61 protein-coding genes and 2 pseudogenes (2 of these 63 only partly in view) are annotated in these 57,671 nt (G+C 36.7%); 14 read left to right on the top strand and 49 right to left on the bottom strand.

What is annotated here, in order from left to right:
* Positions 1–160, top strand: the final stretch of a protein-coding gene (locus MKY29_RS01760) for a sensor histidine kinase (protein ID WP_241597726.1). Its footprint begins 1,139 nt before the window's first position; only the last 160 of its 1,299 coding nucleotides appear in the window; its start codon lies beyond the left edge, outside the window; its stop codon occupies positions 158–160.
* Positions 161–183: 23 nt separating this feature from the next.
* Here MKY29_RS01760 and MKY29_RS01755 read toward each other — a convergent pair whose 3' ends face one another.
* The 5 genes and pseudogenes from MKY29_RS01755 to MKY29_RS01735 form a co-directional block, all read right to left on the bottom strand.
* Positions 184–564 carry a hypothetical protein gene (locus MKY29_RS01755; RefSeq protein ID WP_340878819.1) on the bottom strand — a complete coding sequence of 127 codons (381 nt, stop codon included), beginning with the start codon at positions 562–564 and terminating at the stop codon, positions 184–186.
* Positions 565–630: 66 nt separating this feature from the next.
* Positions 631–960, bottom strand: coding sequence for a hypothetical protein (locus MKY29_RS01750; RefSeq protein WP_340878818.1), 330 nt, complete (start codon positions 958–960; stop codon positions 631–633).
* A gap of 175 nt (positions 961–1,135) precedes the next feature.
* Entirely contained in the window at positions 1,136–2,071 is a 936-nt protein-coding gene (locus MKY29_RS01745; RefSeq protein ID WP_340878817.1) for an alpha/beta hydrolase, read from the bottom strand.
* Between the two features lie 262 nt (positions 2,072–2,333).
* On the bottom strand, positions 2,334–2,600 hold the full coding sequence (locus MKY29_RS01740) for a hypothetical protein (protein WP_340878815.1): 267 nt from the start codon (positions 2,598–2,600) through the stop codon (positions 2,334–2,336).
* A 9-nt stretch (positions 2,601–2,609) separates the two neighbouring features.
* A pseudogene (locus MKY29_RS01735) lies at positions 2,610–2,711 on the bottom strand (methyltransferase domain-containing protein); the annotation flags it as partial.
* A gap of 365 nt (positions 2,712–3,076) precedes the next feature.
* Here MKY29_RS01735 and MKY29_RS01730 point away from each other — a divergent pair.
* Together MKY29_RS01730 and MKY29_RS01725 are read left to right on the top strand one after the other, a co-directional pair.
* Positions 3,077–5,068: a catalase gene (locus MKY29_RS01730; RefSeq protein WP_445677889.1), complete on the top strand. Its 1,992-nt coding sequence runs from the start codon at positions 3,077–3,079 to the stop codon at positions 5,066–5,068.
* A gap of 304 nt (positions 5,069–5,372) precedes the next feature.
* The gene (locus MKY29_RS01725; protein ID WP_340878813.1) at positions 5,373–6,608 is read left to right on the top strand and encodes a mechanosensitive ion channel family protein; all 1,236 of its coding nucleotides are present in this window, start codon (positions 5,373–5,375) and stop codon (positions 6,606–6,608) included.
* A gap of 79 nt (positions 6,609–6,687) precedes the next feature.
* Here MKY29_RS01725 and MKY29_RS01720 read toward each other — a convergent pair whose 3' ends face one another.
* From MKY29_RS01720 to MKY29_RS01630, 19 genes are all read right to left on the bottom strand, one after another.
* Positions 6,688–7,437 carry an amino acid ABC transporter ATP-binding protein gene (locus tag MKY29_RS01720; protein WP_340878812.1) on the bottom strand — a complete coding sequence of 250 codons (750 nt, stop codon included), beginning with the start codon at positions 7,435–7,437 and terminating at the stop codon, positions 6,688–6,690.
* A 43-nt stretch (positions 7,438–7,480) separates the two neighbouring features.
* Positions 7,481–8,137, bottom strand: a complete 657-nt coding sequence (locus tag MKY29_RS01715; RefSeq protein ID WP_093496663.1) for an amino acid ABC transporter permease — start codon at positions 8,135–8,137, stop codon at positions 7,481–7,483.
* A 38-nt stretch (positions 8,138–8,175) separates the two neighbouring features.
* Positions 8,176–9,333: a saccharopine dehydrogenase family protein gene (locus MKY29_RS01710; protein WP_340878811.1), complete on the bottom strand. Its 1,158-nt coding sequence runs from the start codon at positions 9,331–9,333 to the stop codon at positions 8,176–8,178.
* Positions 9,334–9,371: 38 nt separating this feature from the next.
* Positions 9,372–10,154: a transporter substrate-binding domain-containing protein gene (locus MKY29_RS01705; RefSeq protein ID WP_340878810.1), complete on the bottom strand. Its 783-nt coding sequence runs from the start codon at positions 10,152–10,154 to the stop codon at positions 9,372–9,374.
* A 639-nt stretch (positions 10,155–10,793) separates the two neighbouring features.
* On the bottom strand, positions 10,794–10,919 hold the full coding sequence (locus tag MKY29_RS01700) for a hypothetical protein (RefSeq protein ID WP_340880791.1): 126 nt from the start codon (positions 10,917–10,919) through the stop codon (positions 10,794–10,796).
* A 35-nt stretch (positions 10,920–10,954) separates the two neighbouring features.
* Positions 10,955–11,167, bottom strand: a complete 213-nt coding sequence (locus tag MKY29_RS01695) for an immunity 22 family protein (protein ID WP_340878809.1) — start codon at positions 11,165–11,167, stop codon at positions 10,955–10,957.
* A 12-nt stretch (positions 11,168–11,179) separates the two neighbouring features.
* The gene (locus MKY29_RS01690) at positions 11,180–11,473 is read right to left on the bottom strand and encodes a recombinase family protein (protein ID WP_340878808.1); all 294 of its coding nucleotides are present in this window, start codon (positions 11,471–11,473) and stop codon (positions 11,180–11,182) included.
* A gap of 689 nt (positions 11,474–12,162) precedes the next feature.
* On the bottom strand, positions 12,163–12,636 hold the full coding sequence (locus MKY29_RS01685; protein ID WP_340878807.1) for an SMI1/KNR4 family protein: 474 nt from the start codon (positions 12,634–12,636) through the stop codon (positions 12,163–12,165).
* A 21-nt stretch (positions 12,637–12,657) separates the two neighbouring features.
* Complete coding sequence (locus MKY29_RS01680; protein ID WP_340878805.1) at positions 12,658–14,415, bottom strand: T7SS effector LXG polymorphic toxin; 1,758 nt, start codon at positions 14,413–14,415, stop codon at positions 12,658–12,660.
* Positions 14,416–14,891: 476 nt separating this feature from the next.
* A complete protein-coding gene (locus tag MKY29_RS01675; RefSeq protein WP_093495252.1) occupies positions 14,892–15,791 on the bottom strand; it encodes a MurR/RpiR family transcriptional regulator in 900 nt (299 codons plus the stop codon).
* A 50-nt stretch (positions 15,792–15,841) separates the two neighbouring features.
* Entirely contained in the window at positions 15,842–16,747 is a 906-nt protein-coding gene (gene murQ, locus MKY29_RS01670) for an N-acetylmuramic acid 6-phosphate etherase (RefSeq protein WP_340878804.1), read from the bottom strand.
* Positions 16,719–17,771, bottom strand: coding sequence for an N-acetylglucosamine kinase (locus MKY29_RS01665; RefSeq protein ID WP_093495254.1), 1,053 nt, complete (start codon positions 17,769–17,771; stop codon positions 16,719–16,721). Before MKY29_RS01665 ends, murQ begins: the two co-directional genes overlap by 29 nt.
* Complete coding sequence (locus MKY29_RS01660; RefSeq protein ID WP_340878803.1) at positions 17,758–18,585, bottom strand: carbohydrate ABC transporter permease; 828 nt, start codon at positions 18,583–18,585, stop codon at positions 17,758–17,760. Before MKY29_RS01660 ends, MKY29_RS01665 begins: the two co-directional genes overlap by 14 nt.
* Before the next feature lie 11 nt (positions 18,586–18,596).
* Entirely contained in the window at positions 18,597–19,544 is a 948-nt protein-coding gene (locus tag MKY29_RS01655) for a carbohydrate ABC transporter permease (protein WP_093495421.1), read from the bottom strand.
* Between the two features lie 21 nt (positions 19,545–19,565).
* A complete protein-coding gene (locus tag MKY29_RS01650; protein WP_241597763.1) occupies positions 19,566–20,873 on the bottom strand; it encodes an ABC transporter substrate-binding protein in 1,308 nt (435 codons plus the stop codon).
* Positions 20,874–20,887: 14 nt separating this feature from the next.
* Positions 20,888–21,910 carry a serine hydrolase domain-containing protein gene (locus MKY29_RS01645; RefSeq protein WP_340878802.1) on the bottom strand — a complete coding sequence of 341 codons (1,023 nt, stop codon included), beginning with the start codon at positions 21,908–21,910 and terminating at the stop codon, positions 20,888–20,890.
* Between the two features lie 241 nt (positions 21,911–22,151).
* Entirely contained in the window at positions 22,152–23,063 is a 912-nt protein-coding gene (locus MKY29_RS01640) for a glycine betaine ABC transporter substrate-binding protein (protein WP_241597767.1), read from the bottom strand.
* Positions 23,060–23,917, bottom strand: a complete 858-nt coding sequence (locus MKY29_RS01635) for an ABC transporter permease (protein ID WP_093495258.1) — start codon at positions 23,915–23,917, stop codon at positions 23,060–23,062. Before MKY29_RS01635 ends, MKY29_RS01640 begins: the two co-directional genes overlap by 4 nt.
* A 1-nt stretch (position 23,918) precedes the next feature.
* A complete protein-coding gene (locus MKY29_RS01630) occupies positions 23,919–25,172 on the bottom strand; it encodes a quaternary amine ABC transporter ATP-binding protein (RefSeq protein ID WP_241597769.1) in 1,254 nt (417 codons plus the stop codon).
* A gap of 214 nt (positions 25,173–25,386) precedes the next feature.
* On the opposite strand from MKY29_RS01630, the gene MKY29_RS01625 reads away from it, so the two are divergent.
* A complete protein-coding gene (locus MKY29_RS01625; protein WP_090565116.1) occupies positions 25,387–25,944 on the top strand; it encodes a GbsR/MarR family transcriptional regulator in 558 nt (185 codons plus the stop codon).
* Positions 25,945–26,061: 117 nt separating this feature from the next.
* Here the strand turns inward: MKY29_RS01625 and MKY29_RS01620 are convergent, their stop codons facing one another.
* From MKY29_RS01620 to phnG, 12 genes are all read right to left on the bottom strand, one after another.
* Positions 26,062–26,919 carry an ABC transporter permease subunit gene (locus MKY29_RS01620; protein WP_093495260.1) on the bottom strand — a complete coding sequence of 286 codons (858 nt, stop codon included), beginning with the start codon at positions 26,917–26,919 and terminating at the stop codon, positions 26,062–26,064.
* On the bottom strand, positions 26,919–27,707 hold the full coding sequence (phnE, locus tag MKY29_RS01615; RefSeq protein ID WP_093495261.1) for a phosphonate ABC transporter, permease protein PhnE: 789 nt from the start codon (positions 27,705–27,707) through the stop codon (positions 26,919–26,921). Before phnE ends, MKY29_RS01620 begins: the two co-directional genes overlap by 1 nt.
* A gap of 12 nt (positions 27,708–27,719) precedes the next feature.
* On the bottom strand, positions 27,720–28,493 hold the full coding sequence (gene phnC, locus MKY29_RS01610) for a phosphonate ABC transporter ATP-binding protein (protein WP_340878801.1): 774 nt from the start codon (positions 28,491–28,493) through the stop codon (positions 27,720–27,722).
* Between the two features lie 83 nt (positions 28,494–28,576).
* Positions 28,577–29,617 (bottom strand): PhnD/SsuA/transferrin family substrate-binding protein, encoded by a 1,041-nt coding sequence (locus MKY29_RS01605; protein WP_340878800.1) that lies wholly within the window; start codon positions 29,615–29,617, stop codon positions 28,577–28,579.
* Positions 29,618–29,765: 148 nt separating this feature from the next.
* On the bottom strand, positions 29,766–30,572 hold the full coding sequence (locus MKY29_RS01600) for a PHP domain-containing protein (protein ID WP_241597774.1): 807 nt from the start codon (positions 30,570–30,572) through the stop codon (positions 29,766–29,768).
* Entirely contained in the window at positions 30,562–31,284 is a 723-nt protein-coding gene (locus tag MKY29_RS01595) for a phosphonate C-P lyase system protein PhnL (RefSeq protein ID WP_090565128.1), read from the bottom strand. Before MKY29_RS01595 ends, MKY29_RS01600 begins: the two co-directional genes overlap by 11 nt.
* A gap of 20 nt (positions 31,285–31,304) precedes the next feature.
* Positions 31,305–32,486: a phosphonate metabolism protein PhnM gene (phnM, locus tag MKY29_RS01590; protein ID WP_241597777.1), complete on the bottom strand. Its 1,182-nt coding sequence runs from the start codon at positions 32,484–32,486 to the stop codon at positions 31,305–31,307.
* Between the two features lie 13 nt (positions 32,487–32,499).
* Positions 32,500–33,339: an ATP-binding cassette domain-containing protein gene (locus MKY29_RS01585; protein WP_340878799.1), complete on the bottom strand. Its 840-nt coding sequence runs from the start codon at positions 33,337–33,339 to the stop codon at positions 32,500–32,502.
* Positions 33,332–34,198: an alpha-D-ribose 1-methylphosphonate 5-phosphate C-P-lyase PhnJ gene (locus tag MKY29_RS01580; protein ID WP_340878798.1), complete on the bottom strand. Its 867-nt coding sequence runs from the start codon at positions 34,196–34,198 to the stop codon at positions 33,332–33,334. Before MKY29_RS01580 ends, MKY29_RS01585 begins: the two co-directional genes overlap by 8 nt.
* On the bottom strand, positions 34,188–35,303 hold the full coding sequence (locus MKY29_RS01575) for a carbon-phosphorus lyase complex subunit PhnI (RefSeq protein WP_340878797.1): 1,116 nt from the start codon (positions 35,301–35,303) through the stop codon (positions 34,188–34,190). The genes MKY29_RS01580 and MKY29_RS01575 overlap by 11 nt, the downstream gene beginning before the upstream one ends.
* Positions 35,303–35,899 carry a phosphonate C-P lyase system protein PhnH gene (phnH, locus tag MKY29_RS01570; RefSeq protein ID WP_090565139.1) on the bottom strand — a complete coding sequence of 199 codons (597 nt, stop codon included), beginning with the start codon at positions 35,897–35,899 and terminating at the stop codon, positions 35,303–35,305. The genes MKY29_RS01575 and phnH overlap by 1 nt, the downstream gene beginning before the upstream one ends.
* Positions 35,900–35,920: 21 nt before the next feature.
* Entirely contained in the window at positions 35,921–36,343 is a 423-nt protein-coding gene (phnG, locus tag MKY29_RS01565) for a phosphonate C-P lyase system protein PhnG (protein WP_340878796.1), read from the bottom strand.
* Between the two features lie 531 nt (positions 36,344–36,874).
* Between phnG and MKY29_RS01560 the strand changes: the two genes are divergently transcribed.
* The 3 genes from MKY29_RS01560 to MKY29_RS01550 all read left to right on the top strand — a co-directional run bounded on the left by MKY29_RS01560 (position 36,875) and on the right by MKY29_RS01550 (position 37,853).
* Positions 36,875–37,060 (top strand): DUF4083 domain-containing protein, encoded by a 186-nt coding sequence (locus tag MKY29_RS01560; protein WP_269922776.1) that lies wholly within the window; start codon positions 36,875–36,877, stop codon positions 37,058–37,060.
* Between the two features lie 59 nt (positions 37,061–37,119).
* Positions 37,120–37,512: a hypothetical protein gene (locus MKY29_RS01555; RefSeq protein ID WP_269922777.1), complete on the top strand. Its 393-nt coding sequence runs from the start codon at positions 37,120–37,122 to the stop codon at positions 37,510–37,512.
* 68 nt (positions 37,513–37,580) lie between these two features.
* A complete protein-coding gene (locus MKY29_RS01550) occupies positions 37,581–37,853 on the top strand; it encodes a hypothetical protein (RefSeq protein WP_340878795.1) in 273 nt (90 codons plus the stop codon).
* Positions 37,854–37,953: 100 nt separating this feature from the next.
* On the opposite strand, the gene MKY29_RS01545 is transcribed toward MKY29_RS01550, so the two are convergent.
* Entirely contained in the window at positions 37,954–39,177 is a 1,224-nt protein-coding gene (locus MKY29_RS01545; RefSeq protein WP_340765914.1) for an IS110 family transposase, read from the bottom strand.
* A 408-nt stretch (positions 39,178–39,585) separates the two neighbouring features.
* On the opposite strand from MKY29_RS01545, the gene MKY29_RS01540 reads away from it, so the two are divergent.
* Positions 39,586–39,765, top strand: a complete 180-nt coding sequence (locus MKY29_RS01540; RefSeq protein ID WP_340878794.1) for a hypothetical protein — start codon at positions 39,586–39,588, stop codon at positions 39,763–39,765.
* Between the two features lie 187 nt (positions 39,766–39,952).
* Here MKY29_RS01540 and MKY29_RS01535 read toward each other — a convergent pair whose 3' ends face one another.
* Both MKY29_RS01535 and MKY29_RS01530 read right to left on the bottom strand, forming a co-directional pair.
* A complete protein-coding gene (locus MKY29_RS01535; protein WP_340878793.1) occupies positions 39,953–40,486 on the bottom strand; it encodes a hypothetical protein in 534 nt (177 codons plus the stop codon).
* A gap of 204 nt (positions 40,487–40,690) precedes the next feature.
* Positions 40,691–40,957, bottom strand: a pseudogene (locus MKY29_RS01530) (transposase); the annotation flags it as partial.
* Positions 40,958–41,099: 142 nt separating this feature from the next.
* On the opposite strand from MKY29_RS01530, the gene MKY29_RS01525 reads away from it, so the two are divergent.
* Complete coding sequence (locus MKY29_RS01525) at positions 41,100–41,237, top strand: hypothetical protein (RefSeq protein WP_340878792.1); 138 nt, start codon at positions 41,100–41,102, stop codon at positions 41,235–41,237.
* A 316-nt stretch (positions 41,238–41,553) separates the two neighbouring features.
* On the opposite strand, the gene MKY29_RS01520 is transcribed toward MKY29_RS01525, so the two are convergent.
* On the bottom strand, positions 41,554–41,991 hold the full coding sequence (locus MKY29_RS01520; protein ID WP_340878791.1) for a DUF3888 domain-containing protein: 438 nt from the start codon (positions 41,989–41,991) through the stop codon (positions 41,554–41,556).
* A 237-nt stretch (positions 41,992–42,228) separates the two neighbouring features.
* On the opposite strand from MKY29_RS01520, the gene MKY29_RS01515 reads away from it, so the two are divergent.
* The gene (locus tag MKY29_RS01515; protein ID WP_340878790.1) at positions 42,229–42,762 is read left to right on the top strand and encodes a hypothetical protein; all 534 of its coding nucleotides are present in this window, start codon (positions 42,229–42,231) and stop codon (positions 42,760–42,762) included.
* A 266-nt stretch (positions 42,763–43,028) separates the two neighbouring features.
* Here the strand turns inward: MKY29_RS01515 and ltrA are convergent, their stop codons facing one another.
* Together ltrA and MKY29_RS01505 are read right to left on the bottom strand one after the other, a co-directional pair.
* Positions 43,029–44,303, bottom strand: coding sequence for a group II intron reverse transcriptase/maturase (ltrA, locus tag MKY29_RS01510; protein WP_340878789.1), 1,275 nt, complete (start codon positions 44,301–44,303; stop codon positions 43,029–43,031).
* 546 nt (positions 44,304–44,849) lie between these two features.
* Complete coding sequence (locus MKY29_RS01505; protein WP_340878788.1) at positions 44,850–45,692, bottom strand: SDR family NAD(P)-dependent oxidoreductase; 843 nt, start codon at positions 45,690–45,692, stop codon at positions 44,850–44,852.
* A 132-nt stretch (positions 45,693–45,824) separates the two neighbouring features.
* Between MKY29_RS01505 and MKY29_RS01500 the strand changes: the two genes are divergently transcribed.
* Positions 45,825–46,184: a MerR family transcriptional regulator gene (locus MKY29_RS01500; protein ID WP_340878787.1), complete on the top strand. Its 360-nt coding sequence runs from the start codon at positions 45,825–45,827 to the stop codon at positions 46,182–46,184.
* 331 nt (positions 46,185–46,515) lie between these two features.
* On the opposite strand, the gene MKY29_RS01495 is transcribed toward MKY29_RS01500, so the two are convergent.
* The 4 genes from MKY29_RS01495 to MKY29_RS01480 all read right to left on the bottom strand — a co-directional run bounded on the left by MKY29_RS01495 (position 46,516) and on the right by MKY29_RS01480 (position 52,431).
* On the bottom strand, positions 46,516–47,220 hold the full coding sequence (locus tag MKY29_RS01495; RefSeq protein WP_269922870.1) for a GntR family transcriptional regulator: 705 nt from the start codon (positions 47,218–47,220) through the stop codon (positions 46,516–46,518).
* Positions 47,221–47,321: 101 nt separating this feature from the next.
* Positions 47,322–50,477: a DEAD/DEAH box helicase gene (locus MKY29_RS01490; RefSeq protein WP_340880790.1), complete on the bottom strand. Its 3,156-nt coding sequence runs from the start codon at positions 50,475–50,477 to the stop codon at positions 47,322–47,324.
* Positions 50,478–50,674: 197 nt separating this feature from the next.
* A complete protein-coding gene (locus MKY29_RS01485; protein ID WP_340878786.1) occupies positions 50,675–51,976 on the bottom strand; it encodes a hemolysin family protein in 1,302 nt (433 codons plus the stop codon).
* A gap of 35 nt (positions 51,977–52,011) precedes the next feature.
* Positions 52,012–52,431, bottom strand: a complete 420-nt coding sequence (locus MKY29_RS01480) for a MerR family transcriptional regulator (RefSeq protein ID WP_340878785.1) — start codon at positions 52,429–52,431, stop codon at positions 52,012–52,014.
* A 174-nt stretch (positions 52,432–52,605) separates the two neighbouring features.
* Here MKY29_RS01480 and MKY29_RS01475 point away from each other — a divergent pair, with 174 nt between their 5' ends.
* From MKY29_RS01475 to MKY29_RS01465, 3 genes are all read left to right on the top strand, one after another.
* A complete protein-coding gene (locus MKY29_RS01475) occupies positions 52,606–53,079 on the top strand; it encodes a general stress protein (RefSeq protein WP_340878784.1) in 474 nt (157 codons plus the stop codon).
* Positions 53,080–53,115: 36 nt separating this feature from the next.
* Complete coding sequence (locus MKY29_RS01470) at positions 53,116–53,451, top strand: hypothetical protein (protein ID WP_340878783.1); 336 nt, start codon at positions 53,116–53,118, stop codon at positions 53,449–53,451.
* 146 nt (positions 53,452–53,597) lie between these two features.
* Entirely contained in the window at positions 53,598–54,878 is a 1,281-nt protein-coding gene (locus tag MKY29_RS01465) for a glucose-6-phosphate isomerase (RefSeq protein WP_340878782.1), read from the top strand.
* Positions 54,879–55,352: 474 nt separating this feature from the next.
* Here the strand turns inward: MKY29_RS01465 and nadD are convergent, their stop codons facing one another.
* The 3 genes from nadD to MKY29_RS01450 form a co-directional block, all read right to left on the bottom strand.
* Positions 55,353–55,991, bottom strand: coding sequence for a nicotinate (nicotinamide) nucleotide adenylyltransferase (gene nadD / locus MKY29_RS01460; protein ID WP_090569818.1), 639 nt, complete (start codon positions 55,989–55,991; stop codon positions 55,353–55,355).
* A gap of 128 nt (positions 55,992–56,119) precedes the next feature.
* A complete protein-coding gene (locus MKY29_RS01455; protein ID WP_340878781.1) occupies positions 56,120–57,589 on the bottom strand; it encodes a nicotinate phosphoribosyltransferase in 1,470 nt (489 codons plus the stop codon).
* Between the two features lie 50 nt (positions 57,590–57,639).
* Positions 57,640–57,671: the 3' end of a cysteine hydrolase family protein gene (locus MKY29_RS01450; RefSeq protein WP_340880788.1), read on the bottom strand. The gene runs 517 nt beyond the window's last position; the window shows 32 of its 549 coding nt (coding positions 518–549); its start codon lies beyond the right edge, outside the window; its stop codon occupies positions 57,640–57,642.

Raw genomic sequence — 57,671 nt, 5'->3', positions numbered from 1 at the left:
TACGGTAGTGTATAGTATCGTACGTGCTATGAATGGTACGATTCATGTAGAAAGTAAAATTGGAGAAGGAACGACATTTAAATTTACATTTCCTTCCTTATCACCTATTTTTCTAGAACCAGAAACCAAGGAAACTGAGAAAGAACTGGTTATGAGTTGATAAGTGCTCATTACAAGTCTATTTTAATAGTTAAAATGTGATGGTATTTTAACTAGCGTATAATCAGTCGTCCACTTCTGAGTCGTAACTATCAAAATTTTTCCTTGTTTATCAAAGAAAAGCCCACTACCATCTTTTCGTTTGAAAATCCAACCATGCTGAATGACCATTTTCTTAGTAATTTCATCTGCCACATTTGTATTTCGTTCACTTATGATATACCATTCATAACCATTTTCGTCTGATAATTTAACAATTTGTTCATTAGAATCATTTAGCTTTTCTATTACTTCCTTCTTGTTAATACTTTCCATAGGAAGTGTAGGGTAGTAGAGTTTGTTGTAGAATACGATTGCTCCCAAAAGTAAAATGATCAACCCGATTGCAAATAGCCATTTCTTCATAAAACACCTCTATATAGGGGTTATAGTGTTCAGAACTGTTTAAGTTCCCAATGTGCCAAACAAATATTAACGTCGAGCACGATTTTCTTTTTTGATTCTCGAAATTCTATAAATTTGATTGCTTACCGGCATCGCTTTAAAACGATTATAGAACATTGGGAGAACGAGACCCACATAATCATCTAAAAACTTGTTATCCATTCTTTCTTCTATGAGCACTCTATATTTAACTAAAGCACTTACGATTAGTTTTTCGTTTGGTTCAGACATACTAATCGTCTCTATATGTTGAATCGACCGAGTCTTGGATCGCAAAACCTTTTCAACTTTTTTTACATAATCTTTCGTATTTTTTACTTCCACTAACATATTTACTACTGTTATTACTTCAATCATTATTAGTCCTCCATGCTAGAATAGCTGATACTTTTTACTAATGGTAGCATATTATATCATCAGTAAAACGTATAGAGAAAACTCCTCGACTTTAGTATTACATAATAATTAATAACTGAAGTTTTCACTAATAATTAGCTATAGTAACAACTTTAGCGGTAGGTACCACGCTTATTCAATCATTTGCAAATGCTTTGGTAAAATCATTAACATATTTACTCATTTCCTTGTATTGAGTCCAGTGTAGATAATGATGTCCTTCTAAAGGAACAAGTTTATGTAGAGAAGTATTACGTAATTCCGATTGATAAAAAGTTATATTTGATTTACCTTCCTCATTTACCTTCCCATCGTTCGTCGTAAAGATCATAACAGGCAAATCTGAAGGAAATGACATATTACGTGTTTCATCAATGTTATTTTTTATTTCATTTGCTTCACTTACTATATTTTTGTTATACCCTCTCTGTGCGGAAAGGATTTTGGTCATTTTTATATTTTTTTCCGAATAAGTTCCCTCGTTTGCTATGGGAAGGAAGTCTTCGGGACTTAAATATAATGCCAATCTAGCAATTCCAGTTGGGGCGATGTAACTCATATATTTGGGCATTGTTGGAACAGATTCATCAAAGTACTCCAAGGCATTAGGTAACGTCGGATCGATTCCTATAATAGCTTTAATTTCCTCTGGGTATTTATTTGCGTAATACAGACTATATATCCCAGAAATAGAATGAGGCATTAATATATATGGACCCTCGATATTCAATTTTATTAAAGCTGTTCTTAGTTCTCCTACTATACTCTCCACTGTACGATTCTTATCAGTAAGGTCGCTCCATCCATAACCGAAAGGCTCTACAACAACTACTTTATTACTTTTTGACATCTCATCAATCAAAGGCTCAAAGTCCAACACAGGTGCGGTCGTTCCTAAACCACTTAACAAGACAATTGTATCTTGGCCTTCACCCTTCGTATATACATGTATATTCTTTCCATCTACTTCTACTAACTCTCCTAATTCGGGGTATTTCTTTTGTTCATATGCAGCCATAACTTGATGGATTGTAATCCATATAAGGAATAAAGCAGCTAATGCTAAAACCACGTTTCTAATAATAATCCTAAATCTAAATCTTTTATTGGTTTTCACTATTCTTCACTGCTTTCATATATAAATTTGTACTAGATTGAAAGGCAAAATCGTTCTGTCTTTATATTACGATAAATATTTTTTTTAGTTTCCTCCCCCATTATTTTGACCATAAAAAAACGAGGAAATTTCTCCACGCTTATCTTCTTTATGCAATTGTATATGTGATTAAGAACAATAGTTTTTTATTTTTCTCTAATAATACTTTTCTTCTAAATTACTTTTCTTTCCGCGCTCTTACAATCATAAAGTGAGCATTTTTCATAAGCTTTTCATACTTTTCTGGTTCTTCCTCTTTAAATGCTTTTGTAGGTTGCGGTTCGATTAACTTTTCCAGCGAAAAATACGTTATAGTTTCATTAACTATCTCATGGAGTGGTCGACGATAGTACGGAACCTCAATGAGTTTCCCTTCTCTTTTCCACTGATCGACAATAAGTTCATTTGAAAAATAGTTTCCATTCACTGACATTTTTATATCCATAAATGGGTGGTGTATAGAAAAAAGCAAGCTCCCATTAGGTTTTAGTATTCTTTGAAACTCGCTAAAAGGCTTGCTCCAATCCTTTATGTAGTGAAGAACTAAGGAGCTTATAATTACATCAAACGTTTCATCTTCAAAGGGCAGCTGTTTCTTCTAAGTCCACACATAATATCTTTGCTTTTTCTCCGCCCCTTCTTTTAGTTGCTTCAACCATTCTAGGGCTAATATCAGTGGCTGTAACGTCAGCACTGAATGTGTCCCTGTGTAAGAAACAAACATGAAATTTTAAACATTCACGGTTGTTTGAATTAACGTGAATGTTCCTTACACAGGGTCCGGATTCTAAGCTACAAAGGAAATACATATAGTATACATAAAGCCCAGACGCGGCGTAGTTTGTTAGATGGAAGGAGGATTACGTGGATAGGTCATCGTCAGATCAAAACAAAAAGGAACGACAGTTAGAAGAATTTCGGATGAACAATGATGGGAAAAAGCTCACAACCAATCAAGGCCTTAGAGTATCCAACGATGAGGAATCATTGAAGGCTGGTATACGCGGTCCGACACTCATGGAGGACTTTCACCTTCGTGAGAAAATTACCCATTTCGACCATGAGCGAATACCTGAGCGAGTAGTGCATGCTAGAGGATACGCTGCTCATGGAGAATTCGAATTGTATGAATCGATGGCGGAATTCACTAAAGCAGGATTTTTACAAACAGCCGGAACAAAAACCCCTGTATTTACACGGTTTTCAAATGTAGTAGGGAGCTTGGGATCCTCTGATACAGTTCGTGACGTTCGTGGATTTGCAGTCAAATTTTATACGGAAGAAGGGAATTATGATTTAGTTGGAAACAATATTCCCGTATTTTTTATTCAAGACGCGATGAAGTTTCCAGATTTGATACATGCCGTTAAACCAGAACCTCATAATGAAATGCCACAAGCGGCTTCTGCTCATGATACATTCTGGGATTTTATCGCAAATAATCAGGAATCAGCCCATATGATTATGTGGCATATGTCTGATCGCACATTACCGAAGAATTACCGAGTAATGGAAGGCTTTGGGGTAAACACATTTCGATTTGTCAATGAAGCGGGAGTATCCAGATTTGTGAAGTTCCATTGGAAACCTGTTTTCGGTGTACATTCGCTCGTATGGGACGAAGCACAGAAAATATCTGGGAAAGATCCTGACTTTCAGCGACGCGATCTATGGGAATCAATAGAAAATGGCAATTTTGCCGAGTATGAACTTGGTGTGCAACTAATAGACCAAGCAGATGAATTCAAGTTCACTTTCGATATTCTTGATGCAACCAAAATTTGGCCTGAAGAGGTTGTACCTGTAAAAATAATTGGGAAGATGACGCTAAATCGAAATGTGGACAATGTTTTTGCAGAAACAGAACAAGTAGCATTTCACCCAGGAAATCTTGTACCAGGTATAGACTTTACGAATGACCCACTTTTACAGGGGCGGCTGTTTTCTTATATAGATACACAGTTACTCCGTCTTGGTGGCCCGAATTTTACGGAAATTCCAATCAACCGTCCTGTTTGCCCGTTCCATAATAATCAGCGAAATGGTTTTAGTCGCCAGACGATAAATGTTGGGCAAGTAAGTTACCACAAAAATTCACTCGCGAATAATACACCTTCCACAAGTTCTGCCGAAGAAGGTGGTTTTGTACATTACGCTGAAAAAGTAGAAGGACGCGTCATTCAAGCAAGAAGTGAATCATTCAAGGATCACTTTTCGCAAGCGAGACTTTTCTGGAACAGTATGTCACCTCCAGAAAAACAGCATATCATTGATGCATTTTCTTTTGAAGTTGGAAAAGTTAACAGCCGCGATGTAAGACAACAGGTGGTAGATATGTTCGTTCAAGTAGATCAAGCAATGGCAAACACTATCGCGGATAACTTAGGAGTAAATAGACCGACCGGGGAGCAATCCCAAGTCACTGCTTCCTCTCCCGCACTAAGTCAGGCAAACACTATAAAAGTGCCCCAAACTTTGAAGGTCGCTGTACTCATTGGCAACGGATTTAATCTTCCAGAAGTGGAAATGACCATAAAAACACTAAGACGTTATGGGGTAGATTATACAATTGTAAGCGAAAAATTCGGGGTTATTAGAAGCTCTGAAGGACAAAAAGTAAGGGTAAATGAAACATTTCTTACAACCGCTCCTGTACTGTTTGATTCCTTGTATGTGGTCGGGGGAAAAGCTAACAACCAAGCAAAGTTATACTCTGATATCGCCTATTTTATAGATGAAGCATATAAACATTATAAACCGATAGGTATAGCGACTTCTGGAGTTCCTTTTTTCAATGCTTCTAATGCAAAAGCAGGACCTGGAATTGAATTTGCTTCAAGCAATCCCGAATTCGGGAAAGCATTTGTAAATATAATCGCTCAGCAACGATTCTGGAATAGAGATATCTACTAAACTGATCTTTGGTACCATGTTCTAAGTAATTTAGACAATTGTACACTGTTGAATAGAATAACTAAATGAGTGAAAGCCTTGTAGAGAGATTTCTGCAGGGTTTTTCAGATTTTAATAGCACCCTGTGTAAGAAACAAACATGAAAGTTTAAACATTCATGTTTATTGGAAATATCACGAATGTTTCCTACACAGGGACGAAGATTAGTTTTTTCTGATACAATAATAATTATCTCATTTCACTTGTTACAAATATGAGCTGCGCATTAGGATACCGATATAATATATACAATGAGGTGAAATATATGGATTACATTCATAACCAACTTTTAAAACTAGACATGGATTCCACCTTAGCAGGGTACCTTTCCATTATTATTATGTTTCTTTTAATAGTTCTTATCTGTATTATTGCTAATTTTATTACGAAAAAGGTAGTAATCAGGATAATCTCTAAAATCGTGAAAAACACTAAATTCCGATGGGATGATATGCTTTTGGAAAGGAAGGTTTTTCATAAGCTATCGCATATCGTTCCAGCGATTATTATTTACTTCTTTGCTTCCGCCTTTCCAGAACCCCTTAAATATTTAATCCAAAAGGTTGCAATAGCATATTTAATAATTATGGGGTTAGTCATTATTAGTAGTGCTTTAAATGCTATGAATGATATTTATCAAACCTATGAAGTATCTAGAACCAAGCCTATTAAAGGGTATATTCAAGTGGTTAAAATTGTAATCATAACGCTTGGGATCATTCTGGTGATCGCGAACCTTATAGGGAAAAGCCCGCTTCTTCTTCTAAGTGGAATTGGGGCACTCTCTGCAGTGTTCATGTTGGTTTTTAAAGATTCTTTATTAGGTCTTGTTGCGGGGATTCAGTTGTCGACCAATGATATGGTTCAAGTTGGGGACTGGATTGAAATGCCAAAGTATGGTGCAGACGGAGACATTATTGATATTTCCCTAAATACAGTCAAGGTGCAAAACTTTGATAAAACTATTACAATGATTCCAAGTTATGCTCTAATATCCGATTCTTTTATAAATTGGCGTGGGATGCAAAACTCTGGAGGACGACGGATCAAACGTTCATTATTTATCGATAAGAACAGTATTTCATTTTGTACTGAAGAGATGATTGATAACTTTAAAAATATCCACTACCTTTCGGATTATGTAACTCATAGGGAAAGTGAAATTACAGAATACAATACAAGAAATAAAATTAATCAGAGTAATCGAGTGAATGGAAGGGCTCTTACAAATATTGGTGTGTTTAGAGCATATATTAGCAACTATCTTAGTCATCATCCTGGAATCAATCAGGAAATGACTTTAATGGTTAGGCAATTAGCCCCAACCGAGAACGGTTTACCATTAGAGATATATGCATTTACCAACGATATACAATGGGCAGTGTACGAAACGGTTCAAGCAGATATCTTTGACCATCTTCTCGCCGTAGCACCGGAGTTTGGAATTCACCTTTTCCAGAATCCAACCGGAAATGATTTTAAAAAAATTACTGAAATATGAGTTAAATAAACACGTAAATTGAAACAGGTGTAGAAAAACGTATCTTTTCTACACCTGTTTTTTGCTGACTTCATTATTTTTACTCAACTATCGACAAGAACTGTTTTGTTCTTTCTTCTTTTGGTTTAAGGAAAATTTCTTCTGATGTTCCTTGTTCAACTATTACTCCATTATCCATAAAAATGACTCGATCCGCGACATCTTTAGCAAAGCTCATTTCATGTGTCACAATGATCATCGTCATTCCTTCTCGCGCTAAATCTTTAATAACCTGTAGAACTTCTTTCACAAGCTCTGGGTCTAGTGCAGATGTAGGCTCATCATAAAGCATAACCATCGGATTTAATGCTAACGACCGAGCAATTGCGACTCTTTGCTGTTGTCCGCCTGACAACTGAGCTGGGTAGTAATCACATCTATCTCCAAGACCAACTTTTGTCAGAAGAGCCTTCGCTAATATTCTAGCTTCTTCTAATTTGGTTCCATGAATAATTATTGGTCCTTCCATAACATTTTCGATGGCAGTTTTATGTGGAAATAGATTGAACGATTGAAATACGAACCCGGTTTTCTTCCTTAGTTCTCTAATTTCTTTTTTTCGTTGGCGATTTGCTTTTCCACCTGCATCTATTTGGAATTCCCCAATACGAATAATACCCTCCGTTGGCTCTTCTAAGAAATTTAAACATCGCAGTAAGGTAGATTTCCCTGAGCCGCTTGGTCCCATAATTACAACCACTTCACTTTTAGCTATTGTTAAATCTATACCTTGTAATACCTCATTCGTTCCAAAGCTTTTTTTCAAATTATTAATTTGAATGATACTCATGGACATCTCCTATCATTCGTATTTAAGGGTGTCGATGCTGTACTTATCGAACCAAATATTTTGATGTACGAATTTCTAATTTATCTAAAATGGTTGTGAAGAAAGTTATTAATATCCAGTAAATAGCCGCAGCTAGTAAATAGATTGTTAGGGGTTCAAATGTTTTGGCAATGATCAAACTCGACATTTGCAGTAGTTCAGTTACCGTTATAACAGAGACCAGTGAGGTATCTTTGATAAGCACAATAAATGTGTTTGATAAGGTAGGAATAGCTATTCGAAGACTCTGCGGAAGAATAATTCTCCTCAATGCTTGCGAGTAAGTCATTCCCATTGATAGTGATGCTTCCATTTGACCATTGTCCACAGCAAGTATTGATGCCCTAAAGGATTCTGATAAATAAGCACCAGCATTTAAACTCAATGCCACTACTCCAGAAGATATCGGGTCTAAAGAAATACCAATTTGCGGTAACCCATAGTAAATAACAAAAATCTGAACAAGAAGAGGAGTTCCACGAATAATTGAAACATAGGCCGTTGCAATTCCGTTTAATATTCTTACTTTTACTATTCTTACGATCGCAGCGAAAAATCCAATAACGAGTGCTATTATAATGGATACCGCAGCCAATAAAACGGTCATCAAAGTTGCCTGAAGTAAAGATGGCAATGAATCAATAATTATCGTAACATCCATACATCAACCTCCTTTCCGACGAATTACAAGGTTGATAATCACTTAGAGTAAATATCTTCTTTAAAGTCTATTTGAATTCCTAGATTGTTTAGTTCCTCCATAAATGGATGGAAGTTTTCTCTAATGATTAAGCTCTCTACCGGTACAACACCTGTCTCTATAATTTTTTTACTAGCAATCCATTTTGCCATTATAGCTGCAGGAATTGCCGTAGTTTTAGCCATGGATGTGATGTTTCGTTCATAATCGTATAAGTCAACCATTTCCCATGTAAATTTGGTTAGTATGCCATCCCTTATTCCACTTACTTCCACTCTTAACACCGTTACATCTTCATGAGAAGCACCAAGCATTTTAGGTGCTAGAACTCGCTCTGCAAATGCTCGTGGTGTTATTGTAATTCCAGCTACCGTAATAGGATTATTATCGAGAAATCCTAGTTCTCCTAAAACATTCATTTTGTCCCAATGGCCCGGATACCTAACCGTTTTTTCGTATAGGTTTTTCACTTTATCTTTTAGAATATAAGCAGTGCTATGCGCATCCGTAATAACAGCTTCACAGTTACCAACTGGCTGAGGGAATGTCATCTTTTCTAATCCTGATAAAGGAGATAGTTCTACAAGTTGTCCATTTTCAACCGCGATAGCGGGTTTTGTATAAAGACCTAGCACACTTTCTAGTCGAAAAACGACTTGATACCACAAAGGGGGAACTGGATGTCTTGGAATTCCACCACAAATCATAGTCGCTTCTTCTGCTTCATCTAGCATCTCAATTCCTTGAGCCGCTAAGAAGTTCGTTATTCCAGGAGCTACTCCACAGCCTGGAACGATAATTACACCTGCATCCCTGGCTGTTTCATGTAATTCTATTTTTTCTTTGAACATAGATCCTACCAAATCTACTAAATGACATTTGGTTTCTATCGCTGCTTTTATAGTAACTAGGCTCAAAGAGTGGGGAAGACAAGCAACCGCCACATCGCCATCCTTCAACACTTCAGCTATATCATCTTTTGTTTCTAATGAAGCAACTTTCCCAATAACTTTAGGACTATTGGAGTTTTCTAAACATCTATCAATACTCTCTTGTCGCACGTCTACCGCTGTGATTAAGTCAATTTCCGTGAATTTTGCAAGTTCACTTACGACCGTTGTTCCAATCATCCCTGTACCTAAAACTATAATATGCAAAGGTTATTTCCTCCTTATTATGTTTACACTTTTGTTATTTATTGTTCAACAGGATCTGATCCAAACCATTTTTTATATATTTCGTTATAAGTTCCATCCTCTTTCATCTCACTTAATGCCTCATTTACCTTCTCAACAAAATCTGCGTTACCTTTGTTAACTGCCATTCCAACTTCATCCACCTTGAGAATGTCGCTCGCAACTTTTATCGGCAGATTATTTTCTTTAATGTTATAACTTACTAACAGTTGGTCATTAATAATGACATCTAATCTTTCATTTTTAAGATCTTCTAAATAATCACTAAAAGCTTTATATAATTTAACGTCTGCACCTTCCACACTGTTCGCGATTTCTTCAAAGGTAGTTCCACCACCAACACCAACTTTTTTACCTTTAATATCTTCGAGTTTACTAATATCGTTTGTTTCCTCACGGGTGATTAACACCGAGCCTGTAATAACGTATGGATCCGTGAAATCTACACTTTTTTTCCTTTCCTCTGTTACAGTCATCTGCCCAATGATAATATCGAATTTATCTGCCTTTAAACCACCTATTAAGCCTTCCCATTTGGATGTTATAAAGTAGGCTTTCACACCTAATCTTTTCGCAATTTCATTTGAAATATCTACATCAAAACCTGTTAATTCACCATTGTCATCTAAATAGTTAAATGGTGGATACGTTCCCTCAAAAGCAACATTCAGGACTTCAGTCTTTTCCATACGATCAAGTACTTTTCCTCCCCCAAACCCGCAACCTGTAACAATACTCATGACAAGTAATGTAATAATGGTCAAAACAATATTCTTCTTCAACGCTTGTCCCCCTTTATCATGTAAAATAACGAGAAATCGCCAAAATTCATTTTGGAAAACCAACTCCCTTTCAGACAATGTATTCTTTATGGTCGTCTTTTATTATCAGATAACTTAATAAAACAACATCCTAGTTTTAAATAAACAATTATAATCCCGTAGGAACAACAAAATCCCGTAGGAACAGTTTTAGTTGTTCCTACGGGATTTTATTTGCATGGAAATACTTAACGATAACTTTTAATCATTTATATCTCTTGTAAAACCTAAAAATGAAAGGGTCAGATTGTAATATAATTATAAATTTACCGGAATGTAGAAATAATGTACTATATTATATAGTAAAACTGTCAAGTTCTTCTTCCCAAAATTCACCCTCTGTTAAAGTTGCTTCGTCAATATAATGAATAGTTTAATGTTTAATTTCATATGAATCTATGCGGCTTTAGCAATACATTCGACCCCTTTACCGATACAAATTTATTGTGTATCGGTAAAGTAACAAGGAGAAGAGGAAGGGAAATTCCTTGCCAATTTCAATCAACTAAAGGAATTCCTAAAAAACGTGACCTTTCACAACGTGGGGTATATCAATCTCTTTGCCTGGAGACTTACTAATTAGAACCTTTAAGAGTTATTTTATTCATAATTTGTAGTAGCAATAAAATCAAAAGCACCTGTTGAACTAATTTCATTTTTATATTCAAAATTATATATTAAAATTACTGCATTATATGATTTCTTTAGGTTTATACTTTTCTGGATTTTTGAGATGACAATTTCTTCATACGAACAGCCATCTAATAATCTAATAATGCTGAAATATCACTACTACCATTCTTATAGAACACTTTTTCTATAGTATCCTCATTTGCATCGTCCATATCAATATTAAAATCGATAAAAAATTGGGAAGGGACAGACTCATCATACGTTAAATCAACATACTCTCCTATTGAGTCCTCATCGTTAATATTCCCTAACCAAATTAAATCCCATCCTTGTTTTTCCATTATAGTATCCTCCTACTTTAATCTTAGACCTTGCGGTAAAGACGATACTCCACCCTCTAATTTATTATTAGCCCAATTATTAAGTCGTCTAACAAATGTATCATAGTCGCTAGAAGTATCTATTATTGCTAAAAATTCATTATGTGCTTTACTTGAGCCTAATGAAAATTGGGAGTCATTAACGGAAATCAAGTTTAAGCCTTGTTCCTTACAATATGCTTTAATTTCCTCTTCTTGATATTTCCAGCTATATCCATCACTTGCCTGCCCTTGAGTCGAGACCCGTATATACCCAACAACGTTCAACTTTTCACCCTCCCGTTACATAAATTGTAATTTTCGTAACGCTTTTTTTATGAATAGCGAGTATTATACGACCGTCTCTAGTAAAAATACAACCCAATTTTTGTCTGCCCTATTGCTAAACTAGGAACTTTCTTATGTAACCTAACGTTTATCGCCACGAACTTTGTCATTCTCGTTAGTTTTTCATCCATTCCCTGTCATAACTACCCCTGCCATATTATCGTACTTTTCTTACTATCCAAGTATTAAAACGATACTCCTTGATGGTACAACCATCATGAGCTTTCGATTTTCATGTAAATCATTTTCTTTTTGTCTCACTCAAAAATCCTCACTTTCTTTTTACTAGATTTATGTATCTGTATCGTTTAGCACTACGAGCTTTGTCATTGTTGTCTTTAGTTTGTGGTTTTGTAGTATAATAAGTCCTCTTTGAATGTAAAATGTAGTCTCACCTATTTATCTTATTATTTTCACAAACACAGTATTAAAACAGAATGCCTTGATGGTATAACCATCATGAGTTATGAATTTTCATTAGCATTTTTCATGTAGACCCAAGCATAAATTTCTCACAAAAAACAAAAAGCACCTGTTGCCTATTAGACAATCAAGTGCTTAAAGTAAATTAAATAAGTGTTACTAACTTAAGGGCATTATATCAAGGTTTAGATACTACCGACAAGTATCTATTCTGTTAACATATTTAGAAATTCTTCAAAGCTATTACTTACAATATATGTTATAGGATTTAAATCTGAAGACTCTTCATGATTCCAAACGCATACAATAGGCTCTTCAACATTGTTACGATAGTCTAAGCAAACAAAGTCACCTGCAAATAAAACAGCTATTGGTAGCAGTTCAGTACCTACTAAATTTTCATCAAAAACAATTCTTTCGTCTAGTTGTGTTCTAACTACTCCTATATCGTAATACTCATCATCTCTTTCCCCGGTTACTTTTAAAATACATAAAAACCTATCAATCGCATAAATATGGCTATTACACTTAAAACTATCCTTTATAGGAGTACTACCATTATATTTTTTTATAAATTCTTTATACGTCTCTGGTAAATTTATTCTCCACTTACCTTCCTTTTCAGAAAGCAAAGTATCGTCCGGCAAGGGATAAATTATTGAACCATCCTTAAATTCCATTTCTATACCTCCTCAATATTATTATCTTGGAGCGTCGGCCCACATACCTTTTGTCCTTCCACCATTATGAGGTGTAATATTATGAATACCAAAGGGGACTAGCTCCATTTTACCAGGAACCTCCGTATGATGCCACGTTATCCCTTTTCTTGTACCACCTATTTGTTCGTCTAACCACTTAAACTGTTCTTTATCCGATAACTTCCAAAATCTCTCTGGTAGCTGAACAGTCTCTTCTACAACACCTGCACTTGCAAAGTCGGCAAATCCATACCTCATACCATCTGCTTTTGTAACCTTTATTTCAGGAATATGTCCTTTTTCTATAGCCATTTCTTTTATCTTTCTTTTTTGAGCAGAAGACAAGCTATCTCCACCCGGAATAGTATCATCCCAAGACCAAGGTTTGTTTAAATCAACATGTTCTTTATATACTTTTGCATAGTCTTCAATGACTTCATCAAATTTCTTGTTACCATTTATAAAATCATCAATATTTCTTAAATTAGTTTCACTAACTCCCTTATCTTTAACCGTACCCTTACCAGTATTCTTTGCCTTTTCTCCACTTTTCAACAAATCAAGTCCAGTATCCGCAATCTTTATTGGTTTACCAAAGGTAAATACAGCTGCGGCTAATCGCTCGTTTACAGTAGAATCTGGACCAAACATAGTAACGAGGTCCTCAGTATAGAAGTCGAAGGCAAACATACCAATTGGTGCTAGTCCATCTGGTGTTCCCGATCCATTCCCACCAACAACTTTTCTCATTCCTTCAAAAGTATGTAGGTATTCACCTGTTAGCGGGTCGATTAGGGTATCTGAACGGTAGTTACCGAAATCAGGGTGTTTCGCCAACTCAGCATAAATCACCTTTAGTTCTTCATCTACTATATTTGTGTCATTTACTTTATCCTGCCTGTCGCTTTGTACGGACGACAATCTAGCAAAAGCTAATGTTTCAGGCCCAAAAAGAATACTTGGACGATGGATTAGTCCACCGTAGCCAAAACGAATTGGATTCGTGCTAGACATAAAGGTTTTGAACATCAAATTTAACTGACTTTCTTTAGATAGTTTGTTCGAAATTCCAGCAATCGATGTTGTATGAATTATCAGGTCCGACTGAAACCTATTACGTGAAGTCAACTTCGCCCAGTGATTTTGTTGAAAGTCGATATCCGTAAGATTACTGTTAAACATTTCTTCCATGTTTTGGATCCATGTATCCATTGCATGCATGTCTTGCTCGAATGGTAGTAAAGCGGCTGTCTGGGTTGCATCAAATTCTTGTAGCCTACTTACTGTATCGTCCCTCTTTCTTTTCGCATTTAGAACACTTTCCTGTACTCCACTATCATTTAGATGTGGAAGGGCCACGATATCACTTACCTGGTCCATAATACTGTTTGACTCATTTGTTAGATTTTCAGTCAGTTGTGCAATTGTAGTAAGCCCCTGCTCTACCTCACCTTCAAGAAATTGCTCGACGATATGACCAGACGTATCTGGTTCGAGTGCATATAGAGCGTTTTCCATTTGTTGAAGCACTTGCTTATAACCAGCGGCAGAAACGAGGAAGTATTGGAGTAAAGGTAGATGACATTCCGCATAGAAAGCCCGAATGGCATTACCTCCTTCTCCCTTAAGTTCGTCTTCCATCCCTACTAATCCTTCTACTGTACGCTGAATTGTTTCTACCTCGCTTTCAAGCCTGTCCAACATTGCTATACTTCGCTTGAGTCCATCTTGAAATAAATCTACGTCTAATATTTTCATAGGCACACCTTTAACTCTTCTTGTCTAGAGAAAAAATCAAAGTAATACCTGCCTACACCATTATATGATATCTTCCTTTCTTGAAACATTAAATTCCTCCTCATCCCCTTATTAGTATAATATTCCATTTTTTACACAGTAGGTAAAGGTGGAAGTATATAATTTTAGTAAAATGAATCGTAGGGCGGGTTAATATGACACCCAAAGCATTACTAATGTTTTAGAAGAATTTACATAATGATTTATAAATATCTACATAAGTAGGTCAAACTTCCCCCGATTAACAAAATAGCCATGGACTGCTATCATCCACGGCTGTTTTAATTTCTATTTAAACTGATAGGTTGATTTCCTACGTAGTTGTACTGTTCATGTTGTTAACTAAATAGATTAACAATATACCCTCTGGTGGTAACCAATTAAAATAACCCTGTGAAAGAAACAGACATCATTGTTTCTTTCACAGGGTAAGATTTTCATTCACTTAGTTCCTGCTCATTAGCAGTTTTTCTTTTAGGCAATTTTTGATGGAGTGTATCTATCGCCATTCTTGTTGTGTCCAAGTAGCCAATCGTTTGCTCGAATGTAGTTGTTGCAATACACATAAAGAGCATATCGATTACATGTAATTGTGCTAATCTGGAAGAGGTTGCTCCACTGCGAAATGTAGGTTCTAATGAAGTTGCAGTAAACAAATTTATTTCTGCCAAATCAGCTACTAGCGAATTACCGTAACGTGTTAAACTAATTGTTTTAGCACCAGCTTGCATACCAATTTCTAATATTTTTGCAACTTCATGTGTATTACCTGAAGAGGAAATACCAAAAATCACATCTTTCTTAGAAGCATTGGCAACTGCTGTCGCAGCTAAATGTACGTCTGGGTAATAGGAGCAATACTTATTAATACGCATAAATTTTTGCTGAACGTCCATTGCCGCAATGCCTGATGCTCCAACGCCAAATATATAAATATGGGATGCCTCTAAAATAACTTCCACTGCCTTTGTTAGTTGCACCATATCAATCATATTTGTTGTTTCTCGTAGTGACCTTATACTTTGCAGTGTTATTTTTTCGACCATCGTTTCAAAAGATTCATTTGGTTCAATATCGCGCAGGTCTTGACGTTCATTCTGTAAGTCCCCCGCAATTCTTAGCTTTAAGTCCTGAAAGCTATTCACTTGAAGTGACTTACAAAGTCTTATGACTGCCGCACTACTTGTGCCACTCACTTTTCCTAACTCTACGACTGTTAAGTTAATGGACTCTTTCGGAAACTTTAATATATATTCAGCAATTTTCCTTTCTGAGCCTGGCAGACGATCAATCATTTCCTCTAATATAGCTAATCCCGCATTCACCTTTTGTGTCATTGTACACCTCTAGCTCTTTATTTCTTTCGTAAAGAGTAAATAATCGCACTCTACTCATCCTTTTCTCCAATAGCCATGCGTACTTTACCATCTGCTTTTTTCAATAAATTTGCACCTTCTTCAGCAGTCGATCCAGTTGAAATCATCACTATTGCTTGTTTCACATTAAATTGTGTCTCAATGAGAGCTTTCTCTGCTTCTTCATATGTAATATTGGTTACTTCACAAACAATCATTTTTGCACGTTCTTTTAGTTTATAATTACTAGCATGCACATCGACCATTAAGTTTTTATATACCTTACCAGCTTGAATCATAGAAACAGTAGAAATCATGTTAACAATCATCTTATGTGCTGTTGCGGCCTTTAAGCGGGTAGACCCTGTTAAAACTTCAGGACCGGTTTCTACCTCAATGGCTACGTTCGCATATTGGCTAATTGTAGCCTGCTTATTGCTTGATAGACTAATTGTTTTAGCCCCTACTGATTGAGCATAAGCCAAAGCACCAATTACGTATGGAGTTCTACCACTTGCGGCTATACCAACCACCACATCACTTGAAGTAAGATCTAATTGCTTTAAATCACTTTTCCCTAGCTCTTGATCATCTTCTGCTCCTTCCACAGCAACCATAACAGCACTATGACCTCCAGCAAGCACAGCCTGAACCATTTGGGGTGATGTGCTAAAGGTTGGTGGACACTCTACTGCATCTAGTAAACCAATTCGACCACTCGTACCTGCTCCTACATAAAGCAACCTTCCATTATTTGAGAGACCTTTATGAACAATATAAACGGCATCCTCTATTTGGGGTAAAACTCTCTGAACTGCGAGTGCAACTGTTTGGTCTTCTTCGTTCATCGTTTTGATAATTTCTTTTACAGTCATGATATCTAGGTTTTTAGTTTTTGGATTGGCACGTTCAGTTCCTAGTTTTTCCAATCGATTCATTTATATCATACCTTTCATCGTTCTGTTCATCCATTAATTGTGTCCACGACCTAATTACTTCTTTCCGGAGTTCTGGGCTATGTTCTATCCCTTCACTAACTAATGCATTTAAATACGAACCTACAACTGGTGGTAGTGTAGGTACATACAATTTGTTATCAAACCCTCGCATAGTATGTTTAAATGTTTCAAGAAATAATTCATTTGAAAATAGCCCTCCACAAAGTACAATCGGAAACTCCTTCGCAATTTTTTCCTTGGTAAGAATAGTAGAAATAAGCTCCACTAATGCCTTAATCGCTTGCTGAACTATATCAACAGCTGGTTGATATTTTTCTTCAGCTAAGTCTAAAACTAACATTGCTAGTGAAGCAATCGCTGTACGGGGATTCTCGTCGTCATAAACTGCTGGTACTAATTCATAAACATTTTGTAGATTGTAATGTTGTAAGACGATTTGTGTTAAGCGCTCATTTTTGGAAAGTTCCCCGTGCTGATCGTAATACGTTGTGACATAGCGAAGTGCTTCATTTCCTATATGATAACCGCTACCATCATCACCTAGTAAATAGCCCCAGCCGCCAGAACGTATGGTTCTAGCACCGTTATCCTGCACTAAATAAGCAATGGATCCTGTTCCCGCAATCACAACTAAGCCATTTAAGCTGAAAGTTCCACTTACTAAAGCAGGTAGTGCATCATTTGTAATTTGAATCCTACAAGGATGTGGTGAAAAATAGTCCATCATCCAATCATGCCAGGTTTTTTTATCGACATTCCGATCACCACCAGCAGTACCAATATAAATTCCAGAAATCTCTTCTTTTTTTATCCCATACCGGTTCAACAAATCATTTAATAATTCAACAATTTGTAATCGTACCTTTTCAGGTTTTGTAGATTTGATATTAGACCCTCCACCTACAACTGTGCCAATTATTCTGCCAGTTTTATCGCCAATGACACAGTAGGTTTTCGTTCCACCTCCATCCACGCCGATTAGATAACTTTCACTTAACTGCACCTGCTGTCAGCCCCTCCATAAATTGTTTGGATGCAACAAAGAATAGTATCATCATTGGTAAAGAAGCTAATGTTAGGCCAGCGAAAAGCGATCCCCAATCGGCTGAATGTTCACCAAACAGTGACAACATGCCGACTGGTATTGTCATCTTAGCCTTTTCTGTTATAAAAATTAGCGGGAAGAAGAAGTCATTCCATGCAGCGATAAAATTGACTATAACCACTGTGCCTAGTGCCGGTCGCATTAATGGAAGAAGAACACTCCATAGGACTCGTAGGTTTCCTGCTCCGTCCATTCTTGCTGCTTCCTCTAGCTCTATGGGCATTGTCTTAAAAAATCCAGTTAATATAAGCACCGTTAACGGCGTTCCTGTTGCAATGTTCATAAATATAAGGGACCAAAGTGAATTGATCAGCCCTAAATCACGCATTAATATAAATAATGGTACAATACCTAATTTAATAGGGATCATCATTCCCAATAAAAATATAAAGAAGATAGCATTGTTCCAGCTAAATTTAAAGCGTGCAATATAATAAGCCGCTAACGAGCAAAAAATTACAACCAGTACAACAGATGTAACACTAACTATTACACTATTTATAAAATATTGATCAAACGGGACTTTACTCAATAATGTTCTATAGGTATCTAAGCTAAAGTGCGTAGGAAGACCTAAAGGATTCTTAAATATTTCTGCACTTGTTTTAAAAGAAGATAAAAACATTAAAAAGATTGGATACAAACTTATAGTAGCCACTGCGAATACAAGGACATAATAAAATGGTTTTGACCACATTGAACTATTCTTCATACTACTCACCCTTACATTTCTACTTCTTTTTTATTTGTAAACTTTAGGAATATCATCGTACATATTAATATGAAGAAAAATAACACTGCCGCTAGGGCAGAACCTAGACCTATCGCATCAGAGCTTCCAGATGTGGAGCTTCCAAATGCTAAGCGATAAAAGAATACCGCCAACGTATCAGTTGAATAATATGGCTCTCCCATCGACCCCTGCATAGCATAGACAAGTTCAAATGCCTCGAAGGACTGTATAAATGTCAATACCGTCATAATCATGATGGAAGGAATCATTAAAGGTAAATAAATTTTACGAATCATTGTCATTCCTTTAGCACCATCTAATTTAGCAGCTTCTATTAGCTCACCTGGAATACTTTGAAAACCCGCTAGAAAGATTAATACACCAAACCCTAAACCAAACCAACAATTTACTAAGATTATAGAAATCAATGCCGTATTTGGATCTCCAAGCCATGCTCGCTGTAATTCCTCTAGTCCTAGTTTGCCTAGTAACATATTTAGAGTACCGAAGTTAGGATTTAAAATAAGCTTCCACAAAAAACCGACCACAATTACGGATAATAAACGAGGTAGAAAGAAGGCAATCTTGAAAAACTCAGCACCTCTCACTTTTTTGTAAATGACAAAAGCAAGTATAAATGCCAAGCCATTCATAACAATCATTTGAAGTCCAAAATAGAGTAGATTATGCTTGAAGGCATTCGTAAACATGGATCCATATGGCTCTGTCGTAAATAATGTAACGAAATTATCAAAGCCAACAAAAGACTCTCGTGAAAAACCTTTGAATGAATAGAAGCTATACGTTAATGCAGCTAGTATAGGATAGAGCACGAACACGCTATAAATAATTAATGCGGGAATAGGGAAAAGGTGGATAGTCCACCTTTTCCCATTCTTTCTTCCCTTCTTTTTCAAAGCAGTTTGTACAGTTGTCATCATTCATGGCCTCCTTTTTTGTTATTTAAAAGGCTCAAATGAGGTTTCTGCATTTTCCTGCAATTTTTGAGCTACTTCTGCTGGGGTAACTTCTCCTAAATACATCCCTTGTAATTCTGTTTCTAATACCGTTTTCGTAGTTGGGTCCCCACTTACAAAATTAATAACCCAGTAATACGGTGTTGAATTAGATTCTACTGCTTTGCTTAACTCACTAAGAAGCTTATCATCTGAAGTGATCCCAGGAATTGCACTAATCATTTTGAACTCATCAACAAATAATTCACCAAACTCTTTTGTTGTTAGGAATTCTAAAAATGTTTTTGCCGCTTCCTTATTTTTAGACTTTGCATTGATTGCAAAAGATCCATCTACCCAAGTCGTTACCGTTTGGTTACCTGCTTTCGATGGCATTGGGAAAAAGCCATAGTCTAAATCTGCATTTAACTCATTAACGACTGGGATTTCCCAGCTTCCAAGTGGGAACATAGCCGCTTGTTCCATCGCAAATAATGTACGTATGTCGTCCATTCCTAATCCTTCAGAATTAGCAGGAAAATACTTTTTCAAATCATTCATCGCTTCTATCGATTCTACAAATGCTGGGTCTGTAAAATCTTTATCACCAGTAACAAGTTTATCTGCAAATGTATTTCCATCTAACACACCTGCCCCTACAATTCCATGTGTTAGAGATAGTAACCAACCTTCTTTAGTTCCCATAGCAATTGGCGTAATACCTGCATCCAATAGTTTCTCGTTCACTTCGATAAATTCATCCCAAGTTGTCGGTACTTCAAGTCCCTGATCTTCAAATATTTTTTTGTTATAGAAAAATTGTGTTGAACTTATGTTTAAAGGAACGCCATATTGTTCCCCGTCAGTACCTTTAGAAGCTGCTAGATAATCCTCTGAATATTGGTCTAATCCGTTAATGTCTGAAATTGGCTCAACGAATCCAGCTTCTGCTAGCTTTAATCCCGCTGCATATGGACGCAAGTGGAAAATATCCGGGCCCTCACCTGCTTGTAAGGACGTATTTAAAACTGTATTGTATTCCGTATTTTTAGTTGGATTAAATTCTACCTGAATGTCAGGGTTTGTTTCATTAAATAAAGCAATTACTTTTTCGTACTTTGCTACATCTTCTGTACGCCAACTACCTATTGTTAGTTTTACTTTTTCTTCTGAAGCCGTTTCCCCATTTTCACTAGTACCTTCATCAGTATCCGCTTTCGAATCATTCCCGTTATCTGAACAAGCTGCTAAAACGAAAGTTACTAGCATTGCAAATAAAAATAGAAGCAAATACTTTGTCATTTTTCTCATTTTAATACGCCCCTTTAATTTGAAATGTACATTCCATAAACTAAATCATGAACGCCTAGCCTCAGTTCTCTTACATGAGAGTGCCTACCGTAATGCACCGCATTAGTTAACAAAACTACAAATAATTTTTCGTTTGGATCCATCCAGATCGAAGTACCTGTAAATCCTGTATGGCCAAAAGAACCTACACTCCACCTCCTACCACAAGATAATAACGGTTCAATACCAGACCAAACCTCAAAGCCTAAGCCTCGATGTTGGAATAATAGTGTATGACATAAATCCATCCATTCAGATGGTATAACCGACTGAGTTGATATACCAAGCCAAAATTTTGCGTACTGTACTAAATCCATTACATTGGTAAATAGTCCAGCACTTCCGGAAACTCCTGATAACAAAAATGCCTTTTCATCATGGGCCTCTCCCTGTACATATTGCTCCTCAACCATTTCAGTAGAGGCAATAATGGGCAGAAGTTCCTTCGATGGATTGAAACACGTGTTATCCATCAACCAAGGTTGAAATATTTCACTTTCTACAAACCTATCTAAGGATTTACCAGATACTTTTTGTATGATTTCCCCTAGTAAAATCATGCCTAAGTCACTATAAACCACTGCTTCTCCCGTCACATATTGTAGCCTTGACCGATAAACCTCGAGCAGTATATTTCTATTCTCACCTCGTTGAACCGGTGGGGTTAAATCCGCTGGCAAGCCACTATTGTGATGAAGAAGATGATAAACGCTAACAGAATCGTATTGAAAGTCAGGTAAAAATTTCTGCACAGGATCCTCTAATGCTATTTCGCCTTTCGTCAGTAACACCAAGATGGAGGGTAAGGTTGCTATTACTTTTGTTAAAGAAGCAACATCAAAAATAGTATCTTTTGTAATAGAATGATAGCTGCCATCTCTAGCCTTATATCCACCACAGCTATGTTGAAACAAAACTTCGTCATCACGTTGTACGTGTATGACAGCACCTGGAATCTTCTTTTCATCAACAAATTTTTGAATATACTCTTTTAGCATTACCCACCCCCCCAATAATCAGAAATAACAGATAATTTAGTTATTTAAAATATTATACTATAAATATTAAAGAATAGTGAAATTTTTTTTCAATTTCTTTTTTAGTCCCTGTGTAAGAAACAAACATGAAAATAGAAACATTCACGTTTATTTGAATTAACGTGAATGTTTCCTACACAGGGACAAACTAAAAACCCCCAGAACAAGTTTTTTACTCGCTCCAGGGGTTTGTTTATATTTATTATTTTTTCAAATCTTCAATTGATGTGATGTCCATATATGCTGGAACAACCAAGCCAATTTTTACACCTGTCATGCTTGTGCCAAGGTCTTCAAATTTACCATCGAATTTTTCAGCATACGTAGCATGTGTTAATGGCAACCATCCAGCAAGTGATGCATCTGCACTACCGTCGGCAATAGCTGTCCACATTGGACCTGCTTCAACTTGAAGCATTGTTACGTCATATCCTAGGCTTGTTAATACGATGCTCATAACGTTTGTACTGGCGATTTCACTATCCCATGCAACATATGCAAGTTTAATCTTGTCGCCGTCGACTTTTTCAATACCATCTGTCCATGCTGCAACTTTCTCGGGATTTGCATCTACCCAAGTTTGTGCAGCTACTTCTGGTTTTTCACCGTCTTTAATAGCAATCATAACTTCACCCATATCATCCTCTGACCAGTTGAAATTGGAAAGGACTTGGTGAGCTTCTGGCATTTCTTCTTGTAATCCAGTACGACCAATTGTGTGAATTTCTTCTTCCCCACCATATGAACCTTTTGGATCTTCAAGATATTTCAAATCATATTCAGCGAATTTCCAGTGAGGAGTCCAACCTGTTACGACAATCGGCTCTTCCGCATCATATGCTTTTTTTAGAGATGCTGTCATTGCAGCACTTGAACCACTTACCAGGTCCCACTCATCTAATTCATAATCTGTAATAGCTCTTTCTGTTGCTTCCATAATTCCAGCTCCAGGATCAATACCTGTAATCTTGTAGTCAAGTGACTCTCCAACTGAACTTGCATTTGAATCCGTAGATGTTGAATCATTTTTCTCTTCTGTATCCCCACATGCTGCTAACCCAAGTGAAAGTAATGCAACTGCTCCTAGACCTGTTAACTTTTTTGCTAATTTCATATTGTATTTCCCCCTAGTTTTTTCTTTCTATTTCCAGCGTATTGCGTGATTCTATCTAAAATAATCGCAACGATTACGATAGATAGTCCAGTTTCTACGCCAACTCCTGTTTTCAATTGTGTAACAGAACGGTAAACTTCTTCACCAAGCCCCGGTGCACCTACCATCGAAGCTATTACAACCATTGATAGGGATAGCATTATACTTTGGTTCACCCCTGCCATAATCGTAGGTTTCGCTAGTGGAATCTGGATTTTAATCAACCGCTGCCACGTCGTTGAGCCAAATGCTTCTGTTGCTTCTATTAAATCTTTCGGTACTTGCTGAATACCTAACATCGTTAAACGAATTGTTGGAGGCATTGCGAAAATTACCGATGCTACAACTCCCGGTACGACCCCAATATTGAAAAAGAAAATTGCCGGTATTAGATAGACGAACGCAGGCATTGTTTGCATTAAATCCAATATTGGATTTACTACCTTTCGAACACCCGCTTTTTGAGAACTAAGAATCCCTATAGGAATACCAATCACTAGCGCGAAGATGACTGAAGTCAATACTAACGTTAGCATCTGAAGCATTGGGTACCAATATCCTAAATAATCGATGAATAAAAGGCCAATCAGCGAGAAGAAGGCAATCTTCCTCGTAGAAATTAGTCCCGCTATTAAAGCAAAGATGAAAGCTAATAATATAGAAGGAACTAAATCCAATATATCCACTGAACCTTCTACTACTCCTTCTAGTACATCAGCAAAACCGTCTAGACCTGTTCCAAACGTATCTACTAACCAATCAACTCCAGTATCAATCCAATCGGCAAAAGGTAGGCGAGGTAATAGTTCATTCATCTTAAATCACCTCCGTAATAGGTTGCTCTGCGGAATCCACTGTTCCATCTTTGTTAATGAACTCATTATCGCCAGATAATGCACCTATGAGGGCACCACGTATAATAATTCCTTGTAGCTTTTGTTCTTCATTAATAACTGCTACAGGAATGCTTGCTGTTGAGACAACATCAAATAACTCTGTGAGAACCGTATCTGGTAAAATCATCGGAAGATCAGAAATAATGACATCATTCAGTGATTTCTCTGATTCGATTGCAGCTACAGTATCTTGCGCTGTAACAGCTCCTAATAAGCGATTCGCATTATCTACTACATATATAGAAGAAATACCTAATTGTTTCATCAGTCGAAGTGCTACACGAGGACCACGGTCAACTTTTACTGTGTCGGCTTTTTTCATGATATGACCAGCAGTTAGTACTTTAGATAAATCTACGTCTTCCACAAATCTTTCAACATACTCATTGGATGGACTCATCAGAATTTCTTCAGGAGATCCAATTTGAACAATTTCCCCGTCCTTCATCAGTGCTATACGGTCACCAATGCGAAGGGCTTCATCTAAATCATGTGTGATGAAAATTATTGTTTTTTGCATATCGTGATGAAGCTGAAGCAGCTCATTTTGCATATCTTTTCGAATAAGCGGATCTAATGCACTAAACGCTTCATCCATAAGCAAAATATCTGGATTATTCGCAAGTGCTCTAGCAAGACCAACACGCTGTTGCATACCTCCACTTAGTTGTTTCGGATACTGTTCCTCATATCCTGCAAGACCGACAAGTCTTAAAGATTCTATTGCTTTTTCGTTTCTTTCTTTTTTAGAAACCCCTTGGATTTCTAAGCCATACTCTGTATTTTCAACAATTGTTTTATGTGGAAAGAGGGCAAAATTTTGAAATACCATTCCAATTTTCTTCCTTCTTACATCACGAAGTTGTTCCTTATTCATCTGAACAATATCCTTACCATCTAGTAAAATTTTGCCCATTGTTGGATCTATTAATCTATTAAGCATTCTAACTAATGTTGATTTACCACTTCCGGATAAACCCATAATGACGAAAATTTCACCTTCATTGACATCAAAGGATACTTGTTTCACTCCAACAGTTGCACCAGTTGCTTTCAAAATTTCACTTTTTGATTTACCATCTTTCAGCAACTGTATTGCACGACCACTACTTTTACCAAAAATCTTTGTAGCGTCTTTTACTACTATTTTTTTATTTATATATTCTTCACTCATGCCTTCACTCCTCACCGTCCGAAACACACGAACCCTATTCATTATAGAGTGAACTTCATAAATTTTCAACAGTTTAAACTAAATTAATTGTTTGTACAGTAAAAACTGTACAATAAATATTTAAAAAAATTGCTTTTTGGGTAAGGATATAATACATTTAAATTTAGTTAGCTGGATTATGTGAACAAGGCTAATTTCAGTGGAGGGAACGTATATGGAGGACCATGAAAAAATAGATAAAGCACGGGAGAGAATTATAGAGACAATTGCCCAAAACATACATTTATACGGTTTGGTGCCTTCTGCAGGTAGACAATTCGGAACAATGTTTTTTCAAAATGAACCATTAACATTAGATGATATGACAGAAAAACTAGGCATGAGTAAAACAAGTATGAGCACTTCTGTCCGAGCGCTATCCGAACTAAAGTTAGTCGAACGTGCCTGGAAAAAGGGAGTTCGTAAAGATTTATATAAAGTGACAGATGATTGGCACCAAAGCTTCATCGATTTGTTTTCTATTAAATGGCAAAGATCAGTCACACTGCATACGGCGGCAATTAAAAAGTCACTGGCAGAACTTGAAGAATTATTACAGAATCCGGTCCTAAGTGAAGAATTACGTGAAGAGGTTCAAATAGATATTGATAAGCTTAAATACATGAAAGACTATTACAACTGGTTGGAACGCCTCATAGATGCTTTTGAAGACCAACGAATTTTCGATTTAGTTCCTAAGTTTGAGAATTCTAACGAAAATACTAAAAACTAATACAAGACCCCAAAACAGCTGCACTTTTTACAGTGCATACTATTTTGGGGTTTTTGTGTCCCTGTGTATAAAACAAACATGAAAATTTAAACATTCATGTTTGTTTGAATTAACGTGTTATTTTACAGATGTAGCTGGGAAATAACGACTTTTTAATCTAGTAGATGTTAACTCTAAGACAATTGCTAGGATTAGGATCATGTAAGTAATTAATCCGACCTCTCGCATATCAAAGTAGAATCCAGAAGCCATAAACAATTCGAATCCGATCCCTCCTGCACCTGCTGCGGCTCCCATTGCAACAGCTACAGAGAAATTGATTTCAAATCGTAAGAATGTCCAAGATAGTAAATAGGTGAACGTCGAGGGTAAGATAGCATGAGTTACGGTATGCCACCAGTTAGCACCAGTTGCAGTAAGCGCCTCCAATATCCCCTTATCTACTTCTTCAAAAGCCTCCGAAAATGCTTTTACTAAATATGCAATTGAGTGAAATAGCATTCCAAGAACAGCGGCTTCACTTCCTAACCCTGCTGCGATTGCAAAGATTAGTACCCATAAAACGGTTGGTACTGCGCGAACAAAGGCTACTAGAATTCGTACTGTTTTCGATATCCATTTGTTCGATAAATTAGTTGCTGCCATCAAGGCCAAGAAGAAGGCAATCACTGCTCCTAGAATTGTCGAAAGAAATGCTAATCCAAGCGTAATTCCTACTTGATAAAATGCCTCCCCCCATGTGAAGTGACTCAAAGCGGGTTCGAGGAACATCGTCTTCAAATTATATGCTGTTTCTGAAATTGCTTTAGTTAAATCTAAGCCAGAATAATTAAATGACATAAAAGCTAAAATAGTTAGTCCAAACAGAACAATCCCTGTCGCTTTCATGACGCGTTCTACTTTGTTGCCAGATTTAATCGAAATTCGACCATTTGACTTTTTTCTGATGTATATCGGTGTGGATGTTACTTCCATTATAGAATCACCTTCCGGATATGATTTGAAATCAGTTCTAGCATAATAACGGAAATGACGATACTAAGCGTAACAAGCGCCACTGCATGATAGTTAAGGGTTTTATAATAGAGGTCAAATGAGTATCCAATTCCCGTACCGGTTAAGATACCAACTAGTGTGGCACTACGGATATTTGTCTCGATCATAAACAAAATCCAACTGATCATTTGAGGCAAACATTGTGGAATAACTGCTTTATAGACAATTTGAAAGTAGGTAGCACCAGTGGCCCTCAAGGCTTCCACTGCACTTTGGCTAGCTTCATCGATAGATTCAATAAACGCTCTTGTTAAAAAGCCCAACGAGCCAACAAACAAAGCTAAGTACCCAGTCACTGAATTTTGACCAAAGGATAGAAGCAATATTAAAGCCCAAGCAACTACTGGAATATTTCTTGCCACCGATGCGATAAATCGAGCAAATGCACCGAGTAAATTACTTGTTCCAGTTGTTTTTGAACCCATTAACCCTAAAAAGAGAGAAAAGACTGTCGCAGTTGTGGTGGCTGCAATAGACATAAGAATAGTTTCCGCTAATTTCTCCAGTATTTTCGGGAGCCTTTCTAGCGTTTCTTGGGTAATAAATAGATTTGAAACTATCCAAGTAAAAGCATTTGGTAACGTAGCAATTCCATGAATGATATTAAAGTTCGTTATATCCGATGATAAATATGTCAGGACGATTATAATCGTAGCAAAAATAATCGTTTGCCATTTCCGTTGGTTTCGCATTACTTTTTCATTCACTTTGATTACTCCTTACACAGTAACTAACTGTCTTTTTTCTACCGTTTTTGTGCCATAAATTAGATCAGTACTGTCTGTAGATAATCTATAGCTAGGACCGTCAAAGACGATGCCACCTTTACTTAAGCCGATAATACGATCAGAATAGCTTCGTGCAATTTCCACTTGATGCAAATTCACAATGCATGTAATGTTAAGCTCCATCGTAATCGATTTTAAATAATCCATAATCACTTTAGATGCATTGGGATCAAGTGAAGCAATTGGTTCATCACACAGAACAATTTTCGGCTCTTGGATGAGAGAACGAGCAATTCCTACACGTTGTTGCTGACCACCACTTAGCTGATCACACCGTTTATAAGCATGCTCTTCAATTCCTAATTTTTTTAGAAGGTAAAAAGCTTGCTCCTTTTCATCTTCTGTAAATTTCCCTAATATACCTTGAACAGTTGTTTTATATCCGAATCTACCATGTAGCACGTTCTCGATAACAGATAAGCGTGGGACAAGATTATAATGTTGAAAAATCATGCCAATGTTTGTACGCATTTTACGTAGTTCTTTTTTGTTCAAACTACCTACATCATTACCATCAAAAATTACTTTGCCTTCGTCGATTTCCACCATCCGATTTATACAGCGTAATAGTGTTGATTTTCCAGCTCCTGATGGCCCAATAATTGATACAAATTCTCCAGCTTCTACTTCAAAGCTAACATCGTTAAGAACTTTCGCATCTGTGTTATATGACTTTCCTAATTTCTCCACTTTAAGTAAGGACATTTATCTAAACTCCTTTAGCTAATTTAATGAATAAGAGCATGCATTTATACGTATGCATACTCTTATTTTGAATACCTTGTTTACTATTTTGAAAGTTCACGAATTGGATTGAACCAAGCATCTTCTACTTCCGCGAATCTTTCATTTCCTGACTTAAAGAATAATCCACTCTCTCCTGAATCCTTTGGAACAAAGATCTTTTCATTGTTTGCAATTTCATCAGAGGTAAATAATTCTATTAATTTATCATAATCCTCTTGACCTAGAGCTTCTAAATTTGCTGCAAATGGTGCGTTTAATACTGGTGTAACAGACATTAACAAAAATTCTTTCCCTGTAACAGTGTTAAAAGGCTCTGCGGCATCGTCTTTAACTTTATAAACAGACCCTGCTTTGTTCGCTTCACCGTCCACTACATCTACGTAGTTTTCTACACATGTATCACAGAAAGCAGCGACCTCTGAATTGTTACTTAATAGGTTTACTGCTGAACCCTGATGTGAATTTCCGAATAGTACTTGAGAGAATAGCTTGCCTCCCTCCATCAAGTCTTCTGCTACTAAATCTTCAAATCCTGATTTTTTTACATAGTGAGAAATAATGGATGACGACGGTACCACAAATCCCGATGTCGAGCTATTTGATACAAATGAAATACTTTTTTGTTCTAATTTATCTAATGAAAATTCTCCGTCTACCTTGAAATCATCTTGTGCATCTACATTTATAGCTAACCAACTATGGTACAATGCGTCATCTAATGTACCTGATTCACCTGTTGGTACGACTAAAGGTTGAATAGCATCGTTTCCATTTTTAGCTTCGATATAACCTTGCGCTCCCATGAAAGCAAGGTCAGCGTTATTATTTATTAATGTTTCAATGGCAATTGCATAATCAGTAGTTAACTGATGTTCCACTGTTTTACCAGTAGCTTCTTCAATTACTCGTCCAATTTCATCACGCGAAGACTTCATATCCGAACCCGATTCATTTGGATACCAAGCGATTTTTATCACGTCATCCACTTCAGCGTTTTTCGCCCCAGCACTTCCTTCTGAACATGCAGATAACAATATAGCTACCACTAAAACCAGACTGATAATAGACCAATTTTTCTTCATTAATAATTCTCCTTTTCGCTAAATGAAATGGTAGTGCATTTAAAACCTGTTCGTACATGTATATTGAAACATAAATTATTTACCAATTGTGGAAATTTACAGTATCTTAGCAGACTATTAAACTTCTTTACATCTTGACAAGTATTATTTAGCTAAATCTTTCAAATAAAGGACTAACAATATCTCCAACTTCAATAGTGGCGCCATATGAGCCGTGAAAATCCGTGCCACCTGTCATAATTAGTCCATATTTTTCTGCTAAAATTTCTATCTTTTGATAATCTTCCGCAGTGTGATCTAAATGGTTTCTTTCAATTCCACCTAAGCCAACCTCTATTAGCTCGGGTATCAACTCATAGGTATTTAGCTGACCAGGGTGTGCAATGACTGCTATTCCCCCATCTCCGACAATGGCTTCTATTGCCTCAAATACATCAATGTATTGGATATCTCCTGAAGCAACACCATTTCCTTTAAATAATTTTTTATATAGCTCTTTATATATTTCAGATGTATAAGGGGCTTCCGTTAAATTATGCATAATATGTTGCTTGTAAATTATGTCGGATGGCTTTGCAGATTCCTTAATCGCTGCAATTTCAAGTTCATATCCAGCAGCTTTTATTTGTTGTATTTGCCAAAGCGAATGTTCTTGCCTTCGCTTTAACAATGGATTACAAATAGCTTGGATATGAATTGCTTTAGGATGATAGTTATATCCGAGCACATGTACTTTACGATTTCTTTTAAAGTCAAAGGCGGAGATTTCGATACCAGGTATGACTTTAACTCCGTATTTTTTACCAAGTGCAAGAACTTCTGGGAGTCCCTTGACTGTGTCATGGTCAACAAAACTAATATGCGTGACACCTTGTAGGCTTGCTAGTTTCATCACTGTTTCAGCATGTTCCGATCCATCTGAATAGCGGCTATGAACATGTAAATCAGCTTTCATAGGTTATCGTCTCTTTTACAACTGTTTGCTGTCTTGACTGTATATCGTAAACCTTGTCACAAAGACCTTCCATGAATTCAATATCATGAAATATTCCAACTAAGGTTGTGCCTTTATTTTTCAGTTTTTCAATCATTTCACGGACTTTTACTTTAGATTGTTGGTCGAGACTTGCAGTTGGTTCATCTAGCAATAGTAAACGTGGATTTTTCACCGTTGCCATCGCAATATTTAGTCTCAGCTTTTCCCCACCGGAAAACGTATTAGGATAGCTATCCCATAGTTTTGGATCCATTTCGAAATGTGTTAGTGCCTCTCCTGACTCCTTCAGAGCAACTTCCTCGGATTCACCCATTTCTAGTAATGCATTAATAACAAGCTGGCGGCAGGTTGTTCTTGGCATAACATTTAAAAACTGGGATACATATCCTATCTCATATTGGCGTAAATAAAGCATTTTTCTTTCCGATATTGTTGCCAAATCCACTTGTCCAAAACGTGCCGAGTTATATAAAATATTGCCGGTATCCGGTAAATAGGAGCGGTAAATACTCTTCAATATCGTCGATTTACCACTGCCACTTTTCCCAACAATTCCAATGAACTCTCCAGCTTCTAAAGAGAAATTGATATGTTCGATTGCTGGCATTGTTTTCTCTAAGTGATGAATCGTGAATCGTTTGCCAAAATCCTTGATTTCTAGCATTGTCATTTCACTACCTCCTTGATTTACTATTTAATCCGGTAATGTGTTGTCGTTATTAATGCTCCGTTTACCATTGTTGTAGTCAGCATCGGATACCCATCTTCCATACGTTCAATCACTAAAATATCCGCTTTCTTGCCAGGTTTTATCGAGCCCAACTCATCGTCCATTTTTACTGCTTTAGCAGGATTTAACGAGACCATCATAAACGTTTTGTGCAAATCATTACCATGCTTCTCGTGCAGATCAAAGATTGCGTGTAGCAATGCTGCTGGATAATAATCACTACAAAGAATATCTACACAGTCGTTTGCAACTGCTTCAGCCGCCGACAGATTGCCGGAGTGTGAGCCACCGAGAAGCACATTAGGAGCCCCCACAATTGTATGTAGCCCAATTTCCTTTGCTTTCTTTGCTACTTCAAGGGTTATAGGAAATTCACTAATTGTTGTTCCAAAGGATTTTACTAATTCTAACTTTTGAATTTTGTCATCGTCATGTGATGCAATCGCAATACCTTTTGAAATCGCAATGTCTGCTACTTCCTTTATTTTTTCACTTGTTAAAAATTCTGTACTTTGCCGCTCTGCAATTAACACATTGACGTCATCATCTGAAATGTCCCGGTACCCTTTTAATGTTTCACGATATACTTCAAGATTTCGATACTGACCTTGCCCTGGTGTATGGTCCATAAATGACAACAGATGGACTTTGCCATCCTCTATATTTTTTACAAGCGTGTCTATTTCATCTACATTGTCTATTTCAAACCGTGCATGCATGCGGTGACGGATTAAATGTAGTTCTTTATGCGTCGCGTCGATCGCATCTACCATTCGCTGAATATTATTCGGATTTCGCATCGGTTTATGGGTAAAAACATCTTCTCGATAAAATGACAGGGAATGAAACATCGTAGTGATTCCATGACTGATCAATATTTTCTCTGCTTCCCTCAAACTAATATTGAAGTCCATCATACTAGTTGGTCTAGGCGATGCTATTGTCTCAATATAATCCGAATGGATATCTATAAATCCAGGAGATATGTATCCCCCTCTTGCATCTATTAACTGCGCATCGGTATAGGTAGATACTATTTCTTGGGGAATTATCGACTGAATTATTTCACCTTCCACTACAACCGCATACCCTTCCAAAATTGTTTCTTCTGTTATGATTTTCCCATTATGAATAATGTACAAAGTCACCGCTCCTCTATAATAATGAGTAAACTAATTGCTGTGTGTACTCATGCTGTGGGTCTTCTAAAACTTGATCGGTTAAACCTTCTTCGATAACTTTACCGTTCAACAGCACGATGGTACGATCTGCAAGCATACGTATTACGCCTAAATCATGCGAAACAACAATCATACTAATCCCTAAATCTCGTTGGATTTTTTTGATTAAATCCAACACGTTAGCTTGCACGGAAAGATCCAATCCGGTAGTTACTTCATCTAAAAAGAGAATAGGAGGATTATTCGACAACGCCTTTGCAATTTGAACCCTTTGCTGCATCCCTCCCGAAAAGTTTCGCGGTTCTTCTTTCATGCGATGCAAAGGTATATGCACATTATTCAACAGTTTTTTACTCGTAGCTTCCATATTTGCAACATTGCGATTCCCTGCCGCAATTAATTTCTCCGCTATATTGCCGACAGAAGAGAAGTTCATTTTTAAACCATGGACAGGGTTTTGATAAACCATTCCATATACATGATTACGGATAGAGCGCTTTTGCTGGGAGGATAATTCAAAAACATTCTGCCCCGCTAATATAGAATCACTAATATACGCTTCTCCGGAAGTAACATCTGCATCGAAGTATAAGCATTGCATCATCGTAGATTTGCCACTTCCACTTTCCCCAACGATTCCTAAAATTTCTCCTGGGTACAAATCGAATGAAATATCCTGGCATGCATAAACTGTCCCGCAACTCTTACAGAAGTTTTTTTCTAAATTCCTATTCATAGGTTCAGAACAATCCTTGCACCCCGTTCCAAATTGCTTCCCCAGGTTCCTTACTTGGAGTATTGGCTTCTCATGCATAGCTAGTTTGCACCTCAACTTTCTCTTTCCTATTCAATTGATCCATACAAAAACTAGTGTCGTTGCATTGATGACTCTTTTCCCCTGTTTGTTGATCTATTATTTCATCTAAAAAGATATCTGTTGAACCACATAGGTGACACTTATGACCTTCAAAGGACTCCACAGTGAATGGATAGTCCTCAAAAGCTAGAGACTCCACATTCGTATAAGGTGGAACTGCATATATTTTCTTTTCTCGCCCTGCTCCAAGTAAGATTAAAGACTCTGATTGATGAATTTTATTGTTATCAAATCTAGGAATTGGGCTTGGTGCCATAACATATCGTCCATTTACGTAAACAGGGTGATCTGCAAATGTTGCCGTCCTTCCGTATTTCATGATTTGTTCAAATAACATGAGCCAAACACCGCTATAATCGTCTTCTGAATGCATTCTTTTCGTCACAAATTCCCTTTCTTCCACTCCTCGAAGTGGTTCTGGAGTAGGCACTTGTAAGACAATAATTTGATCTTTTGTTAAGGGAACTTCTGGTATACGGTGCCTTGATTGAATTATAGTTGCTTCTGAGGTTTCCTCTGTTAGCTCTACATTAGTGGTTTCATGAACTAACTTTTTTATACTAACTGCATTTACAGATTCGTCTGCACCCTGGTCAATTACTTTCAGCACATCCGACTTACCAATGATGGAAAGGGTAATTTGCAATCCCCCTGTACCCCAACCACGTGCAATGGGCATTTCTCTTGAAGCAAATGGCACTTGATAACCCGGTATTGCTACAGCTTTCATGATTGCACGGCGAATTTCTTTTTTAGATCCTTCATCGAAAAATGCAAAATGGGTATTAGCTTTCAACTGTTTGCCCCCCTTTCTTCACTTGACGGATACTATCGAGTTTTGATTGGAACGTCACATAATGTGGTAGCTTCAAGTGGGAAATAAACCCTGTGGATTCTACAGAATCTATATGCAATAGCACAAATTCTTCATCATGTGTTGGAAAATCTGATTCTGGTTGCTCCAGGCATTGATCTAAAATGCTCATAGCGATAGCTTTCGTTTCATTTTGCCCATAACAAATGCCATATCCAATTTCAAATTCCAGTTCATATTCGTTATTTTCATTTTTCACGTTCGTTGGAACAAAAGACTCAACTTCGGTTACTTTAATTTCACCAATATAAAATTCATCCTCGTCACTATGCTCCATCTCATTTGGATGCTGCACATAAATCGGGACAAATCCTACTCTAACTTCTCCGACAGTTGGATGAACCTGCCCATATCCTCTTAATGATGCATAGCCTAGTGAAGTAACTGCACCAGTTTGTCCTCTTGTTAGAACTTGAAGCCTCTCACTACGCGTTGTTGGAAATTTTAAACTTCGCTTTGTAACATCTATAGGAGGGGTATTGTCTGCCTTGTATGTTTCAAAAAGTCCTTCTTCTCGCAAGTAATCTACTACTTTAGGAAAATAGCTTACTTCGCCTAAAGCTTCAATTTGTTTTAATTGATCTTTATAATTTTGTAACCATTGTAGGTTATTTTCTAGATTTTCTTCTATTAATGTAAAATCTAGTAAGCGGTGTGTGTAATCATACGTCGCTCCTAATAATTGTCCACCTGGGATATCTTTGAAACTTGCTGAAATACGACGCTCTACAAACATCTTTTCAGGCTCAACTGTTTGACTGTAATAAGGACGGGGCAAAGTCGAACGATGAGCCCTCATAAGAAATACCGCCTCTTCCATACTTCCTTCCGCTTGCTTGACAGCAAGTGCTGCCAAGTATGGAGAATACAAGCTACTTTCTGACATAACTTGATCAACCATTCCCCGCATAGTTGACATAATCGTCTCTACATCAATTATTTCTTGACCTTTTAACCGTTCAAACTTTATGCGCTGAATAGATGCATCAATTGCCTGCGTGCCGCCTTTTACCGGAACGTATCCCATTAGCTCACCCCCATAACACTGATTGATGTTGTTCGAGGAATGCAGACTACTTGAGCGTTTTCGTCTGTGAAAATCAAATCAATACCTAGTGGATATTCTTTCGTTTTTTCGTTTCTCGCTTGCCACATCGAGTGATCAAAGCTTGTATGCAATTGTGCTGTTTCCTGAATTCCAGGACCTCTCAAAGTCAATTCACCTTCACTAGATAATAACGTGCTTTCAATAATCCAAGTTGACGATAGCTGAGGATCAATCAGGGTACCGTTTTTACAATTTTGAAGACCACTTTGTATAGCTGTTTCTGTATCTTCACGCAACACAATGACAAAGTCTGCTTCGTTAATTGGTGCATATTTTGCAGATGTATATTCTGAAATTTTTTCGATTAACTCTTGCTGATCCTCTGAAAGTATGTGAAATGTAGTTTCTGCATCAAAAAATGTCATGGCACTTAAAATAGTTGCGTCGTAACAAGGAAGATTCATATCTACACGCTCTGCTATATCAGTTAGGGACGAAATGGTGCCTGGTCTAGACATACTGTGCAATATTAATCTGTAAACTTGCTGTAAATCATGTACTTGATCAAACGTCATACTATCTCTCCTATTGGTTATTTAGACTTCCATCGTTTCAAAATTAACTTTTGTCTCAAAAAGCTCGGCTTGCTTTTTTGCTCGTTCTTTTATAATTTGCTTTTCTGCTTCTATTAAATAGGTTTCCCACGTGATGGTTTCAGGTAATTCCGCTTTATATGCAGCATCGATAATCGCTAAATGTTGTGCAAGCTTGTCTTTCATGCCGACTACAATTCCTATGCCAATACGATTATTAATCTCCACTTTTGCTTCTGTTATTAAGACTTCTCCTATATAAAATAGTGAGTTTTTTGCCGTTTCTCGCATTTTAATCATGGTCAATCCGTATTGAGGAGCTACAATTTCTCTACACTCATAAGTATCTACAATCGATTCCGCCAACTTTTGCGCCAACTGGACATTGCCTTGAACGAGAATCTCGGTTCTTCTTTTTCTTTTCATATGCATGAATCCTCCTTTGCAAATTCATCTTAACTTGTCGCCAAGTTCAAGTGTTTTAAGGTATCGTAAATGTTTCGTAAATGCTCTTAATAATTAATGAACAAATACGATTAAGAAAACCAGGCAAAAAAAACGCCCAGTCCTTCAAGAACTGGAACGTAGATATGCCATTGATTGTAGCGAAGGGCGTGATAAGGGAGACAGATGAAAATTCATATGGAACGCGAAGTGGCGGGGAAGATTCATCGCGTCGGTCTGAAACGAAAATCAGTGGTATTAGTCATGTTTTTACGTTACATCTTTATATACTTTCTTTTAAACAAGGTTATGTTAGAGGCTTGGGTTGATTTTTTGTGAGGTGGTTTTAGTTTGTGAAATGCTACACTTAAACTAACGCAGCAGGTTAGTTCAATAAGGATTGACTAATAAAGAGTCTAATTAACAATGAAAAATGGTAGAATGAAGTAAATATGGAATGTGAGAGGTAATGTAAAGTTGTGCTTGACCATTTCTATACAAGGGGATTATTTAATGTTTAATGTGGGAGACATGATTTATCAGGTTATAGTATTGGCGCTTATCGTTTTATTTGTAGTATCGTTCACCTTATTTATAAGGAGATTACTCTTGAATCAACAGGCAAAAAACCATCAACTTAATGAAATAGAAAAGAAAATGGATAAAATAATAGAGTTAATGGACTTCAAGAAGCAGTAAATCCTTTATTCTTATTGAACTAAAGCGGCGGTTTAATAAAATAAAATGGGGGTCAATTTTTGAAAAGAAACAAAGTAATAATTTTCATTATATCTGTTATTTTTTTATTGTGCTTAGTTTGGATTTTATTTCCTAATAAGAGTGCAGAAGTAAAAAGTTTCACCTATGAGATTGAGGAAAACAATGAGGAACTTATTATTGAAGTTAACTATCAATTCACTATCAATAAAGGCGATTTTAGTTATGCAACTATTGTTTTAGACAGTTTTTTTTATCAACGACTTAAGAATCCAGAATCTATTGAACCCATTTTTTTAAACGGTGGAGTATCTGGTTCTACAAGAATAATTATTAACAAAGAGGACTTAACTTCAGACTTTATTGAATCGTTAAAATCAAAGGAAAGAAATCCTTTTCGTGCTATAAGTATAGGTGAAGAAATTAGATTGTAATAACTCAACTAACGGATGCTTTATTTCAAGTAGGAGTAAATAGAGATATAAAACCGGGGGGAGAAAAATTGGAAGAAAACGATAGAGGCACTTTATATTTTAATATGTCCATTGGTACTCTTGGACTTCTCATTATTGTAGTAGGATTATATAAATATGTTGAAACCATCGGTGGGGATTCTTCATATGCATTGTTAGGTTTTCCTTTAACAATGATTTACTTAAATTATCTTGAAGGGAAAGCTGGCATAAGTAAAAAAATATTATGGATTAAATCTATCATAGCGATTTCCTTACTGTTTATAATTTACATCTTCTTATTCAACTCCCATGAAAATTAAAATCTTCGATTTATAGAAAAAGGCAATACGAAATCGGACGCAGCTCAATAATTTTTAAAAAAAGTGCAGCGCCTAAATGAGAATTAAATTATGGGTTGGACTAGGAGGCATTTGGTTCAGTGATTGTAACGTTGTAACCTAAGTTTTCAAGTCTTCGAACAGAATATCGTACAATCGATTGTTCTTTTTGTTTGTCAAAGTAATCTTCCCCTAAGTCTACGTACATTTCTTTGCGTGTTAGGAGATAATAGCTGATTCTTAAAATGGCATGAGCGACTGATATCCCTGCACGCTTTTTACCCTTTCTTGATGCAGTACGCCTATACAGGGCTCCCAAGTAGGTTTTGGATCCTCTAACAGAATGAGCTGCTTCAATTAATGCCGATTTCAAGTACTTGTTTCCTTTTTTCATGTTGGTTGATTTCCTCTTGCCCGCACTTTCATTATGTCCAGGTACTAATCCTGCCCAGGAACATAAGTGCGCCGAACTGGGAAATTGCTTCTCCACATCTGTACCGACTTCGGCTAAGATTTGTTCGGCCATTCGAGTGGCGATGCCAGGAATGGAATCCAATCGTTCTATATCTTCTTGATGGGAGGATAACCTAGTAGCAACCTCTTCGTTTAATAGCTCAATCTGCTCAGTTAGAAATTCTATATGGACCAGAATGGTTTTTAACATGAGACGTTGATGTGGATTGATATACCCTCGAAGAGCTAGCTCCAGTTCACTCTTTTTCTTCTTCATTGATCGGCGGGCAAAGCTAGCTAATTTCTCAGGATCATTTTCGCCATCGGCGATAGCACGGAGCATATCAAGAGACGAAACACCCATGATGTCGGAGACAACGGAACCGAGTTTGATATTCGCTCCTTCTAAAACCTTTTGAATCCGATTATGTTGTCTCGCACGCTCTTCAATAATACTTCGACGGTATCGAACTAACTCTCTTAATTCCCGCTGATTTCGGTCTGGAATAAAACTTGCTTTAAGTAGACCGTGACGAAGAAGTTTGGCAATCCATTCTGCATCTTTTACATCGGTCTTACGACCTGGTACTGCTTTCATATGTTGAGCGTTCACTACTAAAAACTCAATGCTCTCGGCTTCTAGCAAGTTAACAATAGGCTTCCAAAATACACCTGTACTTTCCATTGCTACGTGAGTACAATCATGCTCCTTAATCCAGTCAATTAACTGTAATAGAAATACAGTTTTAGTGGAAAACGTTTGAATCTCCTTTCCTTTTGGGGTAATAATACAAGCAGTAATGGAATCCTTATGGACATCCATTCCACAAGCACGTTCAATGATTACTTCCATTGTAATCATCCTTTCTACGGCACGGCAAATAGTATTGGAGGCTGGTGCAATAACCAGAGTAGGATTAATCTCCCATGAGTGCTACTCGTATAGAGTGCGACAGTCTGTGATGCACCGTGGTCGTTGGAGTCAGACTAACGGATGGGCTCTATGGCACCATAGTTCATCGACCTTCTTCGCCAGCCGTAGTATCCTATACCCGATTTTCACATTTTCATTCTCTGTGGTGAAGCGCTGATTTTGCGCTTCATGGATGGCTAACGGGTGCTTTAGCTAAGTATCACCGACCTGTTTACGCAGCTTTTTTCTTATTGAACTAACGAAGCAGTTTAGTTGTAGAAGAAAATCCTTTAAAAAGATTGTAGATTTTAAAAGCTCGAATATACTGTAAATAAAGGAGAGATAAATATGATTTTGTTAATAGTTCTTATTATTCTTTTTGTTATTATCACCTTTGCTTTATTAGTTGATAGGAGAAATAAGAAAATTAATAACAATAATCAAAATCCAATTAATTCAAATACAAAACCAGGAGAAAGTTCTAATATCTATATGATGGGAGATAATAGACATAAAAGTGGAGAATAACTCGCTTAATTTACAGAGTTTGTGAAGTGGTGTACTTAAACTAACGGTGTCCTTTAGTGAAATGTAGAGCTGATAATACAGCTCTCTTTTCTTGTTTAACTAAAAGTGCAGGTTAGTTTAATAAGGACATAATAAGAGCTCTGTATCAACATTTTTTAATACAGAGCTCTTATTTTTCATGGAGGAATTAATAATCCAATTGACGTAGAACCAATAGTAGTTCATCTCCATTTTTTATTCTTTTAAATTTATACCTTCGGATTCGGCTTTCAATTTTATTTTGCTCAGCATCTTTATCGCTGAATAGGTTTGCTATTTGAAGTATTGCTTCAGATAAAATAGTAACTATTCCCTCAGAACCTAATTGCAATCCTAAAGTTTCGGTTTCTGATAGTTGTGATTCAGCATATTTATCTATTTCCTTTTTATAATCACCCTTGATTACAATATAATTTTCTTTGTTTTTAAAAGCTAATAGTAAATCTTCTACATTAAATACTTCAAAATATGGATTTTCTTGTTCTAGCTGTAATAACTCTTCTAAAACAACACCCTCACTCTTCTCGACTGTTTTAGCAATCGCTTGTATCGTTTTAACTGAATAACTGCTTACATTTTTATTGTTCACACTCGCAAGCTGTTGCTGACTTGTTCCAGTTTCTTTGAATACGTCGTACCGTTTCTTTCCGTTTTTTTGCAAATAAATATCTAAAAGGCTCATTTATACATAACCCTCCCATTTAAATTATTTTTTACTAAATTATACTTTAGTATATGTATACGCTCAAATAATTGCAACAGAATTAATATTTAGAATATTAACGCGATGGCTTATTTAATTTGATTGTGAAATATTGTACTTCGGATGCTTTGGCAAAATATGGCCATCGGGGTAGTGACCTGCAGCTAATTGGCTGGCATGAGTTCGGTATTTTACCGGACTCATGCCGGCCAGTTTTTGTTTAATTCGATCGTTGTTATAATAATTGATATACTTCTCCATTTTCGTTTGTAACGCTTCGGAGGACATCAATTCTTCCCCGTAATACATTTCTTGTTTAAGTAAGCCAAAGAAGTTCTCCATTGCCGCATTGTCCGCACATGTTGCCTTACGAGACATGCTTTGGAAAATCTTGTTTTGCTTTAATGTTTTCACCTACGAACTATGTTGGTAGTGCCAGCCTTGATCCGAAAAGTTTAGTTCAATAAAACGGATTTTTGATAATTTCAACTGGGAAATTTAAGCATATTAAATTAAGCTCACGGTGTGCTTTGGTAAAATACACCATCATTTCAATGGTTTACTTGAAGATAATTTAAGGAGGTTAATATTAATGAAAAAAACATTTGAAGTTATGTACAATGGTCACCATATTCTAGTGGAGAATAAATGGTTTACTGGAGAAAAGCTATATGTAGACGGAAAATTACAGGATGAAAATCTTGGACTTGGTGTAAGAGCTATATTCTAATGGCGTAGAACTTGAAGAAACACATAATAAAGAAGGCCTGATATTAACTTAAAAAGTACAAAAAGAACTTGCAGGAAAATATAAAGTTTCGTTTTCACCTTCTACATTCGCAAGAGAACATGCAAATAAAAAGCAGTTACTCTTATTGCATTAACGAGTGCTTTACTTCAAGAAGGAGTAAAGCCTTTTTCTTCTTAAACTAAAGAAGCGGTTTAGTTGAACATATTGAATGTATTTATGTAAGTTATTTGAAGGTTAGGTAATAAAAAAATCCCCCAAAAATGGGGAATAAATTTAAAAGATCCAAACCATACAATCATTTACTTTTCTTTATGATGTCTTGCCAATGCCGAGGAAGTTCGTAAGTCTCCAGATGATTGAAATTTTTAAGGTTAACTTTACTTGGAGTTATAGAAAATGTTAAATGGTCTTTTCCAACTTCAATGTGTGGACCGACAACTGGAGTGACTTCAATGGTTACTAAAAAAATGAAACCTCTATAATGATTAGTTCTTTCCATCTTTAAAATTTTGATTTGATACGGATACACCAAAGGCCTTATAGTAAGATAATCTGAATAGTAATTAGAAACTGCCTCTTGAATATTCGGTAAAAGTAGTGAAAAAAACAAGTCCATCACGAGTTCTTCTTTAGACTCTTCAGCGGGCTGATAATAATCTGGTTCAGCATAAGTTAATGTTGCTGACATTAGAAACAACAGTAAAAAAGAAGGAACTATAATAAATTTTTTCATCACCACACCACCTTAATGATTATTTTGTTCTGAAAAGACTAACTTATCTCAGTCAAATATTTCTTTTTTAAAATGGAAAAAAATAAAAAAGTTGATGGGAAAATTAACGTTTTCAAAAAAATTGTCTTCAACTCTTTTTAAAGTAAAGTACATATTTAGTTCAAAAAGAAATGTCAATTAAATAATTTTCATTAAGCTGGGAATAATACACCTAAAGATACTTTGAGGTGAAGAAAAATGACCAGAACTATTTCCCTATTCCTGCTTTCATTTTGTTTGTTATTTTTATTCACCGTATTTGTAACTGCAAACAATAAGCCCAGTCCTTATGAAGTAATATATCCTGAAATTGGATATAAGACTGTGGAAGAAGCATCTAAGGATTTTGAACAACATTTTAAACAAAGACTAAAGCTGCCACTTAGAGTTCCCCCGATAAGCTTCACTCATCATTTCGGAAGATTTAATGATTTAGATGGCGACACCAATGACTCATTTGAATTAGAATATATCAGTGATTTGTCATCTGAAAATCATTATAAAATTGATGTTCGACCTATTAAGTACGGCATTCCTAAACGAGAGAAGTATGTGTTGAAAACCTTTGAATTAAATAATGGGAGTGAAGCCACTTATATGACTATTTCAGGTTTTAACGTGCTTGTTTTCGAAAGAGAAAATTGGCAGTATATGCTAAGTATCAATAAACAAGTTTTAGATAAAGTTACTCCCGAAAACTTAGTTGAAATAGCAAATTCTATTGATTATTGAATCGAATCAAAAATTTTTCTTCTTAAACTAACGGTGTGCTTTATTTCAAGAAGTAGTAAAGCCTTTTTTCTTATTGAACTAAAGCAGCAGTTTAGTGGAAGAAGGATTCTTCGTGTCTAACTAGTGATAAACGAATGTTTGAGCTATTCCTGGTCGCTTTCTCTAATCTAAAAAGAAATGAACTAATCGAGTAGAGGGAAAATAATTTAATTATTTTCGCCCCTCTCACACCACCGTACATACGGTTCCGTATACGGCGGTTCAATTTATATTACAGAGTGTACTTTTAGATAATGTTCTAAAGCAGATGGAAGTCCTCTTTGCTTAAGTCTTTTATTGGAGATTGCTCTTTGGATGACTTTGGATAGTCCGATGTACCGGTAGCCTTTTCGACAGTAAGTTAGTCCTTTTGCTTCTTCCTTCGGAATTCCTAATTGAACAAGCGATTTGATTTGTTTCTTCGATACCTTCCATTGCTTCCAGATGATAACTCTGATTCTGGAACGAAGTTTCTTATCTATCCCAGTCATCGCTTTTTTCATATTCGAAATCCTAAAGTAATTAACCCATCCAAGTATGACTTGTTTTAGTTTTAAAATTCGGAAGTCCAGCCGGACGCTCCAATTTCGTTTGGTTAATTTTCGAAGCTTTCTTTGAAATTTTTGTATGGACAGTGAATGAGGTTTAACTTGATATTTGTTATTTAGAAAATCGTAGTAATACCCAAATCCCAAGAATTTTAAGTCTTTTGGACGGGAGATTTTACTCTTTTCTACGTTGACTATCAGTCCTAATTTCTTTTCTATAAATCTCACGAGTGATTCCTTCACTCTATTTGCGGCTTTTTCACTCTTCACAAAGATTAAGGCGTCATCAGCGTATCTCACGAAGTGGAGTCCTCTACTTTCTAGTTCCTTATCCAATTCGTTTAACATAATATTACTCAACAACGGGCTTAGGTTTCCTCCTTGCGGAGTTCCAACTGGTGTTTCTTCATATTTTCCATTCACCATAACCCCACTGGCAAGATATTTTCTTATAAGAGAAATGACATCTCCGTCGTCTATTGTATTAGAAATGATTCGCATGAGTTTATCCTGGTGGACTGTATCGAAAAATCTTTCCAGGTCAATATCCACAACCCAATCATGTCCATCATTCAGAAATTCCAAGCTCTTTATAATTGCCATCTCACAACTTCTTTTCGGTCTAAAGCCGAAACTGAATTCGCTGAACTGCTTTTCGAATATCGGACTGAGTACTTGATGAACCGCTTGTTGAACTACCCTATCCACTACTGTTGGTATTCCCAGTTTGCGCATCTTTCCATTTTCTTTTGGGATTTCCACTCGTAAGGCAGCTTGTGGTTGGTATTTTCTAGTTCTGATGCGCTGACGTATCTCATCCTTGTTCTCTTTCAGATATTGTTTCAGCTCATCAACAGTTATTCCATCGACACCACTTGCCCCCTTATTTCTATAGACACGCAAGTAGGCATCATTCATGTTTTGATTACTAAGGATCTTTTCTAAAAGTTCCACACTCGTTTCTCCTTTCCTCTCACGTAGTAAATGATATCTCCGTTTTGGTTATCCTCTGAGTTACGCTCATACTTTTACCATTAACACATTCGGAGTTCGTCACTTACGCATTCGTGGCGTTGAAACACTATAAATTGTTCAGCCCTTCATGACCTTAGGTCATTACTATGGCTTCTGCTGACTTCTTGCGACTAACCTTTTTCGACTGTAAATATGTACATCCGCAAGACCTCCCAGGGTAAGACAGCTATCTTTCCTCTTTTACTCGCCTGATTTACCCTACAAAGTTACGCACATCTTTTGGACTTTAACTTGTTTAGGAGCCTTATCCCTTTGTAGAGCCTTTGTATCAGATTTCTGTTCGTCGAGCCAAGATTTTATTCCACGCTTCCTCTAGCCCTTATCTCACGATAAGCACCTTGCGCTTCCTTAGTGGTTGGTCGATGTGTACCCCCACAGTGGACTTTCACCACCTAGATAGTTGCCATGCCTGGCACACTAATAAAAAGGCTGTCGAGAAAGTTTCGACAGCCTGCTTGACTCAATTTATAGTGGCAAAAATTCTTTTTCATATACAGATTGTACTTGTAATAAAACATTGGGTGCATGCTGTTTAAATTTGAACTCAGCAGGCTTTCCTTTTGAGATATACAATCCAGCTTCATTCGGGGACCTCTCTAACCCAGCAAACAATCGGCTTGCCCCTACACTAGGATGCGGACCAAACAAACGGATAAACGGCTGCATGATCAATGGCAAACCTCCATTTCTACCCTTTCGCATTGTATTATTGTTGCCTGGATCAATGCTGATAATTGTCACACCCTCTCGCTGTAGTTCTGGTGCCAATGCATGTGTCCACAAAGTGATTGCCAACTTCGTCGATGCATAGGGGCCAATCAGTTTCTGAAATTTAGGCGGGTTTGCCAATTCTTCCGGCACGAAAGATTTTTTAAAGTTAAACGCTTCTGAACTAGTTTGGATAACGATAGCCGGATTTCCCCTTTTTACAAGATCAAGCAGTTCCATTGTGATGATAAAGGGAACCACTGTCTGAATTTCATAATGCAGTTCACGTCCTTGTGGTGAAAAGCGGAGGTTCGAGAAACTGCCTCCAGCATTATTAAAGAGAGCATCCAACTTCGTTTCTTTCTTCTTTATTTGCATCAAAGTAGATTTAAGTTGCGTAAAATCAGATAAATCGGCAATATAAATACGGATATCTCCTTGACGGATTTTTTGTTGGAGCTTTAGCTCCTCCTTTGGAAATTCAGAGCGGATTAAAGCAGCAACCTCCCACCCGTTCTCGATTAATTTTTTCGTTAGTTCCAGCCCTATTCCGCTGTTCGCTCCTGTAACAAGTGCTATTTTTCTTTCTGACTTTAACATTTTATTTACCTCCTATTAGTGAATGACTGTAGTATAAAACATGGAGCTAACTTCAGGTCAATAGTAAAGAATCAGCTTGACCTGGAGTTGACTTCATGTTTTATAATTTATCTATAAGAAGGAGGCGGACGTATGTATACCATCAAACAGGCTAGCACTCTTACCAGGTTGAGCATTGATACAATCAGATATTATGAAAAAGCTGGATTGCTTCCAAATATTAAACGGCTTCCGAATGGACATCGGGTCTTTTTACCATCCGATATTGAACGGTTGCAACTGATCCTCTGTATGAAAAAGGCAAGTCTTAGTTTAGAAGAAGTGAAATTATATCTTGATATTGCTGAAACAAGTAGTATGACTCCTGAAATGATCTCAAGCATGCTCCAACATAAGGAAAAAGTAAAAAGTCAAATGGCTCAATTACAGACTGTCTTGGATTTTATCGATGAAAAATTAGCTGAAGGAACATGGTTAAAGAAGAAAGCTTAAAAAATAATATGTCAATAATTATTCCAGCCATACCACTTGCTAATGAGGTGGTTCGGATGGAAAATTTTAGCTACTAACTATTGCTTAGAATGAGTCTAGTATCGGTTATTTGATAAACTAAAACCAAGGAAGTTTTTCTCAAAGAAAAGATCCCTTTCTATTTATGCTACTAGCAAGGCAGCATTCTTGTAGTAAAATGTTAAAATTGTGAAGAATTGCACTTAAAGTAAGGGTGTGCTTTACTTCAAGACGAAATAAAGCTTTTATTCAACTTGAAACATAGCCTTAAACAAAAAAACAGATAGTGGACAATAATCGTCCTTTACCTGTTTCAATCCATTGATATATCATATTTGAACTTATCACTTCGGTAGAGTATTTTTGTATGTTCTAGTACTTTATTGGAGGCGACATCTATGCAGTCACTTTCAACCACAATGAGTGGAACCATGCTTTTACATGATAACAATTGTTGTTCATCTGAGGTGGGAAATGTAATACTTAGCAAGCTTTTTTTACTTATAAATTTCTTATAACCCAATTCTCGATAGTAAGCAAACATTGACTCGATCTTTGGTCCATCTTCTAAAATTTTCGGAAACATCTTTTCACTAACAAAGGAATAATGAATTGCAATTGGCTCCCCATCTATATAGCGAATTCTCCCCACTTTATAGACATCTACCTCTGCCTCTATATTTAAACTATTATAAATTTGTTCATTATATGCGACTTTTTCACAAACAATATTATCCGTTTTTAATTTATACCCGGCTTGTTTCATCTTATCCGTGAAACTTGTTTTCCCAGTTAGGTGTAATTGAATCTGCATCGATTCCTCTTTCAAATATCTTCCTTTGCCTTGCTTAGAATAAATATATCCTCGTTCTTCTAATTTCGTAAGTGCATTTCTTACGGTCATTCTAGGTACTTTATATCTTTTTGCGAACTCATTTTCGGAAGGGAGTTTCTCCCCATGTTCAATTGACTTTGAAACTATTAGATGCATAATATCATCTATAATTTTTGTTTCCATATCCAATGATATAAGAATCGCCTCCCCATTTGAGTCCCTGTGCAAGAAACAAACATGAAAATATAAACATTCATGATTGTTTGAATTAACGTGAATGTTTCTTACACAGGGTCAATCATCAATATCTCTTTTATATCCTCTTCCGTCATAGCAGAAAGGGTATCTTCTCCAGAATGAATAACTTCGTCAATCATGCTTTTCTTTTTGTGTTGGAGTTCGTTTATTTTTTCTTCTATGGTACCTTTTGCAATTAAACGAATGATGTGTACTTCGTTTTGCTGTCCCATTCGATGAGCGCGGTCTGCAGCTTGCTGTTCGACTGCAGGATTCCACCATAGATCGTATAATATAACAGTGTCTGCTCCAGTTAAATTTAACCCGGTGCCACCAGCTTTTAGTGATATGAGAAATAGATTTCCTTCTCCGTTGTTAAAGCGATCACATAGCTCCACGCGTTCGGCAGGCGGTGTTTGCCCATCTAAGTAAAAATAAGGAGCTCCTTTTCGTATCAATTGTCCCCTAATTATGCCTAGCATTTGAGTAAACTGAGAAAAGATCAGTACTCGTCTACCTGATATTCGACATTCTTCTAAGATTTCCATTAACTGTTCAAACTTTGCCGAACTTCCTTTGTAGCCATCAACAAAGAGACCTGGATGGCAACATAGCTGACGAAGCCTTGTTAAGCCAGCCAATATTTTTATACGATTTCTTTGGAGATTGCCTTTCTTCAAATGCTTCAGTGTATCATGTTTTAGTTCTGCCAAATAAGCAGCATACAATGTTTTTTGCTGGGCTTGTAGGTCGGAGAATAGCATTGTTTCAATTTTCTCTGGTAATTCCTTCAATACATCCTTTTTCATGCGTCGTAATATAAATGGACGTACTCTTTTGGCAATATTATCTCTACTTAATTCACTAAAGGCCCTTCTGCCAGGCAATAAAGCAGGAAATACTACATGGAAAATAGACCATAGTTCGTCTAATGCATTTTCGATCGGTGTTCCCGTAAGTGCAAACCGATACTCTGCTTGGATCATTTTTACAGATCTAGCCGTTTTAGTTGCTGGGTTTTTAAAGGCTTGTGCTTCATCTACAAACAATGTATGAAAAATTCGATTCCGATATAGTTCTGTATCCATTCTTAAAGACGGATAAGAGGTTATTATAACGTCAGTGTTTATTGATGATTTCCATAATGCATTTCTTTCGACCTTGTTACCGTCTATTACTCGTACTTGAATATGTGGTGTAAATTTCTCTAGCTCGTTTTTCCAATTATAGATGAGTGAAGCAGGGCATACGATAAGTACAGGTAGTTGTCGATCACGAACGTCTGTAAGTACCGATTCGATGAATGCAATACTCTGTAACGTTTTCCCAAGACCCATATCATCGGCCAGTATTCCACCAAATTTATATTTAGCTAGTAGCTGGAACCAACGGAAACCTACTTTTTGGTAATCTCTAAGGATATTTGCCAAAGGAATCGGTCCATCTAAGTTTAAATTCTCTGGATTATTTAAACTTTTCATAAGCTTGGCAAAGTTTTTACCAGAATCTACTATTTCACTTTGCTCTAAAGAGTCGATTATTTGCATTCCCTTTATTAACGGGAGACGAATTTCTTCTTGAATGGTATCACTTGATATCCCCATATCGATCATAAAATTTGATAACGCCTGAAACTCAGGTGTTTCCAGCGATACTAAATTGCCATTTGGAATACGATAAAATTTGCGTTTTTCTTCTACAGAGGCCATAAGCCGTTGAATTTCTTTTTCCGGAATGCCATTTAGATCAAACTTAAACTCTAACCAATCTGTCCGTTCCTTCACTTCAACTCTTATCCTAGGGCCTATATATCCCCTTTGGACACGCATCTTCACCGCAGTCGAGGCATATATTTGGACCCATTTCTCCATACTCGAAACTACGTGATACAAAAAGTGATATTCTGCTTCCTCATCAAATAAGAAAAAACCACCCGGTGTTTGCGTAAACCCACTCTCTATTAATAGATCGATGATGTGTTGTTCTTTATCCAACTGCCGTCTAATTCCAGGGTAGTGCATGACCTCTTGTTCTATTTCTTCACAAGGATTGATAACAAGATGCCCGTAATGGAATTCCAGTCCAGCGAGAATTCGATGTTTAACACGATCCAAAAACAGCTTTACTCGAAGTGGAGTTTCTCCGATTCTTTTGGAAATAGATTCCGCTATATGTACATATCCGAGCTTCATAAGCCCAGGTATGGTTTTCTCCATAAAATGATCTATTTGCCCCTCCGAGATGACCAACTCATGTTTTCCAGACTGATCGAGCATCTCTTTTAATTCTGCTAGTCGAATGCATTCAGCTGGAGGAAGTTTATATAAAATACCTTCTGAAAATGCATATCCATAGCCTTTCAATACTACGACTCGGTCAAGGCCAGCCACATTTAGTTGATAATTAGTCTTCTTCGTTTCATCAAAGGCAAAACGGAGTGGCAGATCTTTTCCGAAGTGTACACCATCATACATTTTTCCTTCGTGCTTGAATTTAACCAATGGTACATTAGTTAATAAAGGAAGTAGTTGGTCCCAATCCGATGCTGAAATGACCAAAATATCTGATTGTATTACTTGCTCGTGCTGACCTTTTAGCAATAGTTGGAGAACTGTATCAGTTTCTTTTGGAAAGCTATAGATTTCCTGCGCATAGTACTGTCCTGGTGCATATTCAAATGGTTCTTTTTTTTCAATACCTCGAAGAAAATCCTTAATGTGAGAAATACTATGTAACTTATTTGGACCTACATTTAACTGAATGCCAAATCCATTATCCCCTGCTACTAATGGTATTGGAGTGCATATAAATTCGACATGTAACGACTGTCTTTCATCAAAATGCAGCTGCTTTGCGGTTGGATGCACTGCACTACTTTCAAACAAATCGAGCATTCTTGTAGCTAAACGTTCCTCTGTTTCCTTTTCTTCTACTACAAATAGGACCGCTGCAATATGATGACAATACGTTTTTACAAAACCAACCGGTGGGCAAGTACAAGTACCTCCGACCTTACCATCCGAATCTGCTACCACCATGACCTCAACATCATCTACCGCATGCACAGTGGCTTTGATGATCGACTCATTTGGTTGAAAAGATTGAACCTGCACTTTTCCTGCTTGAAAATAGGATTTACCTTTTTTAAAGGCTGTTACACCACATAATTTCTTTATTTTTGCTTCATTCATCGAAAAATTCATTGCATATCCTTTCTCGATCCTTAAATCAAGAATATCTTTTGATCGCATAATTTGATTTTACTTTATTTTAGCATATACCTAAACTTTCGACCTTTTCTCAAATAAAAGCCTTAGAAACTCCAATGGTTTCTAAGGCTTTTCCTAATATTTTGGTTTTGGTAGCGGAGATTTCGCTCTTACTCATCATTCCTATTGAATTAAGAAGTTATTTTAATGACCTCTATAAAATGTAATTGATGCCCTTCTTTTTCGTAAATAGAGAAGTTGTATCCATTAAACTTAATCTGATTATCCATTAATAGATCCATATCTTGTGTGTAATACCAACCTCCGATAGTATCAATATCAGGATTTTCTAACTCAATTCTTAGAAGTTTTGCTACATCATCTATCAATACCTTTGAATGAATAATATAGTGGTCATCCTTTAGTTTACGAATGTCCGCAACCTCATCTTCGTCAAATTCATCACGAATTTCCCCAACGATTTCTTCTAGAATATCTTCTACTGTTACAAGACCAGACGTACCTCCATATTCATCCAATAGAATTGCCATATGCGTACGTTCCTTTTGCATTTTCAATAACAAATTATTAATCGGAGTCGTATCAATCGTATTAATGACAGGGTTTGTAAATCTTTCTATCGTAAACGTTTCAGCAGTGACACGGTTGCTCATCCCCTGCGTTAAAAAATCTTTTATATTTATAAACCCAATAATATTATCTCGATCTCCTTCATAAACAGGATAACGCGTATATCGTTCTTCTGAAATGAGTGTAAGCACATCATGGAATGTTGCATTTTTTTCAAATCCAATAATTTCAGTACGTGGCACCATAATTTCACGAGCAATGCGATCGTCAAATTCAAATACATTATTCACATACTTCAACTCATTTTGATTAATTTCGCCACTTTTGTAACTTTCCGCTAGTAATAGGCGCAGTTCTTCTTCTGTATGAGACAATTCATGTTCAGAAGCCGGCTTCATACCAAATAGACCTACTAAGACACGCGCAGAACCATTTAAGAACCAAATAAATGGATACAAAATTTTATAGAAAATCATTATTGGTTTAGCAAAAACAAGCGTCACCGCTTCTGCCTTTTGAATCGCGACCGTTTTAGGTGCTAATTCACCCACCACCACGTGTAAAAATGTTGCAATGGCAAATGCGGCACCAATTGTGAAGTAGTGGATATAATCTGTGCTAATACCAATACTTTCGAATAAAGGATGCAAAATAAATTCGAATGTCGATTCACCTACCATACCAATACCAAGTGCAGTCACAGTAATCCCTAACTGACAAGCTGATAAGTATTCATCTAGATGTGTGGTTACATGTTTTGCTGCAAGTGAGCCTTTACGACCTTCAGCCACTAGCTGATCGATTCTCGAATGTCGAACTTTTACAATGGCAAACTCTGTTGCGACGAAAAATCCAGTTAATGCTAGTAAAATAATAAATATCGTTAAATTTAATACGGTCAATAAGTCGTCTTACTATAATAGTAAGACTTCACCTCCTATGTGATAAGTAGAAGTAAGGATTGCATAAGAGCAACGCTTTCAGTTGAGATTTTTTGTTTGATGTTGTATTGTGTAGTTTCTTCTTCTGTATTAATTTGCTCAAGCAAATGAGAAACCTCTTTTTCCAAATACTGCATCTGTAAGCGTAGTTCCTGAATATCTACTTCTTCTATTTGTTCCTTTTCGAACTGTTTTTTAATAGCTTCCAGGGACATACCTGAAGATTTTTTTTCTTCAATTATTCTTAATTTCTCAATCGTTTCTAAAGGATAGTAACGATAATTCGAAGCGGAACGTTCAGCTTCTAATAAACCGAGTGTCGTATAATAATCAATGGTACGTTTAGTAATACCTGTTTTCTCTGCTAATTCACCAATTTTTAGTTTTTCGATCCCAATTAGATCACTCCAAACCACAACGTTATAGTTTTAGTATAATAATAGTTAAATATATTTGCAATTATTTAGTCCAACTAGATTTAAAACATCAGTAAATGGGTTGTTCTTTTAACATTTACCGACTTTTGTTTACGGCAGAATCTAATGGGTAAATTAAACATAATACTAAATAACATATGGAGGTATAAACAAATGGCAGATAAAAAGTTTGTGGGATCATTTCTAACAGAACAGGAAGTACTAGATAAAATTAACGAACTTAAACTAGAAGGTTATGTAGAAGAGGATATTTATGTCGTAACAAATCACAAGGAATCGCTTTCGATTGTTCGTGGACAAACAGGCGTAGAGCTGGAATCCGCTGGGGGTAGCTGGTTAGATAAATTCAAGGCATTTTTAACAGGGGATGAGCCTGTACGAGCAGCTTTTAGTCAAATGGGGTTTAGTGATGAGGATTCTGAACGCTATTACAGTGAATTGAAAAATGGAGGTATTCTCCTTTATGTGGATAAGAATTACGGCACCGTTTATGATGAATATGCCAAAACCCAATCAGACTCATCCTATGATGGAGATAATTTAGAAGGCACTGGTGAATCAATACGTGCGAAAGATGTAGAGAATCGATTAAATCAATATCCACTAAGTGACCGCGGTGAACGTTAATTTCATTAATACACTCGAACTAAAGGAGTCATTCATATGAAAAAACTATTTACTGCACTCTTAGGAGTAACCTTATTAGTGGGATGTTCAGATGATGCATCCACTGATACCGAATCAAAAAATATACCAATAGTAAAGGAAGTAAATGAAGCGTTAAATGATCTTCCCGAGTATGATTTACTGGCTCAATATATTGATTTGTCTACATATGAGGCAGATGTAGAAAGCGATAATAATGGAACACGCGTCATTTACTTTGAGGATGAAGAAGGACAAAAAGGGTACAAGAGTGTGTTTGTAAAAAAGTCCAACCATTTAAAGGTGGTTAGTTTAGATAATGATGGATTGGTTTACGATAATATAATTCAATAACTAGAACTATCCCCAAACATAAGTTATAACTGTTTGGGGACTTTATTTATAAACTGAGCAAAACTTCTATTTCCCAGTTCTCGTTTTTTTAACTATTTAATGGTAAAATTAGACCTATAAAACATAGGAATACAAAGGGGATGCTTATGAACATTAATGTTAATTTTTCAGGGGACTTTACACAACTTGTAACACCAGAAGTTACGAATAGACTAGAGGCAATTCAACAGGGGATACATACAAAATCAGCAGCCGGGGCAGAGTTTTTAGGCTGGGTTGATTGGCCGAGTAGTATGAGTACCGATTTTCTACAAGATATCCAAAAAACAGCCGAACAAGTACGTTCTAATTCGGATGTGCTAGTCGTTATTGGAATTGGTGGATCATACTTAGGATCCAAAGCAGTGATAGAAGCACTATCATCACCATTCGAGAAAAAAGAAGGTTTGGAAGTTGTTTTCGCTGGTCATATGGTTAGTGGGGAATATTTGAAGCAACTGATGTCTTACTTAGATGGAAAAGAAGTATCATTAAATGTCATTTCTAAGTCAGGTAAAACAACTGAGCCAGCCTTAGCATTCCGATTTTTACAGCAATACATGGAAGAACGCTATGGAGATCAGGCAACATCTCGTATTATCGTGACAACTGATGAAGAAAAAGGTGCACTTCTATCACTTGCGATAGAAAAGGGATATAAGCGCTATGTCGTGCCAAATGACATAGGAGGAAGATATTCAGTATTTACCGCTGTTGGTTTACTACCTATTGCAGCTGCAGGGTATAACATCGATAAATTAATTGCCGGGGCTAGAAATGCGGAACAGGAATTCAGTACAGTAGATACAAAAACCAATAGCGCTATTCAGTATGCTATTATCCGCAAACATTTATATGATGCAGGATACCCGGTTGAGATTATGGCTACCTTTGATGAAAAACTTCGATATATACAAGAATGGTGGAAGCAATTGTTCGGTGAAAGTGAAGGCAAAGATGGTAAAGGGATTTTCCCAGCATCCGTTGTCTATTCGACGGACTTGCATTCATTAGGACAATACATTCAAGATGGAAAACGCATGTTATTCGAAACGTTTTTAACTGTCGAAAAAACGAATGAGGACCTAACTGTTTTTGAAGCAGAGAACGACGGCGACGAATTAAACTATTTAAGTGGATTAACACTTCACAAGTTCAACCATGCCTGCCATGAAGCAACTGCTAGCGCTCACTTAGCTGGCGGGGTACCACAGGTTTCCTTGTCCATCGAGCAAATCGACGAAGAGCATATTGGTCATTTGTTGTACTTCTATATGATTTCTTGTGCCTATAGTGCATATTTATTAGATATTAATCCATTTGATCAACCCGGTGTGGAAGATTACAAGAATAATATCTTCAAAATCCTTAAAAAACCAGGTTATTAATGGTGGGTAGGGGAACCACTACTTAATCCCCCCTTTCTGTTACTATACAAGAAAAAATGTTCAAAAAGACGAAATCTGTTTCTACCGTTTTCAGTAGGCTGTGGACAGACTTGCAGTATTATAACTGAGTGAATTTTTAGGGATGCTGGTTGATGATGACATTAACCAGCATCCCTTTTATCGGTCATCTTATGGGGTTTGTCTGTCCGTCGCTCTCCTACAACTCTTAGAAACAGGCAAGTGCATTTTTGGATAACTAAAGAAAAGCTACTTTCCTATTCACAGTAGGAGCTCTCGAAGATACAATTTCTTGAGCTATTCTGCTTCTATATTGAAGGCACTTGAAAATAAGGGTATCTACATGCTTTAGTAAGTAAAGAAAAAATGAACTCGGAAATGTTTCATCAAGCTCATTTTTCTGTACAAAGTAACCACGTATCTCAACATAGCCCTACCTTATTAAATTATTTTTATCTAATTTTCCACGGTCGAATTTTTCCAACCATAAAGTTCATTCTCTTTAATGTAGTTATAGCAACTTGTCGGTAAGAGGTATTTCGCTTCCCCGCCTATAGCAAATTCATCACGAATATAGGTAGAACTGATTTCCATGGCGATACCCTTATCAATTAAGTGAAAAGTGCTTCCATCGTCGTTATTGCGTAGCAAAGGAGAACTACTTATAGCTTTCAACATATCAATACCATCTCTAGCCATGACAATGAACTTATTTTGACTCACCAATTTGTCTGCGTTACCCCACTTACCATCCCCGATATCTACTAACAAGTCTGCTCCCATAATGAAATATAAATCATCCTCTGGATATATTTTCTTTAAATGCTCCATCGTCTCGTAGGTAGATATTTTCCATGCATCTTGCTTCATTTCAAAATCATCTAAAATGAATTTTTCGTCTGATTCAATAGCCTTTTTCAGCATATTCCACCTATGTTCATCCTCTGTTTTCATCGTTTTGTCTTTTCTTTTGTTGGAACAAGGTAAAAAAATGACCTTATCTAACTTGCAACGATTCGCTATGGTGCTCGCTGTAAAAAGATGTACATTTGTAATAGGGTCGAAAGATGACCCGTAAATCCCTATTTTAGCCATACGGTTTCCTCCAAGTATTCAAAATTAGTTGTGCTGTTTATCCATAAGTTCTCAATAGAACTGAAAAGCTTCTTTCAATGTGAAGGAGACAGACACGCTAGAGCATATATTATTCAAGTCGCCATAATTTATCGCGTTCTCAACTCTTCTACTTTTTCTTTCACCTGTTCAATATTAGCCATTTTGTTATCCCAACATTTTTGGCTTAAATCGACTGGGTATTCCTCAGGATTTAGAAGTCGTTTATATTCATCCCATAGGAACAACAGGTTTTCTTTTACGTCCTGTTGGATCTCTAAGATTCCCGGCAATTCGTACACCAGTTTACCGTCAATAAATATATCGTAGTGAAGTTCTTTTGCTACATAATTTGTCACGAACTTACTGATATACGTATGAACCGGATGGAACATTTTCAATTTTTCTTCTTGTTCTGGTTTTTCATCATCCATAGCGATGTAATCACCTTCTGACTTATTACTAGTTAAATTGATAATGCGGTAGACCTTTTTAAGTCCAGGTGTGGTAACTTTCTCTGGGTTCCCCGAAATCTTAATGGTATCTACCATTTCCCCATGATTATCTTCAATGGATACCAGTTTGTAAACTGCTCCTAATGCAGCTTGATCATAGGCAGTAATTAATTTAGTACCGATTCCCCATGCATCAATTTTAGCTCCTTGATGCTTTAATTGAGAAATAGTATATTCATCCAAGTCATTAGATGCTACGATTTTTGTTTGTTCAAAACCAGCATTGTCTAACATTTTTCTAGCTTCTTTTGATAAATAAGCCAAGTCACCACTGTCGAGTCGAATCGCTTTGAAGTTGATCTTATCCCCTAGCTCCTTTGCTACTTTAATAGCAGTAGGAACCCCTGATTTTAATGTGTCATAGGTATCCACTAGGAAGGTGCAATCTTTATGTCTTTTTGCGTACTTGTGAAATGCGGTATATTCATCTCGATAAGCTTGAACCATTGAATGAGCATGTGTGCCAGATACAGGAATACCAAATAATTTCCCGGCTCTTACGTTACTAGTTGCTTCAAATCCTCCGATAAAGGCTGCTCTTGTTCCCCAGATAGCTGCATCCATCTCTTGAGCGCGTCTAGTTCCGAATTCCATAGCGGTTTGATCACCAATCACTTGTTTCATTCGAGAAGCCTTTGTGGCGATTAACGTTTGATAATTGACAATATTTAGTATAGCTGTTTCAATCAATTGCCCTTCTGCTAAAGGTGCCTCGATACGTAGCATAGGCTCATTATGGAAGACCAATTCTCCTTCTTTCATTGAACGAATCGTTCCAGTGAATCTCAGCGTTTGAAGATACGCTAAAAAGTCTTCTTCGTACCCCAGTTCATATTGAAGGTACTCAATATCACTTTTGGTAAACTGGAAGTTAGAGATGTATTCGACAATTCTTTCAAGGCCGCTATACACCGCATATCCGTTCCCGAATGGTAGTTTTCTAAAATACACTTCAAAAACAGCTTTTCTGTTGTGTATATTGTCTTCCCAGTAAGTTTCTGCCATATTGATTTGGTATAGGTCGGTGTGTAATGCAAAGCCATCATCTTTATAAATTTTCGTCATGTTAAACCCTCCAATTCATTTTAATACCATTAAGTAACAGCTACTTGTTTCTATCTAATCTCTGCACCTATGCTATTTTGAA

It is taken from the genome of Psychrobacillus sp. FSL K6-2365 (assembly GCF_038003165.1).
Taxonomy (GTDB): Bacteria; Bacillota; Bacilli; order Bacillales_A; family Planococcaceae; genus Psychrobacillus; species Psychrobacillus psychrodurans.
This window is presented reverse-complemented; position numbering and strand designations above follow the sequence as displayed.

Coding starts and splice junctions, on each gene's coding strand:
- MKY29_RS01755 (WP_340878819.1), bottom strand. CDS start 564: ATGAAGAAATGGCTATTTGCAATCGGGTTGATCATTTTACTTTTGGGA.
- MKY29_RS01750 (WP_340878818.1), bottom strand. CDS start 960: ATGATTGAAGTAATAACAGTAGTAAATATGTTAGTGGAAGTAAAAAAT.
- MKY29_RS01740 (WP_340878815.1), bottom strand. CDS start 2,600: ATGGATATAAAAATGTCAGTGAATGGAAACTATTTTTCAAATGAACTT.
- MKY29_RS01730 (WP_445677889.1), top strand. CDS start 3,077: ATGAACAATGATGGGAAAAAGCTCACAACCAATCAAGGCCTTAGAGTA.
- MKY29_RS01725 (WP_340878813.1), top strand. CDS start 5,373: ATGGATTACATTCATAACCAACTTTTAAAACTAGACATGGATTCCACC.
- MKY29_RS01720 (WP_340878812.1), bottom strand. CDS start 7,437: ATGAGTATCATTCAAATTAATAATTTGAAAAAAAGCTTTGGAACGAAT.
- MKY29_RS01715 (WP_093496663.1), bottom strand. CDS start 8,137: ATGGATGTTACGATAATTATTGATTCATTGCCATCTTTACTTCAGGCA.
- MKY29_RS01695 (WP_340878809.1), bottom strand. CDS start 11,167: ATGGAAAAACAAGGATGGGATTTAATTTGGTTAGGGAATATTAACGAT.
- MKY29_RS01685 (WP_340878807.1), bottom strand. CDS start 12,636: ATGGAATTTAAGGATGGTTCAATAATTTATCCCTTGCCGGACGATACT.
- MKY29_RS01680 (WP_340878805.1), bottom strand. CDS start 14,415: ATGAAAATATTAGACGTAGATTTATTTCAAGATGGACTCAAGCGAAGT.
- MKY29_RS01675 (WP_093495252.1), bottom strand. CDS start 15,791: ATGACACAAAAGGTGAATGCGGGATTAGCTATATTAGAGGAAATGATT.
- murQ (WP_340878804.1), bottom strand. CDS start 16,747: ATGAATCGATTGGAAAAACTAGGAACTGAACGTGCCAATCCAAAAACT.
- MKY29_RS01660 (WP_340878803.1), bottom strand. CDS start 18,585: ATGAAGAATAGTTCAATGTGGTCAAAACCATTTTATTATGTCCTTGTA.
- MKY29_RS01655 (WP_093495421.1), bottom strand. CDS start 19,544: ATGACAACTGTACAAACTGCTTTGAAAAAGAAGGGAAGAAAGAATGGG.
- MKY29_RS01650 (WP_241597763.1), bottom strand. CDS start 20,873: ATGAGAAAAATGACAAAGTATTTGCTTCTATTTTTATTTGCAATGCTA.
- MKY29_RS01645 (WP_340878802.1), bottom strand. CDS start 21,910: ATGCTAAAAGAGTATATTCAAAAATTTGTTGATGAAAAGAAGATTCCA.
- MKY29_RS01640 (WP_241597767.1), bottom strand. CDS start 23,063: ATGAAATTAGCAAAAAAGTTAACAGGTCTAGGAGCAGTTGCATTACTT.
- MKY29_RS01635 (WP_093495258.1), bottom strand. CDS start 23,917: ATGAATGAACTATTACCTCGCCTACCTTTTGCCGATTGGATTGATACT.
- MKY29_RS01630 (WP_241597769.1), bottom strand. CDS start 25,172: ATGAGTGAAGAATATATAAATAAAAAAATAGTAGTAAAAGACGCTACA.
- MKY29_RS01625 (WP_090565116.1), top strand. CDS start 25,387: ATGGAGGACCATGAAAAAATAGATAAAGCACGGGAGAGAATTATAGAG.
- MKY29_RS01620 (WP_093495260.1), bottom strand. CDS start 26,919: ATGGAAGTAACATCCACACCGATATACATCAGAAAAAAGTCAAATGGT.
- phnC (WP_340878801.1), bottom strand. CDS start 28,493: ATGTCCTTACTTAAAGTGGAGAAATTAGGAAAGTCATATAACACAGAT.
- MKY29_RS01605 (WP_340878800.1), bottom strand. CDS start 29,617: ATGAAGAAAAATTGGTCTATTATCAGTCTGGTTTTAGTGGTAGCTATA.
- MKY29_RS01600 (WP_241597774.1), bottom strand. CDS start 30,572: ATGAAAGCTGATTTACATGTTCATAGCCGCTATTCAGATGGATCGGAA.
- MKY29_RS01595 (WP_090565128.1), bottom strand. CDS start 31,284: ATGACAATGCTAGAAATCAAGGATTTTGGCAAACGATTCACGATTCAT.
- MKY29_RS01585 (WP_340878799.1), bottom strand. CDS start 33,339: ATGCATGAGAAGCCAATACTCCAAGTAAGGAACCTGGGGAAGCAATTT.
- MKY29_RS01575 (WP_340878797.1), bottom strand. CDS start 35,303: ATGGGATACGTTCCGGTAAAAGGCGGCACGCAGGCAATTGATGCATCT.
- phnH (WP_090565139.1), bottom strand. CDS start 35,899: ATGACGTTTGATCAAGTACATGATTTACAGCAAGTTTACAGATTAATA.
- phnG (WP_340878796.1), bottom strand. CDS start 36,343: ATGAAAAGAAAAAGAAGAACCGAGATTCTCGTTCAAGGCAATGTCCAG.
- MKY29_RS01560 (WP_269922776.1), top strand. CDS start 36,875: ATGTTTAATGTGGGAGACATGATTTATCAGGTTATAGTATTGGCGCTT.
- MKY29_RS01545 (WP_340765914.1), bottom strand. CDS start 39,177: ATGGAAGTAATCATTGAACGTGCTTGTGGAATGGATGTCCATAAGGAT.
- MKY29_RS01540 (WP_340878794.1), top strand. CDS start 39,586: ATGATTTTGTTAATAGTTCTTATTATTCTTTTTGTTATTATCACCTTT.
- MKY29_RS01535 (WP_340878793.1), bottom strand. CDS start 40,486: ATGAGCCTTTTAGATATTTATTTGCAAAAAAACGGAAAGAAACGGTAC.
- MKY29_RS01525 (WP_340878792.1), top strand. CDS start 41,100: ATGAAAAAAACATTTGAAGTTATGTACAATGGTCACCATATTCTAGTG.
- MKY29_RS01520 (WP_340878791.1), bottom strand. CDS start 41,991: ATGAAAAAATTTATTATAGTTCCTTCTTTTTTACTGTTGTTTCTAATG.
- MKY29_RS01515 (WP_340878790.1), top strand. CDS start 42,229: ATGACCAGAACTATTTCCCTATTCCTGCTTTCATTTTGTTTGTTATTT.
- MKY29_RS01505 (WP_340878788.1), bottom strand. CDS start 45,692: ATGTTAAAGTCAGAAAGAAAAATAGCACTTGTTACAGGAGCGAACAGC.
- MKY29_RS01500 (WP_340878787.1), top strand. CDS start 45,825: ATGTATACCATCAAACAGGCTAGCACTCTTACCAGGTTGAGCATTGAT.
- MKY29_RS01495 (WP_269922870.1), bottom strand. CDS start 47,220: ATGGAAACAAAAATTATAGATGATATTATGCATCTAATAGTTTCAAAG.
- MKY29_RS01490 (WP_340880790.1), bottom strand. CDS start 50,477: ATGAATTTTTCGATGAATGAAGCAAAAATAAAGAAATTATGTGGTGTA.
- MKY29_RS01475 (WP_340878784.1), top strand. CDS start 52,606: ATGGCAGATAAAAAGTTTGTGGGATCATTTCTAACAGAACAGGAAGTA.
- MKY29_RS01470 (WP_340878783.1), top strand. CDS start 53,116: ATGAAAAAACTATTTACTGCACTCTTAGGAGTAACCTTATTAGTGGGA.
- MKY29_RS01465 (WP_340878782.1), top strand. CDS start 53,598: ATGAACATTAATGTTAATTTTTCAGGGGACTTTACACAACTTGTAACA.
- nadD (WP_090569818.1), bottom strand. CDS start 55,991: ATGGCTAAAATAGGGATTTACGGGTCATCTTTCGACCCTATTACAAAT.
- MKY29_RS01455 (WP_340878781.1), bottom strand. CDS start 57,589: ATGACGAAAATTTATAAAGATGATGGCTTTGCATTACACACCGACCTA.